We start from the raw sequence: 54,194 nt of genomic DNA, 5'->3' as shown, positions 1-54,194 counted from the left end.
CCAGTTCGGGCGGAGACATGAACTTGAGGAAGGCGGGGTTCGCCCGTTGGGCCGGGTCATGGTAGAGGAGGCAGTGCGAGTGGATGTCAATCATGGTTGGCTTTCCTACCTCTCACGGAAGCTGGTGGTTCCTGGGCCCCTGCAAAGCACACCGCACGAGTTGACCTTTCCTTTCATGCCAACCCTCCTCCTGCGTGTTTGTCGGTCGGTGTTCCCGCGTACTGGAGCCAAAGGAGGGCACGAAGGCAGAGGACGCGAACAGACCGGGTGCTCGGGAAGCGGGCTCTTTGTGAGGCTTCCCCGGGATGCCTGACGAGACCATCCACAACGACAACAGGGACATGACCACTCATGACACAGCAGCGCTCCCTTGCAGGGGACCTGGAGCACACGCCGATTGTGCAGCGCATCAGTGACGGTTGGCAACTGGCGATCGATCCACAGAACGAGGGCCGCCGGGGGCGCTGGTACCGGGCGATTCGTCCGGAGGCTCAGCCGGCGCCGGTACCCGGGATCCTCCAGCAGGTGTTCCCTGACTACCATGGTGTGGCCTGGTACTGGGTCAGGTTCACAGCTCCGGCCACGAGACGCTCAGGCGAACGGACTGTGCTGCGTTTCCGAGCGGTCGACTACTTCGCCGAGGTGTGGCTGAACGGTCGGTCGGTGGGTAGCCACGAAGGCGGCGAGACGCCCTTCACCCTCGACGTGACCGACACGATCAGGCCGGGGAAGGCTAACCTGCTGGCGGTGCGCGTCATCAACCCGGGCCTCGAGCGGGTCGATGACTTCGTGCTCGCCGAGGTACCACATCGCAACAAGCGCGTGCCCTTCATCCCCGGCAGCACCTACAACTTCGGCGGCCTGATCCAGCCGGTGGAGCTGTTGGTGGTGCCTCCGGTGCGCATCACCGAGGTCTTCGCCCAGCCCTGCGTTGCGACGGGTGAGGTGACGCTCTCCGTCACGATTCACAGTGACGAGGCCGAAGCGCAGACGGGAAAGGTCGAGGTGGTGATTGGTGACGCACGCGAGAGCGAGGTTCTGGTCGGTGCACAGGCGGAAGTGGAACTCGCGCCGGGCGACGGCTCACACGTGCTCTCCCTCCAGGTGCCTGAGCACCGCCTCTGGAGTCCCGAGGAGCCCTGCCTGTACCGGACGGAGTTGATGCTGAGGACGACCGGCCCGGAAGGGGTCTGGCGACACCGCTACTCCGTGCGGTTCGGGTTCCGCGACTTCAGGGTCCAGGACGGGTGGTTCGTGCTCAATGGCAAGCGGGTGTTCCTGCGCTCGACGCACACCGGCAACCACTTCCCCATCGGCGAGATCGTGCCACCAACGCCGGACTTCCTGTGTCGCGATCTACTCTACGCCAAGACCTGCGGCTACAACATGGTGCGCTTCATCGCCGGCATGCCCTGGCCCGAGCAACTGGACTACTGCGATGAGATCGGGCTGATGGTGTACGAGGAGTGTCTCGCCGGCTGGTGTCTGGGCGAGTCCCCGCACATGACCGAGCGCTACGACCGCTCGATCCGGGAGATGATCCTGCGCGACCGCAACCACCCCAGCGTTACCATCTGGGGGATGCTGAACGAGACGCACGACGGCCCGGTCTTCCGGCAAGCAGTGGCAGACCTGGGGCTCGTCCGGGAGCTGGACGATACCCGCCTCGTGCTTCTGGGCAGCGGCAGGTGGGATGCCCAGCCGTCGATTGGGTCGGTGAGCAACCCGGGAAGTGACACCTGGGAGCACGTCTGGGGAGCCGAGGCGCCTGACGCCCCACCAACTACGGCCAAGAGAGACGGCATCCACGGCGGGTACTTCCCCGGCGCAGGGGATGCCCATGTCTACCCGCCTGTTCCCCATCCGGCGACGACCTACGACTTTCTCCGCCGCCTCGGCAGTGACACAAAGCCCGTGTTCGTCTCGGAGTACGGCATCGGCAGCTTGATGAACGTCATCGGCGAGCTACGGAGGTTCGAGCAGGCAGGAGCCCGCGCCGATCTGCCCGACCCGGCTTTCCTGCGCAGCATGGTGGAGCGCTTCCAGGCAGACTGGGAGCGCTGGGGCTTCTCCGACGCCTACGCCTTCCCGGAGGACATGCTCCTCGACAGCCAGCGTCGGCATATGCGCCAGCGACGACTGGGCTTCGACCTCATCCGCAGTAACCCGCGTATCTGTGGCTTCAACCTCACCGGGATGCTGGACCACGCGATCAGCGGCGAAGGCCTCTGGACGCTGTGGCGGGAGTTCAAGCCGGAGTGCGTGGACACTCTCCAAGACGGCTGGGCGCCCCTGCGCTGGTGCCTGTTCGTCACACCGATGCATGGGTACGCCGGACGCCCGCTGCGATTCGAGGCGGTGCTGGCCAACGAGGAGGTGCTGTCGCCGGGCGAGTACCCGGTCTGCTTCCGCATCCAGGGCCCCGCGGGCCTGGCCTGGGAGAAACGGACGACGCTTACGATCCCGGAGGTGCAAGGCAAGGACTGGGCACCGCTGGCCGTGCCGGTGCTGGAGGAGGAGGTCGTCCTGGACGGCCCTGCGGGCGCCTACGAGTTTGCCGCTTGCCTGGAGCAGGGAGGCCATCCCTTCGGGAACCGCAAGGCCTTCCGGCTGTCCGATCCTGCCCAGTGGCATCGTCTGCACGGCTCGGTCGCCACGTGGGGACTGGGTCAGGAGGTGACTGACTGGCTCGCGACCAGGGCCCTCAGGTGTCGCGACTTCAGGGGTCGCCAGGGCAAGAAGCCGCAGGTGGTTCTCGTCGGCAATCCCGGCGAGAGCGCCGCGGAGCCCTGGCGAGATCTCCTGCGGTCAGTTGCTGCCGGCGGCGTCGCGGTCTTCCTCCAGCCGGCGGCCCTGCGCAAGGACGACGACACCACCTTCCGCTTGCCCCTCAAGAACCGCGGGATATGCAGGAGCTTCTGGGACTGGCTCTACCACAGGGAGTGCGTGGCTCGACGCCATGAGGTCTTCGCGGGTCTGCAGGAGGCTGGTCTGATGGACGCGGAGGACTACGACCAGGTGACCGGCCACGAGATGTTCCAGGGGCTGGACGACCCGGAGGAGGTGCTCTGCGCGGCCTTCGCCCTGGGCTATCCCTGTCCAGGCGGCTACGAGTCCGGCATCACCCTGGGTGCGTACCGCTTCGGCGCTGGATGGCTCGTTCTGAACAGCCTGCGGATCGTCGAGCACCTCGACAGCCATCCTGCAGCGGACCGCTTGCTGCTGAACCTGGTGAGCTACGCACAGGGCCTCGTGCAGCGCGAGAGTCAGCCGATCTCCGCCGCCATGGGCAAGCGCATCGACCGACTGTACCGGTAGCGATGTCCAGGGCTGCTCCGCGCGAAAGGCCGGGGCAGGAGCGCCGCTAGCCCGCGCGGTAGCGCCCGAACTCCCGTGCCGCTTTGTACATCGCCGCCACGTGCTCGACCGGGGTGCAGGGCGCCATGTTGTTGGCGGCGATCAGGACGAACCTGCCACCCTCCAGGATGCCCGATTCGCAGATCCGCCGCACTTCGTCGCGAAGGGCGCTGACCGGTCCCCCTTTGACCAGCATCACTGAGGGGCCGCCGTAGATCTGCACCTTAGGCCCCAGCTCTCGACGCAGCCAACCATGGTCGACCGGGAAGCCCGTGTCGAAGCTGTAGACCTTGAGCTCATCGCGGAGCAGCCGGAAGAAGCGAGTGGCATCGCCGCAGAGGTGGATGCCCGTGCGACCGCCGTCGCTGAACTCCTCCACCATGAGCCGGTGATAGGGCAAGACGAACTCCTGGTACTGGGGTACCGACAGCAGCACGATCGCGTCATCGGCGAAGGAGAACCCGGGGCGACGGAACACACCCTTGTCCGGTGAGTCGGGATAGCGCTCCCAGCGCCACTCACGGAGGGCCTTCATGCGGCGAACCAGGCAGTGGGTGATGAAGCCCAGGAGATCGTGGTAGTAGTCGGGGTCGGTGACCATGTCCAAGCACACTTCGGCGGCGCCGCGGAGCTTGTAGGCGGCATCCAGTGGTCCGTCGGAGCCCTCGCCGGGAAGCGTTCGTGGTGGGTGTACCGGCAGTCCCTGGAACTCCAGATTGCGGCACCGGTCATGCATGTATTCGTAGAACTCCACCGCCCGCCCCATCAGACCACCGCGTAAGGGGTCGGGGCACTCCATGTTGTAGAGCTTGTGCTTATCCTCCTTGAGGATCTCGACCGTATCGGGCACGGCGTTGCCGTCGTAGTGCATCGGGCAGCCGAACCAGCCAGCGTCATAGGAGTTCTGGAAGTCGACGGTCAGTGTCCAGCCCTCTTTCGGCGGTCCCATCTCACGGTCGCAGAGCACGTGGTTCCGGTACCACGCCTGGTAGGCCAGTTGGCACTGGATCTGCGCCTCCGGGTCGGTGAAGAAGTCCTCGAAGGTATACCCCGTTGTGTTGATCGCCGGGTTCTGCAGCAGGTTGCGGATGCTTCCGTGCACCGATACCGGGACCCTCGTCGGGCGACCTTCGTGATACGCCTGCCAGACGGCGGCGACCTCTTCGTTGTGCCGCTGGAAGTCCGGAGGGTCCTGCAGATGCCAAGACATGAGTTCGCTCTCCTGGGGCTTCGGTATAGGGCAGGCATGTGACGCGTCCTTTCCGCCGCCATGAGCGAGCACCTCCCACCGGGTGTGAGGGTTCAGGGCGCAGGTCTGAGCGCTGCACGAGGCGAATTGCTGACCATTGCGACTCCCCAGGACAGCGTGAAAGGACGCCTCCCTATGCGCACCTCCCAGCCACTGCTCGCCTGTCTGCTTGCCCTGACGGCTCTGCTGTGTGTCCTCAGCACGGTACCGACGGCTTCGGCAGCAGACGGTGTGCCCGTATACAAGGATGCGACGGCCCCTCTGGAAGCCCGCGTCGAGGACATGCTGAAGCAGCTCACCCTGGAGGAGAAGCTGAACCTCCTCGGCGGAACCGGCTTCGCCACGAAGGCCATCGAGCGGCTGGGAATCCCGGCCATGGGGATGTGTGACGGACCGATCGGCGTCCGCGGCGGCGAGTCCGGGACGCAAGGCCCGGCGACGTCCTTCCCGTGCGGGATCGCTATGGCCGCCACCTGGGACCCGGCGATCGTGGAGCGCCTTGGCGCTGCGATCGGCAGGGAGCTGCAGAACAAGGGAACGGGAGCTTACGTGATCCTGGGGCCTTGCGTGAACATCCACCGCACTCCCTTCGGCGGGCGGAATGGAGAGAGCTACAGCGAGGACCCGTACCTGGCTTCACGCATGGCGGTCGCTTATGTGAAGGGCGTTCAGGGCACCGGCGCTGCCGCGTGCGTCAAGCACTATGCCTGCAACGATCAGGAGTGGGAACGGGGCAGCATCAATGCACAGGTGGAGGAGCGGACGCTGCGCGAGATCTACCTGCCGGCCTTCCAGGCTGCGGTCCAGGAAGGCGGAGCCTGGTGCGTGATGAACGCCTACAACAAGGTCAATGGCCCTCACTGCTCCGCAAACAACTACCTCAATAATGACGTGCTCAAGGGCGACTTCGGCTTCGACGGCTGCGTGATGACCGACTGGGGCGGAGCGCACAGTACTCAGGGCGTAGCAAAGGGCGGCACCGACCTGGAGATGCCTACCGGTGCCTACATGAACCCCGTGCGGCTGATGCCACTGGTCGAACAGGGGAAGGTGAGCCGCGAGATCATCGACGACAAGGTGCGGCGCATTCTCCGAACTGTCATCCGCGTCGGCCTGCTGGATGGCCCCAAGCACCCCGATAACAGCATCGTCAACTGCCAGGCTCATCGGGACCTTGCGCGCGAGGCCGGTGCACGCGCCATCGTGCTGCTCAAGAACGAGGGCAACCTGCTGCCGCTCAACGCCAAGGCGCTCAAGTCCATCGCCGTCATCGGTCCCAACGCCGCGGAGAACCGCCTGAGCATGGGCGGCAGCGGCTACGTGAGTTCGCGAAGCAACGTGAATGCGCTGGATGCCATCAAGGCCCGGGTCGGCGACGGCGTTGTGGTGAACTACGCCCGCGGCAGCAGTCTTGCCGGCGAGGCCCTTCCGGCCATCCCGGCGGAGTTGCTGACTCCCGCCGGCGGCCAACCCGGAGAGCACGGTCTGAAGGCCGAGTACTTCGCCAACCAGTCTCTGGAGGGCGCTCCGGCGCTGGTGCGGACCGACAACACAGTGGACTTCCACTGGGGTGGCAATGGTCCGGGCGGGCCGATCCCCAACGACCACTTCTCTGCTCGCTGGACGGGCAAGTTCACGCCTGCCGTCGCGGGGGAGTACCGCCTGTGCATCACCAGCGACGACGGCTCGCGCCTGTTCCTGGATGGCAAACAGGTCGTCGAGTCGTGGAAGGACCACGGCATGGAGTCTGCGACGGCCACGCTGCAACTCGAGGCCGGTCGAGCCTATGACCTCCGGGCGGAGTTCTACGAGAACACCGGCGAGGCGGGAATGGTTCTGGGGATGCTCGCTCCCGGGGCCAAGCCGGACATGGACCCGCAGATCGCCGCGGCCGCGAGGGCAGCTCGGGAGTCTGAGGTTGCTGTGGTGCTGGCCGGGCTCTCCGCAAGTTACGAGAGTGAGGGGCGCGACCGCGACGATCTCGAGCTGCCCGGGAATCAGGCAGCGCTGATCCAGGCAGTGGCGGCAGCCAATCCCCGGACCGTGGTGGTGCTCACGAATGGCACGCCGCTGAGGATGGGCGACTGGATCGGGCAGATTCCGGCGGTCCTGGAAGCCTGGTATCTTGGTGAGCAGGGCGGACAGGCGGTAACGGACGTGCTGTTTGGCGATGTCAACCCGTCGGGCAAGCTTCCCGACACCCTCGCCGCGCGGCGTGAGGACTATCCGGACTTCGGCAACTATCCCGGCGGAGGCGGCGTCGTGAACTACGCCGAGGGCACCTTCGTGGGCTACCGCAGCTTCGACAAGAGAGGCGTGGAGCCGCTGTACCCCTTCGGCTACGGGCTCTCCTACACCACCTTCGCGTACAGCGATCTCAGGATTGAGCCCACGACGATGACCGCGAAGCAGCCGGTGACGGTGAGCCTGACCGTTCGCAACACCGGCGCGCGACCGGGCGAAGAGGTCGTCCAGCTCTACGTCCACGACCCGGCGCCGAAGATCGAGAAGGCGGTCCGCGAGCTGAAGCGCTTTGCCCGGGTGGCCTTGCAGCCGGGCGAGGCCAAGGCCGTGACTTTCACTCTCGACGCGGCGGCGCTGGCCTACTGCGACGTCCCCGGCAAGCAGTGGCGGTCCGACGCGGGGACCTATGAGGCGCAGATCGGAGCCTCGTCGCGTGATATCCGCCTGCGGGGCGAGGTCATGCTAACGGAGACGGTGCTGAAGCCGGTGGCGAACCTCGGCAAGTGGATGGAGGAGCCCACGCCGGCGTCCTGGGGCAAGAACCTGGCTCTGAAGCAGCCTGTCACCGTGTCCTCGGTCGAGCGCGAGGACACTCCGGGCGAGGGCGCTGTGGACGACAGCCTCTCGACGCGCTGGGCCTCGAAGTTCAGCGATCCGCAGACGCTGACCGTCGACCTGGGCAAGGTGACGAAGGTCAATCGCGTCGTGCTTCGCTGGGAGGCGGCCTTCGGGAGCGCCTACGCCCTTGTGGTCTCCAGTGACGGCAAGGGGTGGAAAGAGGTCTATGCCACGGACACCGGACTGGGCGACGAGGAGACGGTTGCCTTCGACGCGACCGATGCGCGTTACGTGCGGCTGACGGGTCTCAAGCGAGGGACAACCTATGGCTACTCACTGTGGGACTTCGCCGTGTACGGTCCGCAGTAGTCAGGCCGGTCAGGCGCATCCGGCTGCTCGGTAGAGACGGTCAGGGCTCACTGAAGGGCATTTCGTCTGGAGGGTGAAGCGATGAAGGCCGCCTATGCTCTTGCATTGCTGGTCGTGGTAGTCTGCGTCTCTGCTGTTGCCGCCGAGAGCGGCGCCTCGCGTGAGCGCATACTCATGGACGCCGGATGGCGGTTCCACCTGGGCGATTTGCAGGTGACTGCTGCCGGGACGCCCATCATGAAGTGGCGCTGGAAGGTCGATGAGCGCGGCGATCTCGACCCGGCCAAGATGGCCGCGGAAGGTCTGGATACCGCCGGGGCGGACTGGAAGGACATGACTACCGGCGACGACCTGTTCGGCGGCGCAAGGGTCTTCGCCTGGGTGCGGACGAGGCTGCCCCTGATCACAGGCAGCAGCCCAAGCCTGCACTTCGAGAGCATCGACGACGAGGCGACGATCTACCTGAACGGTCAGAAGCTCATGACCCACGAGGGCTGGGATGACGCCTTCGACGTTCCGCTGGGCTCCGCGTGGCGACCCGCAGGACCCAACGTATTGGTGATGCAGATTGGGAACTCCGGTGGCGGTCCGGGAGGCGTGCGTGGTCCGGCGCTCCTGCAGACGACCTCCACCGCTCCCGTTCCCGCCGACTCCGCTCCGAGCCCCTCCTTCAACGACCGCGCCTGGCGCAAGGTCGATCTCCCCCATGACTTCGTCGTCGAGGGCACCTTCGATGAGAAGGGTGACCGCAGTCACGGGTACCTGCCCAAGACGATTGGGTGGTATCGCAAGGAGTTCAGCCTGCCTGCTGAGGATGCGGGCAAGACCCTGTGGCTGGAGTTGGACGGCATCTACCGCAACAGCACGCTGTGGCTCAATGGACGCCCTCTCGCCCGGCATGTGAGCGGCTACACCAGCTTCCACTGCGACATCACGGGCCTGGCGAAGTGCGGCGGACGGAACGTGCTCGCGGTGAGAGTCGACGCCTCCGGTTCGGAGGGTTGGTGGTATGAGGGCGGCGGCATATACCGCCATGTGTACCTGACCAAGCTCTCCCCCACTCACGTCGACCACTGGGGGACCTTCGTCAGCGCCGTGGTACGCGACGGTGACAAGGGCGCGAGTGACGAGGCGGCGCTGACCATCAAGACCGCCGTCGCCAACGACAGCAAGGGCGATACCGTCTGCCACGTGGTATCAAGGGTGGTCGACCCCACGGGCAGGGAGATCTGCAAGCTCGACTCGCCGCTGCGTGTGAAGGCCGGCGAGTGCCGCGAACTGACGCAGAAGGCACAGGTGGCCAAGCCGCTCCTGTGGTCGCTGGAGACACCGCAACTGTACCGCCTGGAAACGACGGTCCTGCGCCGCGCGGAAGTCATGGACAGTACCGTCACGCCCTTCGGCATCCGGACGATCCACTTCGACGCCGACAAGGGCTTCTTCCTCAACGGCAAGCCCGTGAAGATCAAGGGGACGTGCAATCACCAGGACCTCATGGGCGTCGGCATCGCCCTGCCGGACCGAATGCACGCCTGGCGGATAGAGAAACTCAAGGAGATGGGGTCGAACGCCTACCGGTGCTCACACAACCCGCCGGCGGCGGAGCTGCTCGACGCCTGCGACAAGCTGGGGATGCTCGTCATGGACGAGAACCGGCACCTCGGCAGCAGCCCCGAGATACTCTCGCAGGTCGAGAGTATGGTGAAGCGGGACCGCAACCACCCAAGCATCATCATATGGTCCATGTGCAATGAGGAGCGGCGTCAGGGCACCCCCGAGGGTGCGGCTATGTTCGCGGCGATGAAGGACACGGTGCATCGCTTCGACACCACACGGCCGGTCTCGTGCGCCATGAATGGTGGTTGGGGCTCGGGCATCACAGGTGTCCAGGACCTGCAGGGCTTCAACTACAACCCGCGCATGTACGACCCCTTCCACAAGGACCACCCAGGGGTGCCGGTCTTCGCCAGCGAGACGGCGAGTCACGTCTCCAGCCGTGGTGAGTACGGCGACGACCGCCCGAGAGGCTACGTAAGTCAGTACTCGGGCAACCCGGAGGGGTCGTGGAAGCCCGTCGCCGAGCGCGAGTGGGTGGCCGGCTCCTTCGTGTGGACCGGGTTCGACTACCGCGGGGAGCCGTCACCCTATGACTGGCCCTGCATCAACTCGCACTTCGGCGTCATGGACACCTGCGGCTTCCCGAAGGATAGCTGGTGGTACTACAAGGCCTGGTGGGGCGAGGGGCCCGTTGTCCACGCCTTCCCGCACTGGAACTGGCAGGGCAAAGAGGGCCAGGAGATCAACGTGTGGGCGTACAGCAACTGCGAGAAGGTGGAGCTGCTGGTCAACGGGCAGAGCGTCGGCGTTCAGGACATCCCCCGGTACGGGCACGTGTCCTGGAAGGTGAAGTATGCTCCGGGAAGCCTGGAGGTCAGGGGTATCAGTGGCGACAAGGTCGTTGCCACCGAGAAGACGGAGACCACCGGCGATCCGGCCTCGGTACGCCTCGCGCCGGACAGAACTGAGATCACCGCTGACAACGAGGACGTGGCGATTATCCCGGTGGCGATTCTCGACTCCGCAGGGCGAGTGGTGCCCACAGCTAGCAATAGCGTCGTCTTCTCGGTGCAAGGGCCGGGGCGGATTCTCGGTGTGGGCAATGGCGACCCGAGCAGCCACGAGCCGGACAAGGCCACGAGTCGCCACGCCTTCCACGGCTACTGCATGGTGATCGTGCAGTCTACCGCGCAGGCGGGGACGATCCGGCTCACTGCGCAGTCGGCGGGTCTGAAGCCGGCTAGCGTCACGATTCGTACTCGATAGCCTGGCGTTGCGCCGTCCAGGAACGTACGACAAGCCGGGTCTACAGACTTCGCTCGCAGAAGGGATGGCCTCACATGCGTGCTGCCTGTGCCTGCTGCTTGCTGCTTGTGTCTTCACTGTCCTGGGCCTTCGTGCCGTCGGGGAACATCACCCGCGGCATCTACTGCTCCGCCGGTCCGTTGCTGTCTACCGGCTACTGGAGCCGCCATGGCGACGGGTTCAGCCTCACCGAGGAGACCGCACACAGCGGTCGTTACAGCCTCCGGTGTGTGACCACCGATGCTGCAGCGAGGGGATCCGGCGCTTCCCAGACCGTTAAGCTCAACCAAACCGCCCCGGAGCCGCTGAAGATCTCGGGCTGGAGCAAGGCGGTCGACGTCAGCGGGAACGCTACGGGGCACGAGTACTCACTATATGTGGACTTCAGCTACGTGGACGGCGGCAGCCTGAGCATGCAACTGGCGACCTTCAAGCCGGGGACGCATGACTGGGAGTACTCGGAGACCATCGTCAAACCGCAGAAGGCGCTGGCGTCGGCGCGCTTCTATGCACTCTTGCGCTGGCGCACCGGCACCGTCTACTTCGACGACGTGTTCCTGGGCTCGCCGGAGGGTCCGAACCTCCTGCACAACGCAGGCTTCGAGCCCGAGGATCGCACGAACGTCGCCGCCCAGCAGGCGGTCTATGAGACCTACGGCGACCTGAACGCCAATGCCATGCACCTCTACCTGTCCGGCGAGCCCGGGTTCTGGACAGGTGAGGAGGGCAAGGGCAATGCTGAGGTGCGTGGCTTTCTGGAGACTGCAAAGCAGAAGGGCCTGGGTGTGTGGCTAACGACGGGTGAACCCTCCAGGCCGGGAATCAAGGACGCCGACGACCCCAACTTCCCTCAGTACAACTGCGTCAACGGTCCGTGGGGAGAGGCCTGGAACAAGACCCTCGCATTGGCGGCGGGCTATGACTTCGCGGGCATCTCGCTGGTGCCGGACGAGTACAACTGGTCCAACGGTTCGCTCAAGGAGCGGTACGCCAAGCACGCCGACCCGAGGGTCGCGGAGTTCTATAGCAAGCTTCCGGAGATGTGCGACTGCCCCCTGTGCCAGGCGCTCTACGAGAAGACCTACGGGCAGAAGCTGCCTGACCTCTCCGCGGGTGCTTTCCCGCCGAGCCAGGACGCCGCGTACCTGCGATACCTGCAGCAGCGCTACGACAGCACGACGAACTGGATCGCGCGCGGCGTAGCTGCGATCAGGCAGGTCAACCCGGCCGTCCGCACCGACAGTCTCATCTGCGTCTCACCGATCTGCAGCGACCAGTGGTGGGGAACCGGCGTCGCCTGGGACCGTCTCAACGAGACAGGTCTCGACATGCCGACGACCGATCCCTACATCTTGCTGCACAACTACGTAGGTGACAGCACGCACTGGTACGTGACCGAGACGGCAGCGCACCTCACCGCGGCGACGCCAAAGCGGCAGTGTGGGATCGTCCTGGAAGGCAGCCGTCTGCGGGCAGCGGACCGCGAACTGGACCCGGTAGAGGTGTATGGCAGCGCGCTGTCAGCGGTCTGTCATGGGGCGCGGGAGCTGGCCTGGTGGCACTATGACCACCTGACGGATGCGTCGAAGACCACGGATCGGTCGGCGGTGTCACGAGCCTGCGTGCGGGGTGTGTACGGGTTGCTCAAGCAGGCCGACCCCTGGCTGGGCCATCTGCAGCCCGTCAAGCGTGTTGCGTATCTGCACTCACGGGCGGCCGATGACCTGTGGCGGTTCTACACCAGGCCGACGCCTTCGGCTCTGCTGACCCATGCGGTCGAGGATCCGCGCTACGCGGCCGTCGCTCAGCACGAGGTGCTGTACTACCTCTTCCGGCGGGGCGTGCCGACAGACCTGTACTACCTGGAGAGTGTGCAGGAAGCGCAACTGGCGGACTATCCTGTCATCGTCGTGCCCTTCGCCTTTGCGATTGCCGACAGGCAGGCAGAGGTTCTGAACCAACTCGCGCAGCAGGGCAAGACGGTGGTGGTCATCTCCGAGTGTGGCTCGCTGGACCAGATGGGGATGCCGCGCACGAAGCCGGCGCTGCTGGATCTCTGCGGCCTGCAGGCTCCACCTTCGGGCGAGACCAAAGGCGCGCTTGTGACGACCCAGCCGTGGCTGCCGAGTACCGGTGCGGAGACCTTCAAGGTCTACGAGAAAGTGGTGCCCGGTGCCGACGCACGGGTGTGTGCGACGGTGGCCGGTAAGCCTGCGATCCTGCAGCACAAGATCGGCAAGGGAGAGGTCCTCTATCTCGCGGGCGCTTTTGGCTATGACCTCGTGGCCAATCGTGACAACGAGAAGCGGACACGGACCGAGCGCATCGTGCCGAATCCGCCGGCACAGGGACAGGTTGCAGTGCTGGACGCCGTCCTTCATCAAGGCTGCGGACAGGCGCCAGGGGTTCTGGCGGCCCTGCAGCCCGGCAAGGATATCGAGGCCACCTGTCTGACCAATGACCGCGGGGAGCTCGTGCTCCTGGTCATCAACTGGGAGAACGAGGCGGTTGAGACCGAGCTTCGGGTGACGGGTTCGGGGGAGCTACAGGGATACCGTCTGCAGCCCGACGGGACTCTTGCAGACGCCGTGCTCAAGGTGACCGACGGCGCTGCAAGGGTGGTTCTGGGACCGCAGGAAGCCGGGCTGTGGCACCTGGTCAGGTAGGGCTGCGGAGACGGATCGGCGCGCTCGGCGCCTACTTGCCGCTGAGGAAATCCAGGACCTTCGGCCAGTCGACCGAGTCGACGGTCGAGTCGTGACCGCCGCCCTCGACCTCCTCATACTGCACCCTTCGGCCGAATGCACGCAGGCGCTCGGCCAACTGTCGCGTCCAGTCCACAGGGATCAGCGTGTCCGCAGAGCCGTGCGCAAGGGACACCGGCATAGTGAGACGGTCTGCGTGTCTGAGGGCAGAGCGCAGCTCCAGTTCCTGACGCAGGTCATGGCCGTCACAGGTGTAGTGGATGCGGATCGCGTCGGTGATGCTGCGCAAGGTGGCGTTCGTGGCCGCGTGCGCCAGCGCCCAGTCATAGTAAGCGGCGATATCCCCGGCCGGGCACCTTGCTGCGACGCCGTCGATCAGGTCCGGCCGGCGCACGGCGAAGACCAACACCGAACTGCCGCCCATCGAGCCCCCCTGCAGGTAGACGGGTACCTTCGGCCACCGCTTCCTCAGTACCCCGATCAGATCCGCCAGGCCCGCTTCACCGAGCGGGCCCATCCAGGTGTTTCCGCCATACCACGCGGTCACGTAGACCCAGTTGCGGCGCAGGCACTCGCGGCGGAGCTTGCCGAAGGCGTCCTTGTAGATACCCTCGGTCATCATCTGCGTCTCGTCTGAGTAGTGGCCATGGAGGTTGACCAGAATGCCCTCGGCAGGTCCCGGGGAGTCCTGCACCAGGTAGGGCCACTTCGACCCGTCGGCGGTGCAGTTGAAGGTCTCGCGCCGAGGAGTGGGCAGTGGCTCGGCAGCGGAAAGCGTCACGGCCAGGAGCAGGACGATGGGCACGAGCAGTGTCACGTGCATCAGGGTTCCTCCATAGGCCGCCATGCATCAGCCGGCACGAAACCGAGCCGAGCATGAAGGCCCGCCAGCAGGTCAGGGCGCAGCGCCGGTCAGGGCACGCTACCTTTCCGCAGCACCCCGGTTGTTCCTTCCAGTTCCAGATACAAGCACGCTCCCGGAGTTGCAGGCAGGCTTCATGCCACTCACGACGAACCAGACCTCCACTACTGATCGCCTGGAGGCTGATGTCGATGGACCATATCCTTTGCCACTTCGAGATTCCGGCTGACAACGTCGAGACTCTGGCTGCTTTCTATGCGGGGTTGTTCGGATGGAAGGTCGCGGCGGCGCCGGGGTTCAGCGACTACTGGTTCGTGCAGACCAGCGCCGAGCCTGGTGCGCTCGCTGGAGGGATGATGGCTCGCCAGCACCCGGGACAGGGCATCATGAACTACGTCCTCGTCGAGGATGTAGCGGCCTATGCGGAGCGGGCGCAGAGCCTCGGAGCGACCGTGCTTGTGTCCAAGACGGAGATACCCGAGATGGGCTGGATCGCAGTGCTCCAGGATCCGCAGGGCAACTGCCTCGGCCTGTTCGAGGTGATGCAGAAGGAGTAGCACCCGGCGTCAGCCAGTGATTCGGAGCGTCCGCGCCAACCAGGGCACACAGACCTCTGGCTTGAACTCGTGGTTGGGTGCGTCCACGTTCGCGTACTTGAAGTACGCCTCGCTCGTGAGTCCCTCAGGCAGCGGAAGGTCGTCGTAGGGCCGAAGGTCGGGTGTAGCGTACCTCGGGTAGTAGACGACCTCCAGCGCTTCCGGCGCGCCGGCGAGCTCGTACGCCCGGCGTACCACCCTCAGGTCGGCGGTGCGGCCGCCTTCGCTGACCAGCAAGGGGCGGGGCGCCAGAGACGCCATCAGGTCGGGATAGTCCAACCAGGCGAGCAAGTCGGGAACGTACTGGTGAACGGCGATGCAGTCCAGATTCTCGACGATCATGCGCACACGCCACAAGGACGTGAAGTCGTTCCAGACGCAAGCGGCGACGTCCGGGTCGAGCACCGTTAGGAGCAGGGCGGGCTTTGCGCCAAGGGACAGGCCGCTTGTGGCGATGCGACGCGGGTCGACGAAGGGTTGGTCCTTGAGCCACTGCAGGATCGGCAGCCGATGGAAGACCGACAGGCTCTCGTAGCCGCGACCGAGCCAGAGGCCATTCAGGGAGATCTCCCGGCGCTCGGCATGGATCGGGTCGGATTGCTCACCGATGCCCGGGTTGTCGGTTGCCACAGCCACGAAGCCGGCCCGAGCGTAGAACAGCGCCTGCCGGTTGTTGGCCCAGTGGTGGTTCTTGCGGGGTGCTCCATCGAGCTCGGGCTCCCCTGCCAGCGACTCCTTGCTCCAGTCTGAGCCGGGGCAGCAGAGCACGCCAGGGGCTGGATGCCTCGCGTCACCTCCGTCTGGGATGAGCGCAAGGTAGGACACGACACTGAGGGGCTCGGGGTAGGCCTCCCACTTCTGGAGGCGATAGCCATCGCGCGGTTCCTCCCACAGCAGCTCAGGACTCGGCTGCGGCGGCACCTCGGGGAACCGGAGAATCTCGCAGAGCTTGTCGCGGACGGCACCGCGCCACGCGGGTAGATCTCCGGAGGGCAAATCCGGATTGAAGGCAAGTCGCGGTGGGTTCGCCTTTGCGTAGGCATGCAGGAACCCGAGGGTGCTGCCGAAGCGTCCGTCGGGGCGTTCGCTGCGGAAAGTGGAGCGGTTGCTCATGGGTCTGGTCTTCCCCTCTACCATCCCGCGTACCTGCCTGTATGAGAAGGGCGGCCTAACTCGCGGTCTTTGTGGCCGAGGCATGAAGGACCATGTAGGTCCCGAGCGGAACTCCCCGGCTGTCGCCACATCATGCGCCCTTGGGGGGACTACAGGATGGGTGTCATCAGTGGTATCGTTACTTACCCGAACGGGCAGCCGAGTACTATGTCCTATGTAAGTGCAGCAGTGGGCGGACTCACGGGCGGAGTGACGCAGAGGGTACGAACCGACTCGCAAGGGCGCTTCCTGCTGACCTGGACAGGCGACTGTGGGGCCGACGTTGTGTACTGTGATGGCACAGAGGTAGCGCGCAACGTTCGTAACGGTACGAACAACCTGCACTTGCACACGAGGTAGAGCTCGCTTCCTCCCGCGAAGTAACCTGCGGGGCGCCGCAGGACGTTGGCGACGCGCCGGCCACTGACGACCCGGCGCTGCGGTCTCACGACGGCAGAACGGGCGGTTGTCTACATAACTGGGTGCCCCCTCGGCCCGGCAAGGACTGATCTTGATGCCTTTGGTCGCCCTTCTTCTCACTCTCGCTGCCGCCTCCGCAGGTGCCGCAGACCGACCCTACCTGTGCGCACCGGCGATCCTGGAGTACGCTCACCACGACCCGGCGGGCACCACGATCCTGCCCAACGGGCGCTTCCTGCGTCCTCTGGGCAAGCACATCCCCGTCGCTCGGTGGCCGCACGGGTTGACGCTCAGCCCAGACGGCGAGGAGCTGTTCGTGGCGAGCGGCGGCCTAGGACAGTTGGTGAAGCCCTGGCTCGGCGAGGCGCCCTCCCTTGCTGAGCTTGTGCCCACGGTGGGGACAACTACCAAGCGCTCCAACGGTGGAGCCGCAGCTTACTCCCCCGACGGACGGTCGCTCTACTGGAGCAGCGGCGACACGGGTGCGGTCTACGTCTTCGACGTGGCGTCCAAGGCGAAGAGAGCGGAGATATCGCTGAACGGCACGCTCGGCAACGAGACCTTCCGCGACAGCTACGCCATGGATCTGCAGGTCAGCCCGGACGGTCGCTACCTGTACTGCGCTGACGTGACCAACTTCCGGGTGGTCGTGGTGGACACCGCCGCAGCTCAGGTCGTGGGCTCAGTGCGTGTCGGCAGGTACCCCTATGCTCTGGCGGTGTCTGGGCAGCGCGTCTACGTGGCCAACATCGGCATGTTCGAGTACAGTCCCGTGCCGGAGCCTGAGGTTGAAGGCTTCGACAAACGTGGTCTCACCTTCCCGCCCTTCGGGTTCCCGAGCAGAGAGTCAGCAGAGGGTGTCGAGGTGGAGGGCCGTCACATTCCCGGCCTTGGCGACCCGAATGTGCCGGAGTCCTTCTCAGTGTGGGCGCTGCACGCGTCGGACCCGGCGCATCCGAAGGTAGTCTCCCGCATCAAGACAGGGCTTCTTGTGGGGGCGCCCGCCGACAACGGCAAGACCGTCGGAGGCAGCGCTCCCAACTTTGTTGTGGCCCGGGGCGACAGCCTGTGGGTCTCCAATGGCAACAACGACACCATCGAGCGCCTTGACCTGGCGACCGGGCGCATTGTGCGGAAGATGCGGCTGCAGCCTTCGCCACTCACCGCGCGTCTTCGCGGTGTGGGCCCGAGCGGCATGGCTCTCTCGCCGGACGGGCGTCGGCTCTACGTGGCGGAGTCCGGCATCAACGCCATCGCGGTGCTGGAGCCGACGACCTTGCAGGTTCTTGGTCACCTGCCGACAGCTTGGTACCCGTATCGCGTGGCCGTGTCACGCGACGGCAAGTCGCTGGCCGTGATCTGCTTCAAGGGCTTCGGCAACGGCCCGAGCGGTGGCGCGAGCAGACCGACCGACGCCTTCATGAACATGCGCGGTGTGCTGACCGTCCTTGCGGTGCCACCCGACAAGGACCTGCGGAAACACACCGCGACAGTCCTCACCTGCAATGGGATGGTGGATCGGCAGTCGCAGCGGCCAGAGCTGTCCTCGCCCCTGATTCCCTCCACTCCAGGCACCGCCTCGGAGAAGATCAAGTACGTGGTCTTCATCACCAAGGAGAACCACACCTACGACACCATCTTCGACCACGTCCCGGGGGCCAAGGACGATCCCTCCTTGCTGAGGTGGGGCTACCATCAGCGGCTCACAGCGCCCGATCAGCCGACGCTGGAAGACGTGCCGGTGATGACCAACCACAATGCCCTGGCGCGCCAGTTCGCCGTGAGCGACAACTTCTACATGGAGCCCGAGGCCTCCGGCGTCGGTCACAGGTGGCTCGTGGGCGTGCAGCCGAACAACTTCTGCCAGATGACCTACACGCTCGGTTGGGGCTTCAGCGCCGGGAGTAGCGCCCCGGGACGGCGGGCATCCTTCGGCTCGAACGGCTCGATCACGCCGGAGGACTACCCGGAGGCCGGTGCCATGTGGGAGCACTTGGCACGCTTTGGCGTCCCCTTCCGCAACTACGGTGAGGGCTTTGAGTTCGCTGGTGTGAAGGAGGGCGAAGACGAGTGGAAGACCGGTGCACGAGAAGCCATCAACATGCCCATGTCCAAGGTGCTCTTCGACAACACCTGCCGCGAGTTCCCCATCTTCAACATGAACATTCCCGACCAGTACCGCGCCGACTGGTTCACCAAGGATATCAAGGCCCTGTTCCTTAGCCAGAAGAAGCCGCTGCCGTCCTTCCTGAACATCGCGATCTGCAACGACCACGGTACCGCACCGAAGCCGGCCAAGGGCTATCCTTACGTTGCTTCGTGGATGGCCGACAACGACCTCGCCCTGGGGCGCATCGTGGACTTCCTGAGCCACACGCCCTACTGGAAGAACATGGTCATCTTCGTGACCGAGGATGATGCAGGCGGCGAGCCCGACCATGTGGACGCCCAGCGTAGCGTGCTTCTGGTCATCAGCCCGTGGGCGAAGCGCGGGTATGTCGCGCACCGGCATACCACGATCCTGAGCATGCACCGAACGCTGTACCAGATCCTGGGGCTGCCCTCCCTCAACATGTTCGACGCGCTGGCGAACGACTTCTCCGACTGCTTCACCACGGAGCCGGACTACCGGCCCTACAGCCATGTCGAAGTGGACCCGCGCGTCTTCGATCCACTCAAGGCCAAGGACCCCAAAGACCCCGACTACCAGCGTGCCAGGCTCGAACCGTCGGTACGACTGGACGACCCGGAGGTAGTGGACCAGCTCAGCATGGCCCCGGGCTCACAGCACCCTTAGGGGCCACTGTCCGATCGAGGGGTGCGGGCTGAGTTCCCCAACCAGGCCGTGAGCGTTGCCCTGTGCAGGAAGCAGGAGTCGACCCATCGACCGCCAAGATAGTGAAGGGCAGGTGACGTCGTCCAGGCGTCTGCGAGAAGGGTACTGCCGTCGGCATGTGTGCGGGGTTCGCACTTGGACTGAGGGGGTGGCACGGCATGGATCTTGGCAATCTCTCGCAGGGGCGTGAGTTCGTTCGTAAGGCGCGTCAGAGGGGCCTTCGCGACTTCGAGATCGCCCGCGCGCTCCTGGCGCACGGCTGGACCAAGACGACCGTCCAGACCCTATCCCACAGTCTGGCCCTCCCACTGGCCGTGTCGTGGGAGGCGCTAGACTACACGGAAGGCCCGCCTCCGCCGACCGAGCCTTCCATCACACCGGCCTCCTTAGCGGGCAACGCCGCCGGTTCGCCCCCATCGCCGCCACAGTCACCACCTTCAGCGGCACCGCCGGCACCCTTGCGCCCTCGTCGCGACCTCGAGACCGTGATCGGCACGATGTGGCTCACCCGCATCGGCATGATCGCAGTCCTGCTTGCGGTCGCCTATCTCCTGAAGCATGCGTACAGCCAGGGATGGATCACCGAGCAGATGCTGGTCGCCGTGGGCATGGTCGCAGGCCTGGCGATCCTGGCCGGTGGTGAGTACGCGCACCACAAGGGCTACGTCATCCAGAGTCAGGCTCTGACCGGCGGTGGAGCGGCGATGCTCTATCTGACGCTGTGGGCGGGGCAACACCTCTATGGCTTGCTCGGTTCGGCGACAACCTTCCCCTTGATGGCGGTCGTGACGCTCCTTGCCGCTGCGCAGGCGATTCGGCACGAGTCCGAGACGGTGGCGACCTTCGCGTGGGTCACGGGCTACCTTGTGCCGCTGCTCCTGGGTGGCGGAGGCGGTGGCAGTGCAGAATCCGGCGGCCCTGGACCGCTCTTCGCCTACCTGTCCTTGCTCAGCGTTGCTGTGTTCGTCGTGGCCCAGAGATACCCGTGGCCGACCTTCACCGGGATGGCCCTTCTGGGTGCCTACAGCAGCGGCGTCTACATCTTCCGCGTAAGTGGCGGTGCCCTGGCATGGACCTTGACGTACCTGATGCTCGTGACCGCCGGCATACTGTGGGTATCGGTCAGCCGCCAGGGCCGCGAGGGAGAGAACTTCGGCGCCGTGGGAGCAATCGCCGGATACCTCGTGACCGGCGTCGTGCTCATGACCGGCGCCAGCGGCTCGCCCTTCGTCCCCTACATGTACCTGCTTGCGCTCTCGGGGTGCGCTCTGTGGCTGGGGCACACGCAGGACTGGCGAGCGATGAGGTGGCTTGGGGCACTCGGCTCCTTCGCCGGCTTCCTGCTGCTCTTGCCGGTGATTGCCAGGTCCGGCCTCGTGGGCACTGGGAACTGGATGCTGCTGTACGCCGCCATGTGCGTGTCTGGGACGCTTGCGGTGTCGGCGGGTCGTGGCACTGACGCGGAACCTCTGGCACTGTCGGCAGTGGGCACGGCCTATGCGGCCATCTATACGCTTGTGTACATCTCGCCGTCGGGTGCGGTCTCCGGCGGTGCCGTCTTCGCCTTTCTCACACTCCTCGCGGGCGCCGTGCTGGTCATCACAGTGCTCTCTCCCTGGAGGTACTTCTCGGCAGTGGGGATCTCCGCTGCCTTCCTGGCCACCGGTCTGGTAGCGGCCGCGAGAGTTCCCGGACTGGTCGTCCCTCTCCCCCTGGTCTACCTGGTCCTGGTTGGCGCCGGTGCGCTCCTGGCAAGTGTCTACTCCGACACCCTTGTCCTCGGCGTCATCTCCGTGCTGGGGGTGTACGTGGGCCTCGTGCTGTCGGGGATGGTTGAGGAGCCTGCCCTGCAGCTTGTCGTGCCCGGTTATCTCGTTGTGGCCGCACTGGGTTGTCTGGCCGCCATAGAACGCCGAGCATGGCATGGCCTTGAGTGGGCGGTGCTGGGATGTACCTGGGTGGTCTATCTCCTCTGGCGTCTTGGGGGAGACCGCTGGGGAGCAGACCTGACGAACCTGCGCTTCACCTCGCTCTTCCTTCTTGCCTTCGTCGGCGCCGCCTGGCTACGACACGGAGTGCATGGCGTGATCGCCCGCGAGACCGATGCAGCCTTCGCCTGTGCCAACGCCGCTGTCTTCTTCCTGATGGGGTGTCATGACCTGGTGCCTGTCCAGGGCGCCGGACCGCTTGCACTGGTGCTCACAGCCCTGTACGCCTTCGTCGGTGTGACGGGCGTCCTGCGGCGACCCGAGCAGAAGTGTTTCGGGCCCGTTCACGTGGGCCTGGCTGTTCTCTTCCTGACTGGGGCGATGCCGCTGCTCGTGGACGGCTATCGCATGACCATCCTCTGGGCTGCCGAGGTTGTAGTGGTGGTCGCGCTGGGTTGCCAGTTCCGCTCCAAGGCCCTGCGGGATGCGGGGCTGATCGTGCTCATGCTGCCCGTGATGAGGACCATACTCGTCGATAGCCAGATCACACGCGAGGGCTACCAGTGGCTCGTGAACAGCCGCGGTCTGTCGATGCTGACCGTCGCCGCAGCCCTGTATCTGTGCGCCTACCTCTATGCGGGCATCCGAGACCGCCTCGACGCGACTGAGACAAAGAACGTCGAGGGCCTTGCAACGCTAGCCACCATACTTCTCTTCTGGGTGTCCAGCGCCGAGATATGGTCCCTCGTTGGGTGGCAACTCGGTCTGGACACGTGGGCCCAGCATTTCGCGCTCTCGGGAGTCTGGATCACCTTCGGCGCGGTCTTCATGGGGATCGGCATGGTGCGGGATGCGCCGGCCTTCCGCTACCTGGCCCTGGTGGTGCTCGGGGTCACCGTGCTCAAGGTCCTGTGCGTAGACCCGCTTGTGACGGCGAACAGCTATGTGCCCCTGGTTCACCACCGGGTGGCGCCGCTGCTCTTGATCACGGCGCTGTTGTATGGGCTGGGCGCGTGGTACCTGGTGGTCAAGCGGAAGGACGTGGCCGAGTGCAATCTTGGCATGGGCGTGGTCGCTTCAGCGACCGGCCTGCTGCTGTGGATTGTCAGTTCTGAGACGTGGCTGTTCGTCGGCTGGTGGCTCGGTTACGGACTGCCGGTGCAGCACTTCGCTTTGTCCGGTGTGTGGGTCGCGTTCTCCGTGGCGCTGATGGCGGTAGGGATCGCAGGTCACAACAGGGTGTGCCGGTGGGCGGCCCTTGGGCTGCTGGGCGTCACGGTTCTGAAGATCCTCGCGGGAGAGCCGCCGCTATCGACGGACACATACCTTCCGATAGTGAATGCGCACGCCGCCCCGCTGCTGGTGATTGCGCTGATCGCCTTTGCGGCCTCGGTCTGGTACCGGAGATCAGAGGAGACAGAGGAGATCGAGAAGCAGGCTGCAACGGGGTTGCTCATCGTGGGTGTGGGCCTGCTGCTGTGGGTCTTCAGCGTGGAGGCCTGGCTCTTCACAGGCTGGTCGCTCGGCTACGACCTTGTCACGCAGCACGCTGCGCTCTCCGGAGTGTGGCTTGCCTTCGGCCTCGCGCTCCTGCTGATAGGGATGTGGCAGAAGGAGCCGGTGCTTCGGTGCACGGCCTTCGGGCTGTTCGCGGCAACGGCGCTCAAGGTCTTTGGGCTCGATCCGCCCCTGGTTGCGGCGACCTACCTTCCTCTCGTGAACCCTCATGCTGCCCCGCTTCTGATTGTGGCACTGGTACTGCTCGCGGCCTACGTGTGGGAAGGTCGCAATCAGGAGAAGAGCCCTGCTGTGGACGTCCAGCGAGCATGCATGGCGATCGCCGCCGCGGGTCTGCTTTTGTGGGTGGCAAGCTCAGAGGGCTGGATGTACCTGGGATGGCGAACCGAGGAGGGCTTGGCCGGGCAACAGATGTGCCTGTCGATGGTGTGGCTGATCTTCGCCTGCATGATGCTGCTGATGGGGATGAAACAGGACAACTATCCCCTGCGGGGCGTCGGCCTGACGGTCCTCGTTCTCGTGGCCGTGAAGGTTCTGGTGGTCGATCCAGGCTTGAATGCGAGGAACTACGTGCCCCTGGCCAACTTCCACGCACTGCCCCTGCTGCTTGTCGCGGGGATGCTGTTTGTGCTGTCGCACTGGTACCGGCGCACGAGCACCTACGTCGGTGACGAGGAATCGCTGGCCGGTGTACTGCCCTACGCGGGGGCGCTGCTGCTGCTGTGGGTTCTGACCACCGAAGCCTGGTACTTCGCCGATTGGGGCCTGCACGGAGGTCGGGACGCCCAGCAGTATGCCCTCTCAATGGTGTGGGCGGCCTATGGCGCAATACTCGCCACGGTCGGCCTGATCCGTGACAACCCACCCTTGCGATGGATAGCAATGGCCCTCCTGGGGGTCACGGTGCTGAAGGTCTCCTTCCTCGACCTGCGCGAGGTGGACATCTTCTACCGCATCCTCACGCTGCTCTGCGTGGGCATCGTACTGATCGCCGTTGGCTTCGCGTATCAGCGACTTGTGCGCGAGCAGGATAGGTGAGCTGTTCCCACGCAGGTCAGGGCTTTGTCAGACCGGCCTCCAGCCTCTCCAGGCGCTCGAGGACCGTGTTGATCGCGTCGTCCTGGAGCTTGAGGTGGGTCTGGATCTGCTGGGCCTCGTGGAAGGTGGCTTCGGCGTCCTTGTACGTCATCTCGGCTCGCTTGTCCGCGGTTCGCCCCAGGATCCTCTGGCCGACCATGATCACCGACAGCATTACGAGCTGGATGAAGGTCTGGCTCACCCACTGCACAAAGGTGAGGAGGCCACCCTTGAGTGCCTGGGGGACAACCGCCAGGGCAAGCAAGGCGAAGACATAGGCACACCACATGGTGCCGACGGCTGTGGTGAGGACCAGGGCGATCCGGCCGTTGAGGCCGACGTAGGTGTCGCGCGTTTTCGCCGGCCCGACCTGTTTGCGTTCCTCGATGTGCGGATGACTGCGGTGCTCGAAGCTCAGTCTCATGGCCTGTACCTCCCTGGGTTGCGGGCCACTGTCCCGATAGCGTCTTTCCCCCCATCTCTTCCGCGTACCAGACCAATCTCCCTCCGCGTGAGGAATCTGGGACGCGACCTCCCCCAGGAAGGACTCCGGGTTGCGCCTGTCCAAGACCTCCCACCGTTGTCGGAAGGAGGTCGTCGCGTGATCGGTGGCGCGAGACAGCCTGACGCCGGTTCAGACAGCACAGCATGGAGGGAAGCAAGGGATGCAGACGAGCCTGTTGGTTGGTTCCGGCGTCGCAGACCTCACCCCGCGTCAGGGGGAGGCGAAGATTCCTCCCGCGCAGGGGCCGGGTAGTCCTCTGCTTGCCAAGGCCCTCGCCTTCGAGTGTCAGGGCAAGGCTGCGGCGCTGGTTGGTTATGACCTCGTCCTGCTGACCAGGGAGACCGTGGAGCAGGTGCGCAGCCTGGTCGAGGAGCGCACAGGTATTCCCGCAGCACAGGTCATGCTCTGCGCCTCCCACACACACAGCGGCCCGTCGACAAGCGAATGGCTGACCAAGGACCTCGACGTCGCTTACCTGGACTGGGTGGCCGAGCAGATTGCTGAGGCTGTGGCGATGGCCTGGGAGGCGCGCCAGCCGTCCCACGTGGCCGTCGGGAAGGGCATCTGCGGCCTCGCCGTCAACCGCTGGGTCGAGACACCAACCGGAGCCTACTGGGGCGTAGCCTGGGACGCACCCACAGACAACTCGGTCACTGTGCTGAAGGTGACTTCTCCCGAGGGCACACCGCGTGCGGCGATGGTCAACTTCGCGGCTCATGCCTCGGTCATGAGTTTCGGGAAGGCCATACGCTACAGCGCCGACTTCCCCGGTTTCCTACGCGACTACCTGGAGGAGCGCTACCCGGGACTGAGCGCGGTGTTCACCAACGGCGCCTCCGGCGACCTCAAGATCGCCTTCGTCGATGAGGAGGGGCGACAGTTCGCCTACGGAGACCTGGAGGACGCCAGGCGCTACGGCTATGAGCTTGGCCGAGAGGCCGAGGCTGCGATGGAGCGTGCGCGACCGCGTCCGGTCGAGGAGCTGCAGGTAGCATCGGTGTGGTGCGAGCTACCGGTCGGTGAGCCCCCGAGCCGCGAAGAGTTGCTGCGAGAGATCGAGAAGCCGCACTACCCACAGTTCGGCACGCGCTGGGGTCATGCGATGCTCGAGAAGCTGGACGCCGGCACACTGCCGCGTTCCTTCAGCGCAGAGGTACAGGCGCTGCGCCTGGGCGATGTCGCCACCCTGGTGGCGGTTCCGGTGGAGGCCTTCGCGGAGATCGGACTGCGGCTCAGGAACGAACTCGCGCGCTTCTACCCCGGGCTAGGTCTCCTCGGCTATGCGAATGGGTATGCCGGGTACCTACCGGCGCGGCGAAGTGTGGTGGTGGACGGGTCGAGGCCCCGGTACGACTGGTGCAAGTTCCTCGAGATCCCGGCCGTCTATACCGCGGACGCCGAAGACGTCCTGGTCGAGGCCGTGCACACGGTTCTGGGTAGCCTTCGCGACGAAGCTAAGTCGACCGCTGAAGGCTAAGCGACTGCCCGACTCAGCGACAGGCCAACGCGGCGTCGGTGTGGGCTCAGAGCGATCACAGGAGGCGTCTGGATGCGAACCTCTCTCCCGGCAGGTGTGTGCCTTGTGGGGCTACTGCTTTGTGCCTCCTGCCTGTGCGCGTATGGAGCGGATGGTCCGAAGCGCAAAGTGAACCTGCCACCGTCACTGCAGGTTGCCGCCCTCTTCGACGCTCAGGGTAACCCGCGACTGTGGCAGGAGGTCGAGGAGTCCTTCAGGCGCGGCGACGCGAAGACGCGTGCCTGGGTCGAGAACACGCTGCGACAAGCGCGGGCCTGGGCTCAGCGTCCGGATGCCTACTACGAAGGGCTGTTCCGCCCGGAATCGCCCTTCGGCAGCTCCACTATCTGCTGTCCCTATCACCCGCAGATGTCCGGCTGGGTCCCCTTCAACTGGGATCCCGATCAGCCCTGGCGGCTGACGTGTCCGCTGTGTGAGCAGGAAGGACGCAAGCCTGCCTACTACCCGAACGACCTCTACCCGGACGACGGCCATGGGTGCCGTCCCACCGACGAGGTCTGGCGCCAGACACATGACGAGGCCTGGTCGAAGAAGTACAGCATCCCCTGGGAACGCTGGGACAAGCACACCCACGGTCACATCGACAGCTTCGCCTACTTCTTTCTGGGTTACTGCCAGTGGCGGATTCTCTTTGAGATGAACTGGCGGCACGGTATCCTGGATTCGCTTTGCCAGGGCTACCTGTTCGCCTCGCGCCTGTATCCGGAGGGCAGTCCCGAGGGCCAAGACGCCCCGCTGTTCGCCCACAAGGCCAAGCTCCTCATGGTCATGATGTCGCGGTCCATCCTGGGCGATCCTTACCTGCGTGAGGTGCTGGGGCTGAGTGACGCGTCGATGGCTGAGGCCGCACAGGCTCTCGCTCGCGATTCGGGCGGCACGCCGCTGCCCCTGCGCTCTTTCCCGGGCTATGAGAAGAAGGACAACATCAGCGACCATTCCGCAGGTGATCGCGAACACCCCCTGGGCCACCTGGCGGTGAGCTGGTGGAACAACGCACTCACCATCTACCCCGGCTCGGCGTCGCAATGGGCGCTGGCGTGGCTCGAGTCCTACGCCAAGATTCAGGACAGCTTCACGCCCCGCGAGCGTGAACTGAAACTCGATCAGATGGTGGAGCGTCTGCTGGTCTCGGCCCCGGAGGATGGGCAGCGTCTCGGCGCGCTGGCACAAGAGGTCAAGCCGGGGGTCGTGGAGGAGGGGCTGGATCCCTACAACGTCAACCTGCAGGGCAACCTGGCCGGTGGCGCCGCCTTTGGGGCTCTCAATGTCGGCTTGATGTTGAGGGATCCGGAGATACTGCGCACCGCGGTCACCTCTGTGCATCGCTACCTGCGCAGCTATTTCACCACGGACGGCCTCGGCTACGAGACCTCGCCACACTACACGCAGGTGGCTCTGAATAACCTGGCGGCGCCGCTGGCGCTTATTGACGGGCTGCAGGAGGGTTTCGGGCCGGAGGATGCCTTCTGGAGCCCCACCGATAGGTGCCTGCGACCCTATCTCGACCCGGCGCTGATGGCAGCGGCCTTCAGCCCGCTCCTGAGCATCTTGCCCGACGGCAGGTGCGCGCCCTGGTGCGACTCCTGGGTCACGGAGAAGCCGTCTCTTGACTTCATGTCACGAGTCGCGACACGCGCCGGCAAGGTCCCTGAGCAGTTCCTGCCCTGGCTGGATGTCAGCAAGGACGAGGCAGGCGCCTTCCGGCTGAAGCTGAAGGAGAAGGCGGAGCTGCCCAGCTATGTCTTGGAGGCCAACGGTCTGGCGGTCGTGCGCTCCGGCAGCGGGCCGGACGCGACCTTCCTCTCGGTGGACTGGTCGAAGGCGACGGGGCACTCGCACTCAGGGCCCTTCAACCTGCTGGTCTACTCGGTCGGCCACGAGATGCTCTATGACCAGGGGTACCTCAACAACGTCACCCCGACGCAGGACTGGATGGACTGCGCCGAGTCCCACAACACAGCGCTGGTCCGCACCGCCAACGGCAACCTCACCCCGTGCATCAACTGGCGCGGGGCGAAGAGGTTCTTCGCCGACACGCCGACCGCCAAGGCGGTGGAAGTGGCCGAGGAGGACAAGGCGAAGCTGCAGGAGGGTCTGCCGGCGGATCAGAAGGCGCTCTACCGACGCACGGTGGTACTGCTCTCACCCCTCGGGGCACAACCGGCGTGGCCCTACGTCGTGGACATCTTTCGGCTCCAGGGCGGCACTACTCACGAGTACTACCTGCACAGCCTTGGTGACACCCTCGCTTTCTCCGGCCTGGACCTGTCTGCCGCTGAGCCGGCGACCACGCTCTATGACCTCAGCCACTTCAGCTACCGAACGGGGACCGGCGCCAAGGCGATTCGCGATCTGCGAAGCGGTGCCACGGACCGAGACTTCACCGCCACCTGGAGTCACCTGACCGACTGGCGCACTATCCCTCCGGAGGTTGACCTTGAGGGAGCGACCTTCGCCCACCTGCTCGGCGCGCCCGGCACACAGGTCTTCGCAGGCACGGCGCCCGGTCAGCGGTACATCGGCGCACGCGATGTGGAGGCTCGCGTGAACCTGCTGTGCGCTCGACGGGATGCTGAAGCCTACCGGGAGCGGCCTGATGCCTTCGTCGCCGCGATCGGCTTCTCCCGCGACGGTACGGATCCCATCACGGCTCTGCATGCGCTATCGTCCTCGTCGACCGGCGCGGTCGGGCTCTGCATCGAGCATGGCGGCGGCGTCGACTACGTGCTCAGTGCGCTGGACCCGAACAGCACAACGGCGTTCGAGGACACACAGACCCACCGGCGGTTCGCCCTGACGGGTGCTCTGGCCGTCCTGCGCTACCCGAAGGGCGGGCAACGTCAGGAGGTCCTGCTGAAGGCCGACAAGGTGACTGTGGCTGAAGACTAGCAACGGTGTCGCAGACACACGGCACGTCTGGGGTATTCGGCAGCAGGGCGGTCGCTTCGGAGGCAGTTTTCAGGGGTTCCGGGCGATCGCGATCTGGATGAAGGGATGACAGAGCGTCCTGCGAGCCCAAGCGACCTCGTCTGCCGGGAACATCCCCGCATGCGGTCCCATCCATGCGTTCCGCAGGACCCGCGACAGACGCCCAACCTTCCGCAGACCGGGCCGCAGTCCGTAGAACTGGGTGATGAGGGTCACCTCGGCGAAGCGCTCGTGGACCAGTGAAGCGAAAGCCTCGGGGGTGAAGTCGTGCAGGTGGTAGGGATTGTCGCCGTCCATTGCGCTGGCGATGGGGCACGAGAGGAATAGCGTCCCGCGCCTCGGCATCAGGACCTCACGGACCCCATCCAGGAAGCTCCCAGCCTCGGGGAGGTGCTCAAGCGTCTCAAAGGACACCACACAGTCGGGCGGCTCGACGAGGAGGCTGCCAAGCGCCAGGGCATCGCCCTGCACAAAGCGCAGCGTCCCCGACCTCCCGTAGTGCTTCTGCGCGTAGCCCACTGTAGCTGGGTCGAGGTCGATCCCAAGCACGCTCTCAGCGCCGCGTTGAGCAAGGATCGACGCCCCATAGCCTGCCCCACTCGCGCAGTCAACGACCTTCTTCCCCACCACGTGCTCCGCCACGTACTCATAGCGACCGACCGCCAGAACCTCCTGGAGTTGGTCGACACCGAAGCGGAGGAGACGGACCAGGGCATCGTACCGCTCGCCCGTGGCGAAGAGGGTATCACGGGCCTCGAGATCGTCGAGGTTAGTGTAGGTCCTGCAGCGCGTGAGCATTGTGCCGAGCTGATCGGTCATCGGGCGGATCCCCCTGACGCACCTTGGGTTGCCGAGCCCGGGGGACGCAGACTCCCTTCGCTTCCGCAAGGCCGAGAGCTCCTGCCGCGTTTTCTCCAGTGTGACGAGGCGTCTTGCGCAACCGTGCCCCGGAGCCCTCCAGGGCATGCGCCCTGGTCAGAGCTTCAGCATCCGCCGGAAGGTCTGCAGGCTGACCCTCTGCCCCTCCGCGTCGGGGACCTCAATGAACACGGGGGCGTGGTTCAGTTGCCCCGCGTGCCAGGCCCAGAGGAAGGAACTGAAGGAGACCAGGGGGCCATGGAGGTCCGTCACCGGCTGATGGTTCTTCATTCCCCCGTCGCTCGACACCACCTGGTGCAGGTGGTACCCGCCCGTGTGTTGCCCGACAAGGGCGTACCAGGCTCCGAGTGTGAACTCGCTCGCGAAGGGGTCGTTGTTGCGCGCGTGGCCCAGGTCAAGCAGCATCCGGACCGTCTCCCTCCCCAACTGTGACCGCAGCTCATCGACCCAAGCGAGACACTCCTCAGGGAGGTACCCGTAGCGACGGGAATCGTCGGGCGCGTCCCTGGCGGTCATGTGCATGTTCTCGACGTGCACAAGCACCCCACGGGCAACCGCCGGTTCGAGCAGACGGCAGTAGAGGTCGCCCAGGCTGCGCCACGTCGGTGAATCAGGTTGCATGAGCCTCACCGGTGCGCGTGGCACGTGAACCGTCAGGGCCTGAAGGCCTCTCTCGAGACCAAGGCGCAGCAGGTCTCGCCAGGTCGCCAACTCGTCGGACGGAGCCCCGTCCTCTGTCCACGGCACATCAGGCATGTGCCAGGAGAGGTAACGGCCATCGGACGCACGCCATGCCTCCAGAGCATCACAAAGGCCCTCAAGCTCAGCCGCCGCAGCCTTCGCGCGCAGCTCCATACAGGGCACCTTCTCCGCAGCCGCCCGCAGCAGGCCGCCGCAGACATCTCGCGAACAGGCCAGGCCCAGCATCGCGCCGAAGTCCTCACTCTCGGCAGATGACCAACCGTCCGCGGTCCCGTCGGGGAAGCACAGGTCACTCCGGCGCCAGGCACCCTCCTGCAGCTCGAACATCACAAGGGCCGGCGGTCCGCCGATCGCCTTGTCGGGATCTACCCCTCGCACAACATGCAGCGTCGTCCCGGCCCAGTGGCATTGCCGGTCACGGTGCGTGTGGGCTGCAAGGACCAGTGACGGACGCACCTGCTGCGCCCAGGCCTCAAACCACTGTCTGCTCTCAGGCACCAGCGACTCCGGCGGGCAGTGGGTCACCACCACAAGCGCCCTGTCGCCAAGGCCGTGGTCGGCTTGCGTGAGGGCAAGACGGGCCTCGGGCGTCACCCCGCCCTCGGCGGTATCCACCAGCACTACCCGGCACTCCCGGTGATCCAGCACGGAGGCTGTCTCCAGGGCAGCCAGGACCGTGCTTCGTTGCGGCGGGTTGCGCAGGTCGGAGTTACCCGGTGTGATGAGATATGATAGGCCGCTTCGGTCCAGCTTGCTCCGGAAGGTGGTGGCGGCCTCGGGTGAACCGGCTGCCGTGACGTCGCCGGCCACAACAAGGAGGTCAGGCCGGCGAGTCCTTAGCGCTTCCAGTGCCCAGTCCAGACAGGCTTCCTGAGCCGTACCTGAGACTGAGGGCAAGTGGTTGTCGGCCATGACGGCCATCGTGAAAGGCATGCTGTCACTGTCGTCCTTCGCGTGTTCAGGGGAGGGCTGACCGCAGATCGAGAGATGCTACTGGAAGCAGTAGATGCGTGACTTGTCAGTGCTCGCGAACAGGCGTCCGTTCGCGACTGCGAGGCCCTTCACGACGCCCTCGACGGGAGCCTGCCACAGCTGGGCACCGTCCTCGGTCGAGAAGGCGGCGACCTTGCCAACTCCTCCGGCGAACAGGTTCGTACCGGCCAGGATCAGGCAGTCGGAGCAGTCCGTAGGCACTCGCCACCGGTAGCAGGCCTCTCGCCCTTCGGCGACCCTGGCGATCTTCTGTGTGAGGGCGTCGTACTCGGCGGTGCCGCGCTTCTGTTTGCTGCGCTCAGCATCGAGTGCGGCGATCTCGGCTCCGATCTGCAGGTAGCGCGTCCGGTCGATGCAGATCAGCTCAGCGCTGGTGGCGACGTAGCTGCAGTCGCGTGTCACCACGATATGACGACCGCCGGGGAAGGCAGCAAGGTTGTCGCGCGTAGACCCGCGGAACTCCTCAAGCGTTGCCGAGGTCTTGCCCGGCCCGTAGATCAGGGAGTCGTCCTCAGAGACCACGGCATAGGTGCCGCCGCCGCCACCCAACTGACCCTTGCGTTCCCCCGAAAGGCGAGTGAAGACCCAGGGTCCCGAGCGGCCACCGGGGAAGTAGACTCGCTCGGGCGAGGCCAGCACGTAGCCCTGCAGTGACATGTCGATGAACCGCTCACGATAGAGCCCCGGGCCGGTATCAGAGCCCAGGCGGGCGTCCAGAGCGCAGACATAGACGCCCTCCGCAGGGAAGACACCGGCAGCGCAGTAGACGACGCCATCCCGGACCACGACGCCGCTTCGGTTGGGCCAGAGAGAGACCAGCTTACCATCGCTGGGCACCTTGTGAGCGCTGGGCGCGATGGGCGTCTGCCACAGCAACGCACCGTCCGACAGGGCCAGGCAGTACACCACTCCGTCGTCGGCGCCGAAGTAGACTCTGCCGTCGACGACGTGCGGGGCGAACCGCACCGGTCCATCGGCCACGAAGTGCCATCTCGGGCGACCGGTCTTCGCATCGAGGCACCAGAGAGTATCCTCCGAGGGCGAGCCGAATAGCACACAGTCGCCCACCGCTGCAACCTGGAACACAGCATCGAGGTCCAGTCGGTCCGCGTTGTTCACAGTGGGTGAGTTGTAGAAGTCCCTCGGGGCCGGCCCAGGCCAGGCAGGCTGAATCGGGACGCTGGACTCATACGTCCAGCGCAGCCCAAGCGAGGCCACGCTGAGGCGTTCGGCCGTCGTGCCGCTACGCCGGGCATCGTGGTTGTAGGTCGGCCAGTCCTCGGCCCAACCCAGGGCAGCCGAGAAAAGCACAAGGGTGCCCCAGACCAGAGGCCGGGCGCGACCAGGTAGGTTCCCTGTCATCCGCGATTCTCTTCTCACAGGATCTTGCTCCCGAGGGCGGGCTCAGTAGTCGTTCTTCGTGCGGTAGGTCAGCGACGTGTAGACTGGCCAGCGGCAAGTGCAGCCGCCGGCGGACTCGGGAGACATGAGCAGACCGTTGCCGGAGATCATCCCGATCCAGCACCCAGACCGCAGCAGGTTGAACTCGCTCTGGGTGTTCGTGGTCAGGTTCCACACCTCGTCGCTGAGGTCCCGGTAGTGCAGCAAGGTGGCGGCCGCCGTGATCGTCCCGCACTTCGACCTGCCGGGGAAGGTGAGGTCGAGCTTGCTGCCCGTCTCCCAGTCGTAGACGTGGGGCTCCAGGAATAGCCGTCCCATCGTGAGCACCGGGTGCTGTATGTGGTGCCCGTGGTTGTTGGTGCGCCAGGGGTCCTCGGCCTGCCAGCCCGCGGCTCCGTCGCTGGTCGAGAAGGTCCGCAGGCGGTACTTGCCCCCAAAGGAGCTCACCACGGCAAGCCGTTCCGCGTCGCACAGCAAGTAGACCACGATGGGCTGCTCGGGATGCTCGAAGGGGCGTGTCCAGAGGACCTTTCCGGTGTGCACGTCGAGTGCCACCAGGCGGACGTCGCTCCACAAGGGGGCTCCGAGCTGTCGGCTGACAGCTTCCAGCGCCTCGGGGGCACGGCTCTCCAGAAAGTAGAGTCTGCCCCCGCTCATGGCGAGGGTCGAGTTGATCACAAGTCCACCGGAGTAGGTCCAAAGACGGGTGCCGTCATCGATGGCGCAGGCGAACAGGCTGTCGCTACAGACATTGAGCACGTCCCGCCCGGTCTGTCCATCGAACCAGAACCTGGGGCCCTTGTACTCGGTCTCGAAGTTGCCTCTCCTGACGGCGCTGCCCACCAGAACACCGCCGGTGCACGCCACGTAGCCCCAGAACATCTCCTCGTCGCTTTGGCCCTCGGTCACCGGGTAGCTGAAGTCGCGCTGACCGGTGGCGGTGTCGAGGCGCCAGCACCGGTCGCGCATTGCGACAAACAGGTGCCTATCGTCCGCACAGGCGTTGCCCGTGTTGCGAGGAAGGTTGTTGCGCAGCAGCCCAGGCATCTCCGTCGACCAGAGGATCGTTCCGTTGTAGGCATCCTGGGCGATGATGCGGTCGTTGGCGAGCGTGAAGAGCCTACCCGCGGTAGACAAGGGCCCCTGCTTGCGGGCCAAGCGATCCACCATTGCGTTGGGTCCCGGCAGGCCGAACCACTGGACTTCCAGGTTGTCGCCCGTGGTGCCGTAGACAAGGAAGTCTCCACTGCCGGCGGTCTGAGCGGCGTTCCCGTAGGCGTGGGTCCACTCGCCGGCCCCGGGCAGAGCCTCACGATGCTCAAGGATTGCCCACCGGCCGCCCGGGCCGTCCTGCAAGCGCCTGACAGGATCGCGTGGTGGAGGTGTGGTGCCCACGGCTGGAGTCGGTGCTCGGTCGGCCCCATCAGCCCCACGCAACCATGCCTGCAACGCTGTCTCACTTGCGGCAGGAGCGCCCACGTAGGCTTTCCCACCGAGTGGACGCAGCCTGGCGAACACCTCCGCAGCCGAGCCGGGAACGGCTCCCGAGGCCAACGCCTCGTTGGATATGACAAGGTTGAAGGTATAGTCGGCGAAGGGGAGGTTCGAGAGGCTATCGAGCTTGTGGAGAGTCAACCGCGGACCGTAGCATCCCGCCGCAAGGAGCGCCTCCCGTCCACGAGCCACGGCTGCGGCATCGGTCGAGACGCCTATCACCCTCAGTCCGGAGCGGCGGGCGATCTCCCAGCCAAGTCTCCCGTCGCCACAACCCAGGTCAAGGCAGTAGCCCCGGTCGATGCCACTGTCGCGCAGGATGAACTCGGCGGCCCGGGCGAACAGGTCATCGGTCGCGCCTGGTGGGTACGGTTCGGCCCCCGCGGGAAGTGGCGAGGGCGAGTAGTCGAACTGAGTGTCCAGCGGGTAGGCCGGCGTCTCCGTTAGAGAGTCACCCAGGGGGACACAGATCGAGTAGCTATAGGCCGTGTTCCGCTCCAGACCTTCCAGCCGCACACTGTGCGAGCACGTCAGCGCCTCGGTGCGGATGTCCTTCGGAGCGTCTCCCTGCTTGCCGAACTTCAGTACACTGGGGCAGGGCTTCTTCGTGTCCCAGTGTAGGGTCGCCACGCCCTGCGGGCCGAAGCTTGCCCAGGGACCATCCACCAGGATCGGCTCGAAAACCGGCCTTGCGACCGCAAGTGGTGGCGCACTATCGAAGGCCTGGCGCGTGCTCGCGTATCGCTCCCGCACTTCCTCCGCTGTCAGCGCGGTATCGTAGAGGCGCACCAGGTTCAGGGCGCCATCCATGCAGTTGAACTCGTCGTCGTCCTTGTAGGCGCCGATCATCAGGTCTGCCGGCGCGTAGAGGAGGTCACCCTTCTGCGCCTCCGAGGAGGTCGAGAGCTCTCCGTTCACATAGATCCGCAGCGACGAGCCGTCGTAAGTGCCGACCACATGACACCATTTCCGCAGCGGCACCGGCTGGGAGGCCAGAAGGTAGGTCATGGCGCCATTACCGTCGTCGGCGCCCTTACTGGACAGCCCAAAGGAGAAGCTACCCCTGCGGTTACCCAGCACCCAACCCTTCTCGAAGGTCCCGTTGTCCTGGAAGTAGCCGATGAAGCCGCCCCATTCGCAGGTCTCGCGAAGAGCCACCCAGACCTCGACCGTGAGCTTCTCGGCAGGCAGGTTGACTGCCTCGCCCTTTGGCCTGACGAGTACAGACTCCGTGCCGTCGAAGTCCATGTAAGCGGGCGAGGGAGACAAGCGTGCAGGTTTTGCTGCCGTGCCGTCGAGACCGCCGACGGAGGCCTTCACGCTCTGGCCTGTGACCTGGGTAGCATCGAGACGCCACTCCATCACCGGAGCGGGAGCACTCAGGACATGCCCCTCGCACAGCAGCAGGAGGGTGACCAGGAAGACTGAGACAGAAGGTTGTGTAGCACGCATTCGCATGCTCCTTGGTGGTCCGCCCAGGGACGTCAGCGACGTCCACTTACTTCGCCGGCACCGGCTTGAGTACCACGCACAGCACCTCCAGCGGCGCGATCTGCCGCTCAAGGTGGAAGGGCAGCGAACTGGACGCGGCAACCTGACGGAACTGCTCGCCCTCGGCGCTGCTGTACAACTGTACCTCCGCAGCAGGCCATGTCGGGAGGTTCCGGGTATCGAGGCCCACAGTCAGGGCACGGGCCTCCGGCGTCGGATTGACGAACACATGGGCGATGCGACCGTCGGCGGCCTGCCAAGAACTCGTGAGGACGGAAGGCTCGACGAAGGGCTCCCGGTGCCAGCCGTCCTTGCCCTGCACACTGATCTGGTAGGTCATCTCCGGCACCTGCAGCCGCAACGGGTGCAGCATCCTCCCGAGCATCAGGAAGGGCTCTCCCCCGCGCTGCAGCAGATGGGTGTGTTGGCGGATGACGGTCATCGGGTCCGGGTCGCAGTCCGCCACGACCGACTGGCTACCCCAGACCGAGACGCCCGGCGTGCGGCCGGTGATCAGGTTGACCGCATGGCAGCGGGTGTTCCACGGGTCCTTCCGCGTGGCGATCGGGCAACTGTCGCCTCCGTAACCGATGGCGTACTCGTGGTACAGATAGTCAAACAGAGGGATGCCCACAGCGCCGGGTGTGCCGCGATACCAGAAACGCTCCTTGTACTCGCGAACATGGAAGCCGTCGAGAACAGGGATCAGCTCCTCGTGCGGCTCCTCATGGAAGAGCACGGAGTCCGGCGACTTGCTCTTCCCGTAGGCGCGCATGTCCGCCAGGAGCGAGAGGAAATCGCGGGTCTGGTAGACGCCTGGGCCAACGGGATGGCCATGGTCCGGCGAGCCGCAAGCGGCCCCACCCCCCGAGGTGGTCTGGTCCATTTGCACGACGTCAATGCCCTCCTCGTGAGCGCGGTCAACGACCTGGTGGAGGAAGGTCCGCGTTCCAGGGGCAGAGACGCAGAACTGGTAGGAGTGACGTCTCCACGTGCCGCCGGGGCGGGACTCATTGAGCACGAAGCTCTGGAGCTCCCCGGTCTTGAGATCACGGACGAAGGAGGGCTTCCACTCCTCAGGCACGGGTGGCGTGTTGCCATTGTTGCCCTCGTTGAGATGCGTCCAGAACAGGCCGGAGAGGAAGACAAAGGGCCGCACACCCTCGGCGCGAAGCTGCGAGATGACCGGGCGCGCAGCCTCCTGGTCGAAGATCGGGAAGTAGTCGCCGGCTGACCACCGGCGGAAGTGCTCCCAGCCTGCGAGCATCAGAACGATGGGGCTGTCGGTCTTCGTGCGAAGAGTGTTCACGTGCTCCACAAGCTTCGGATAGTAGGAGCCCGACTCAACGCCGTCCTTATAGGTGCGGACCTCACACACGTGCACCAGTGGCCCGGCCTTCCACCAATCGGGGATGTCTGCGCGCTGATCGAGGGTGCGGCTGCACCACGCCTGCTGCACCGCCCAGCCTTTGTACAGGTCGGCGGTGTCGTGCCAGGTGCCCTGCGTAACGCCCACCACACAGGGATAGGGCGTCTCCCAATTGGAGACTTTGCCCGTGGAAGCCACGTATTCCTGTGTGAGACCGAAGCCCGTGGTCTGGCGCTGTATGGTCAGTCGGCGCAGGTTGGCCCCGGAGTCCTGACTCGCCAGGTACAGCCCCGCGCTCGTATCCTGGAAGGCGACGAACTGCGCGGACATCTCGCCGGGATAGCGGATCGACAGCGACTGGTTGGCGCTCCAGGCGGCGACAGGATTGCGGATCAGCGCACCCGGGTAGGTCGGAACCACCAAGACATCGTCCGCAGAGTCGCCGATCGCCTGCGGCGCCGCGAGCTGTGGGAAGCGCACGGACCGCACCTCAAGGGGCGTGTCACTGTGCAGACTCAGGCTCCAGGTGGTGAGCGGCCCCTTTGCGGGCACCGTCACTCGCACAGTCACAGTGATTCCGGCCACGGGGAAGTCGCCATAGGTGAGCGTGGCACGCCGGCCCTCGGGCACGGACTCAACAGAGACGCCGCTGCGCTTGGCCTCGAGACTCGTGAGCGTGATGGCGTCAGGACCTTCCGGCCCAAGGGAAAGCGAGAAGAGCGGCACCGGCGCAGAGTCGACGGCAAGGTTGACGCCGCTTGCACGGTGCGTCAGGCCCGCGACATGGACTGCAGGCGCAGATCGTAACGTCAGCGTCAGCGCGTCGCTTTGAAGGACTGTGTCCTGTGCCTTCGTCTCCATGAGGCTCATCGTCATCAGGAGCGGCAGGGCCCAGAGCATGGTTGGTCTCCTTTGTGGGGCGAGCGGCACGACGGATCGCACGTGCTTCGGCGCGGCCTTCCTCGCACAACCTGGATGAGGTTCCCCCTGGTATCTGAGCAGTCCTGCCGGAAGCCCTTCCTGCGCGGGTTCCCATTTCGCCAGACTAGCCCCAACCGTTCACCATCTGCATCAGGGCCCGCATGTAGCCGTGCGCGTAGGCCCGGGAGGCCAGCCCCAGAGGCGCGTCTCCCGCGACTTTCGGCCAGTGATCCGGCATCATTGCGTACTTGTACCCGAACTCATGATACAGGCGCATGGCCGCGACCATGTCCACGTCGCCCTCGTCGATGAAGACCTCGTCAAACCGCGGGCAGGCGCCGCGGACGTTGCGGAAGTGCACGTGGAAGATGCGGTCGCGCTCGAGGAAGTAGCGGACGATCCCCAGCACATCGGCGTCCTGCTGTTCGGCCAGCGTTCCCTGGCACAGGTTCAGCCCGTTGACCGGGCTGTCGACCAACTCGATCAGCTTCTTCATGCCCGCGAAGTCGCTGATGATACGCGCCTCACCCTTGAGCACGGGCGTCTGCGGCGGGTCCTGGATGTGCATCGCGAGCTTGACGCCTGCGGCCTCGGCAGTCGGAACGATCCGCTTCAGGAAGTACTCCAGTCGCTCCCACATCGTGTCGGCATCAACACCGTAGCCCGGCTCCGGCGCGAGGTCCTTGATCTTGTCGTAGTCGTACCGCCGGACGCCCGCGCCGCCTCTCCCCCATGGCCCGAAGTCACTGCCCCAGACGTCGATGATGCTCCAGGTCCACTCGATGACCGGGATTCCGTTGCGCCCGCAGACCTCAATCGTGCGGCACACGTCCTCGATCTCCTGGTCGCGTTCGGGGCGGCCGAAGCGAGCATTCCAGTACTGCGTGTCACGGCCCTGCGGGAGCAGGAACACGTCCAGCGTCAGGTCGTGCTGTGCGAGGCGGTCCTGCAGCTTGTGCAACTCGTCCTCGGGCACGACGCCACAGCCCTTCGGCGGCATGAGCTTGGCGCCGGTCACCTTGACGCACTCAACGCCGATCTGCTGCAGGAACTGCATGAACTCGTCGGAGAAGTCGTGTAGGTCATCACAGAGCTTCATCGCGACCTCCAGGCATCGGACTGGTACCGGCGGTGATCACGCGCTCGCATGTACCCCTTGACCGGCTGGGCGCTTCTGTCCGCCAGGATGCTGCGGAGCGTTGCCTTCGTCGCCTCGTCGGCGCTTCCCTCCCGGTAAGGTGGATCCTCTCAGCGCAGAGGCGCATGACCGCCTTCGCAAGGAGGACGACCGCGATGCGAGAGGAAGTGGTTCGCACACTAGACTTCTCAAGGCGACAGAACGACGGCGCGGGACCGACGAAGGCTCCTGCGCCCCAAGCTCGGAGGCTGATCTCTTGATGCCGTCGCAACTGCTCAGAAGCGGTCAGAGGGCGAGGTCGATCGCCAGAGGCTATGCGCTGCTGATCCCTGCACTCCTGGGGCTCGTCACGCTTGCGCACGCGCAATCGTCGGCACCGGCACAGCGCGAATGGGTGAGCTTCGACGGCCCCGGTGCACCGCAGGTGAGACTCGAGACGAAGATCCCCGCGGAGTCTGCCCGTACAGCGGGACCGGAGGGCCAGGGCGCCTGGCATGTGGTTGTGCCGGATATGAGCCGTGACGAGAGGGCCTGCGCCTTCAGCTTCCCGGTGCCGAAACTGGAAGGGCAGTTCACCACGGCCCGACTGTGGCTGAAGGGTGGCTCGAAGACCAAGCGGGTCGAGGTAGTCTTCCGGACGCCGAAGGGCAACTACGGAGCAGACGTGACCCTTACTCCCGAGTGGCGAGAGGTCGTGCTCGGTCCACGCGAGACCGGTCCGCTTCTGGGAACCCGCGACGGGAACCTGGTCCTGGCCGAGACCACGCAGGTGCGCCTCTGCTTCGGCGAGTGGCAGGGCAACACCGGCGGTCCGCAGGAAGTCAGCCTTGGGCCGATCACTGCTGTGGCCTTGCCGGTACTGGGTACCCCGCTGCCCCCGGAGAGCGTCGAGGCACCCCGAGTCCCGCTCCCGTTGCAGCCCTTCACGGTGGAGTTACTGGACCTTGCGCGCGGGCAGTGGCGGTTCCCGGATGCTCTGGGCCAGCGCCTGGAGCTGCCTGGTCCTGTGTCTGCGCAGGCCTTCGCGGGCGCATCTCAGGGCGCCCTGCGGCTTGCCTATCTGTGTTGCGACCCCGAGTTCCCCGACGACCTGCAGCACGCGACTCTGCGCGTGGCGGCGCCTCTGAGGAGTGAGGGCGACCAGTCCTGGTTCCGCATCGAGGAGCCGTACCTCGCCTGCACGGTTGTCGCACGTCAAGCCCAGGGCGGCGTGTACCAGTGCGAGCTTCGGGACATCACGCTCGGCCCGGCCACCACCGGCGACCGCTACCTGGCGGCGATGTACCTGATGGTCGGCGACAAGCCCTGCCTGCTGCAGCTGGTTCCTGAGGGTGGTGAGGGGCTGCAGGTGAGACTGACCACCAACCATGTCGGGCATGTCTTCAGTGGGGCGGAGCCGGTGAGGGTTACCCTGACCGGGCTCTGCCCCGGCGCTGCACAGACCTGCCAACTCGACCTCAAGCTGAGGGACTACGCCACGGGGAAAACCCTCTGGCACGGCACGCAGACTCTCTCCTGTGACGCAAGGTCCTGCACCGACACTACGCTGACCTTGCCCCTGGAGCGTTTCGGCGTCTTCGAACTGGTAGCAGAAGGAGGGCCTCAGCCCGCGACGCTGCGAGTCTGTCGTGTCCCGACTCCGCGTCAGGTTGACCCCGATGCCTCGACGATCGGCATGAATATCTTCCAACAGCAGATCTGGTGGTATGCCTACCAGGTGCCCCTGATGGCCCAGGCGGGCGTGCACTGGATCCGGCCGTGGCTGGCCTGGGAAAACGTGTGGTCCGTGCAACAGCCCACTGCCGATGTCTGGGACACTCGGGCTCTCGACGCGGCCCTGCGCCGGATGGAGAGCTACCGGATGGAGTACCAGGCCATCTTGTTCAACGCGCCGCAATGGGTCACAGGGAACGCGGGCTGGAGGGCTCCGCCGGAGGAACGCCTGGGACTGTGGTCAGGCTACGTCCGCCGACTGGTCAGCCAGTACAAGGACCGCATCCAGTACTGGGAGGTCTGGAACGAGCCGGACCTCATGTGGCAGGAGCAGACGCGCCACTCCGGCGCGCACTATGTGGCGGTGCTGAAGGCTGCCTGGGAAGCGGCGAAAGCCGCCGACCCCAACTGCAAGGTGCTGGGGCTGTCGCACGCGGGGTACATGGAGTGGCTGGAACGAGTCGGGCAACTGGGGGCGAAAGACTACTTCGACATCGCGACGATTCACAGCTACGCAGCGCCGAGCGGCTACAGTGCCGCCGTCAAGCAACGGCGGGACATGCTGGCCCGCTATGGCATGGGCGACAAGCCGCTGTGGATCAATGAGCTTGGCGCGACCGCCTATGACTTCAGCCCGGAGTACTCGCGCAAGTACTCGTGCTCGGAGTTGAAGCAGGCGAGCGTGCTGACCGCCAACTACGCCCTGTCTTTGTCCGAAGACCCGCGCATGAAGGCCTTCTGGTTCTGCACGTACGACCCGCGCGATTCCGCCCACGAGTCGGGCTGGGCCTGGGACGCCGGGATCGGCGTGCTGTACCTGGGCTTCCTGCCGAAGCTCTCCTACGCGGCACTGGCAGGTGTGAGTCACGAGCTTGACGGTCGCGAGTGTCTCGGACGTGCGGAGATTGGCGGCCGACGAGCGTCAGATCAGGACCTCGGCCTGCACCAGGTGTCCTTCGCCGGCCCCGTGGCGGTTGTCTGGGCCGATCATCCCGAGCGTGCTGCGCAGGTTCCGGCAACGGAGCTTGGCTGTCTGGCCAGTGAGCGTCTGCAGGTTCGGGACGCCTTCACGAATCCCGTGGCAGCAGGTCTCGCCGGTGATCTGCGCCTCGACCTCTCGCATGGGCCGTTGTACGTACAGGGCAGCGCACAGATGGCGGCGGCTGTTCGGGTGCAGCAGTCGGTGAGCCTGTCGACGGCGCAGGTCGCGCTGTCTCCGGGAGACAAAGCGGGTGTCTCCGTGCAGGCTCCCAGGGAGGCCGACGTCACCGCCGAGCCTTCACCCGATCTTGCCGTGACTACCCAGGTGACCAGGGCAGAGGATGGCACGCGGACGGTCGTACTTTCGGCTGACGCGGAGACGGACCGCGCGTCAGGAGTGGTTCTCGTCAGGGCCCGCTTCGCCCGGGGCAGCATGGGACTGCTCACACCTCTCGTGGTTGAGCGCGAGCTGGCCGTGAGCATCGGTGCGCCGAATCTGCTCAGGGATGGCGGGCTGCAGGCGCCCGGGCTGTCGCAGTGGACGCCCGAACGCACAAGCCCCTATTCGTGGGATGCTGCAGTAAGCCACTCGGGACTGGGCAGCCTACGCCTGGAGGGCCCCTTCGACCGTCGGCTCGTCCACTGGCATATCACCCCGACGGCCGGGCGCGCGATGAAGGTCCGTGCCTGGGCACGCAGTCGCGACCTTGCAGGCGGTCTGGTGACCCTGAACGTGGCTTTCTTCGGCGACAAGTGGCTGGGGAGTTGGTGCCTGGCCGCGACTGGTCCGGTGGGCGAACTGGAGACGGGCTGGCGGGTACTGCCAGACCTCGGACGTTTGCCGAGCGGCACGACGGACTGGACACTCGTGGAGGCGGTGCTACCTGCGGAGTCGATTCCGGCCGGCGCGGCTACAGCGGCCTTCTACATCGACGCCAAGGGCGGGGGTAGTGGCACGATCTGGTTCGACGACCTCGACCTCTGGCAGCCTGCGGAAGACAAGTAGACGCGAACCGTGACGGGGATTCGCTTCACCCGGACGGACAGACAGCAACTGCCTGTCCGTCCGGGCGTGGTCGCTTCGCAGGGGCATGGGCTCAGGCGACAGCAAGAGGGACGAGACGCAGGGCCCGAGGCGTCAGAGTCACGGTGGACTGGCCGTCCGCTGGGACCAGGCCGTCCTTGCGGCTGATTGTCACCGTCTGCTCGGAGCGCGTGTAGTTGGCGAGGAAGAGCCCTGCAGCTCCGTCGGGACTACGCCAGGCGCTGTGGAGGACTGCCGGGCGCTGAACAGTGAAGGGCTCGATGGTTGAGGGGCGCGTGAAGATGGTCCGCTGGATGCAGCTCACGTCGATGGTCTCACAATCCAGGGAGTCGGGCGACAGCATCTCGCCCCACAGCAGCCACTCGCGATGGGCGTGGTAGAAGCGGCTGAGCTCGAGGAAGAACTCGATGTCCTCGGCCAACTCGGGGTTGCTCAGGTGTGCAGCGGTGAGATTGGTGGCCAAGGGCTGGCAGCCACAGGCGACGGTACGGGCCATGTCGAGCGCGAACTGGTCCGGGCACAGCGCGTGCCAGTTACGTTCCTCGGTCGGATCGGGACGGGCCTCCTCAGGCCACAGCTCATCGTAGGGTGTGATGCCGTCGATGTGCGAGTAGTTGCCGAACACGACGGCGTGCCCATGATAGATGGCGTGGAACAGCGGGATGAGGTCTGCGCCCTTGCAGCCGCGAGCACCCCTTGATGCCTCGAAACTGGTCTGCAGCGTGATGCAGGCGTCAAGCAGGTCCTGGTAGACCTCGGAGACGCTCTCGCTGCTCAGCACCAGATTCGGATGGCGCTCCCGGACCTTGCGGAACAACTCCCGGAACCCCTGCACACCATAGCAGCCGCCACCAGGCACATGGCCGTGCTCCGTGCTGAAGCACGGGGTCGTGCCGCCGACGATGGCGATCTGGTCCATGTACAGGCCGTTGAGGCCCAGGGCGGCCCCGCCGTCGGCGGTGATCAGAGCCTGGCGATGCCATCCCTCAGCGGCGCCACAGGTGTGCATCAGGCGGCGGTTCATCCACGTGTTGTAGATCACGCCCCAGTATTCGCCGTCGCGCAACACGGTCGTGCACTTGCGACCTTCGGTCTCCCAGCGTGGCTCGTCATGGTCCCAGGACATGCCGTTGGTGTAGACCTGAACGCTGACGTTGTTTTGCTGCAGGTCGGCCACGGCGCCGCGGAAGGCGTCAGTGCCCTCGCGTGGTGGGAAGTAGTCGGGGTAACTCGTGTCGTAGGGATGCTTGTGCCACCAGTACCAGTCAAGGGCCACGGGCAACTCCAGGCGTCGTGCGACCTCTTTGGCCACCGGGCACACGTTGCTGATGCGCCCGCGGAGCCACAGCCAGCAGGCCAACTCGGCCACATAGGTGCCACGCCGCTGGTCTGGCCCGCGTGAGGCCCACTGCTGCTGGATTGCCCAGGGCCGGTAGATCTGTGCGGACTCATACCAGCCGCCGACGAAGGGAGCCAGCGACACGCGATAGCCGGGGAACTCCTGGGCACCGGAGGTCGGCTGCGGAAGCAGGTGCTCGATGCAGAGCTGAGCGGTTCCCTGTCCCACGCGGAGAAGAACCGCCTTCATCCAGCCGTCGGCGTCGCGCGCGTCCAGGTGCAGTCCGATGCCCTCGCACAGCCAGGCGGTGATCTGCATGTGGGTCCACTCGCGCCGGTAGGCACTCATGTCCTCGGCGTCAAGGGCCTGACTCAGCGGCTCGTCCACGAGCATGCCAAGGTCAAGCGGAACCACCCATTGTGCGCCCCTGGTGTACGGTACGCGCACCTCCGGGAAGTTGAGGGCAGCGGGCTTGAGACCCTCCGGCAGCTCGACGCGTTCTAGGCGTCCCTGGAGCAGGCCGTCGACCAACTCCCACTCCAACGCCACGGAAGCTTCGACCTGCCGGCCGTCATCGTACTGCAGACGGTCGAACTCCAGGTGCAGGTGCGTCGCATCGGGCTGTACAACCCGAGCGGCACCGCATGGCCGCAAGGTCTCAGGCTTCTTGTAGTCCCACTCCGTACGCAAGGACCAGCCGAAGCACGGAGCGTTGAAGTTCCAGGCACAGCCTTCGCGTCCGAGGCCCAAGAGCTGCCCCTGGCCGGAGAACAAAGCGACCAGCCCGGAGGCGTCCTCCAGCCGAATCTCGCCCGTCCCCTTCTCCCGACAGACACACATCGCACTGCTATCCATAGCTCTCGATCCTTCTCATCTGGCTTTGGGTGTTCGACCTCCGCCCTCACGCCCCCAGCTTCTCCAGCCCACGCTCCAGCTTCTGCTGTCTCACCTGGGGCTCCTCACCGGGCCAGTGGCACAGTTCCGCGAGCCCCTCCAGGTGGCTGCGCAACACCCCGAGGTACTCCGCAAAGCTCATGACCTGCCCCTCCTCCATCCCCAGGAACTCCAGCAGGCGCACATCCAGCGCATCGTTGTAATCGTGCTTCGAGACGGGCGGATCAAAGCCGCCGATGACATCATCACAGCGCCCCTTGACCAGATGCTTGCAGGGAGCGCAGATGTCATCGGCGCCGATGCCGAACTCGATAGCCACCGTGGGATCAGCGATCACCTTCGCCGCCACAGTGTGGACCGCATGGCCGTACGCGCTGGGTTCAAAGGGCTGTCCCGCGCCGTACTGGGTGATGATGTCAATCAGATGGTGGGGCCTTGCGCGCATGGTCGCCTCCTGTTCCGGAAGCAAGGGTGCCTTCACAACCCTTGCCTAAGGACCGCCACACGCGCTTTCGCCGAGGGTCGTCAGATACCCTTCCCCGGTGCAGGAGGTCACTGCTTGGTGCCGGAGATCAGCAGCACTAGAGGCAAGCCGGTGAGTGGAGCGGTCTCCCACTCCTCGCGCCCGTCGTCGAACTCCTCCAGGATATCCACCACACACCCGGCCGAGAGGATTGCGGTGACCATGTCGCTGACGGTCCAATGGAACTCGTACTGGACGAGTGGCGTGTCGTCGCCGGCGCTGTCAGTCTGGCCGCTGTCGTAGGGATGCGGACCCCGGTCGAAGTAGCTGTACTCGACTTCCAGGCGATCCTCGGCGGAACCGAAGACCCTCCGGAAGGGATGGTACTCGCTCACGACCAGCCGTCCGCCGGGGCGCAGGATCCGAGTGGCCTCGGCGTAGTAGGTGCGCAGGTCTGAGACCCAGACCGCGACGTGCCCTCCGGTGTACACCAGGTCGAAGGTGCCATCAGGTATCGCGCTCAGGTCTGTCACGTCGGCGCGCAGGAAGGCGATGTGCAGACCAAGCGACTCGGCACGCTGTCGGGCGATATCGAGTTGCTCCTCGGAGATGTCAACCGAGGTGACCTGCGCTCCCATCCCAGCGAGTGCGAAGACGACCTCGTTGTCCCCGCTTCCGAGCACGCAGACCGAGCGGTCACGCAGGTCTCGGAGCAGCGCCAACTCCCGCTCGTGAAGCGCCAGGCCGGGGTCAGCGACACACCGGCGCCAGACGCCACGACGCTCAGCTGATTGCGCCCAGTCCGGTGCCATCCGGTCCCACACCCTTCTATTCGCCTCGTGCATGTCCTTGCCCACTGCCACGTCGCCTCCGTTCGGTCCTTCGCGGTGGCTTCCGCCGGGGCGGTACCGGCCCGAACTGGGTGCCTATTCGCCCTGACCGCCGGTCTCTTCCTTCCTTGCCCTTCGCGTGCAGCCAGTGCAAGGACGAAGGAGCCATAAGGCGAGAGGAGGAACTCAGCGCCGGTCCTGCTGCCTCACGAACTCTCTCTCACCAGAAGGAGCGCATCGTGCCTGACATCACCCTCCCAAATGGCGAGGTCCTGCGCCTGGAGGCCATCACACCCCATATGTTCCGAGTGCGCAAGAGTCGTGACGGCTGCTTTGGGGAGGCCGGCCTCGTACGGTATGGGATCCTCCGGACAGAGTGGCCGGCAGTGGAGGCGAGCATCACGGAGGAGGGCACGACCTTCACCCTCTCGACCGGGCAGGCAAGCCTGACGGTCTGCAAGGACACGGGGAGCACAAGGCTGTGCCGCGCGGACGGAAGCGTGCTGGTACGGCAACCGGACGCCACAAGCCCGCAGCAAGGCTTCCGGGCCGAGTTCTCGCTCGCCGCGGAGGATCGCCTGTATGGTCTTGGCGACGAGACGCGCGACCGGCTCAACAAGCGCGGGCATCAGACGCGGATGATTGTGCGCAATGTTGCGAGCTACGCGCCCCTTCCCTTCCTCATGAGCACAGGTGGCTGGGCCGTCTTCCTCAATAGCACCTGGTTCCATCAAGTAGACGCCGGGGCGACCTGCGCTGACCGTCTGGTCTTCTCGGCGGACCAGGGCGAACTCGACTACTACCTGATCGTCGGCGAGACGCTGCCCGTTCTGCTGGACCGGTACACGGAACTCACCGGCCGACCGGCGCTCCTGCCACAGTTCGGTTACGGCCTCACCTGGGTGTGTGATGAGCGCGGTGTGCGGGCACGCGATGTGCTGTACGAGGCCCACATGTTCCGGCGCGAGGGGATCCCGCTCGATATCGTGGGGCTCGAGCCCGATTGGATGGAGACCCACTACGACTTCTCGGTCAACAAGGAGTGGAGCAAGGAACGATTCCACCAGCCCTTCTGGATGCCTCATCAGAGGCCCGGCGGATTCACGGCGGCTCTGCGCAACATGGGGTTCAAGCTCAGCCTATGGCTGTGTTGCGACTATGACGTGACCGAGTACGAGGAGCAACTGCTCGCGCCGCAGGACGCCAAGCCCGGCGCGACGGCCATCAGCGAGGACCGATACGACGAGGACATCGTCAAGGACCCGCACTTTCACCCCGCCTACCAGGACCGGATCACGAAGCTGGGAGAGCCCTGGTTCGCCCACCTGCGGAAGTTCGTGGACAACGGCGCAGCGGCCTTCAAGATGGATGGCAGCAACCAGATCTGCTTCCACCCCGACCGCAAGTGGCGCAACGGGATGGAAGACGCCGAAGTGCACAACCTGTATCCCGTCCTGCTGGCGAAGCAGATGAGCCAGGGCTTCGTGGAGCACACCGCACGACGGGCAATGATCTACACGGCCGGTGGCTACACCGGCGTTCAGCAGTACGCCGCCACCTGGGCAGGCGACACCGGCGGGGATGCGAAGCCGCTGGTCTCGCTGCTCAACCACGGGCTCTCGGGGCATTCGAACACTAGTTGCGACATGCAGGTCTGGAACAAGGCAGGCATCCACTTCGGTTTTCTGCAGCCGTGGTCGCAGATCCTGTGCTGGCACCAGTACAACCAGCCATGGTTTCTGCCCCCGGAGATCTACGAGGTGTTCAAGTTCTACGCCCGTCTCCGCTACCGCCTCCTGCCATACCTGTACAGTGCAGCCCACGTTGCCCACCGCACCGGGATGCCGATCCTGCGGGCCATGCCCCTCGTCGCGCCGGAGGACCCGCGCAGTGACGAGCTGATCCTGCAGTACATGCTGGGTGAGTGGCTGCTGACCTGCGCCTTCACCGACACGATCTACCTTCCCGCCGGGAAGTGGACTGACTACTGGACGGGCGAGATCCATGAGGGGCCCCAGGAGCTGCGCTATGAGCCCCCTGCCGACCGCGGCGGGCCACTGTTCGTGAAGGCAGGAGCCCTGCTTCCGACCTGGCCTCCGATGGACTACGTGGGCCAGCGCTCAGTGGAGACGATGGGGCTGGAGATCTTCCCACACGAGGACAGCGGGTTCACGCTCTACGAGGACGATGGAATCACGGAGGCATACCGCGAGGGACAGGTGGCAACCACGCACATCACCTGCCATGAGCGAGACGGCGAAGTCAGCGTGGACCTTGGCCCGCGAGTGGGTAGGTATGAGGGGATGCCGGAGCGACGGTTGTGGGAGCTGACACTGCACCTGCCGGAGGGGGCGACACGCGTTTTCGTGAACGGGCAGGAGCAGTCACTCGAGACCGCCGAGGCTGCAACCGGGGTTCTGCGCACGTCCGTGCCCGAGGGTCAGACGCGCTAACGCGACGCCGGCAACCATGACACTCGACAGCACGGCGCCCGGGATCGCTGATCCAGGCTGCAAGCGACACCCGGGCTCCGTGCCACGCATGTACACTACTTGCCCATTGCCCGCAGCGCCTTCAGGCTCCGGCCTGACACCTCAAAGCCCAGACCGTCAGCGCCACCCTCCTCGACGACATACCACTCCACCGGCTGCTCCGCATCACACAGCCTGAAGATGGTGTCCCAGTCAGCCTTCCCCTCGCCGATGACCGAGCCCTCAGGTCCGCCGAAGTCCTTGAGGTGCAGGGACCGCGAGCGCCCCGGGAACTTGCGCAAGGTGCCGATGGGGTCGCCACCGCCATTGGCGCAGTTGCCGATGTCCATCTGCATGATGACTTCCTTGCGAGTGTTGCTGAACAGGAGGTCCCAGGCGATCTCGCCGTCAACCGTCGCGAAGTCGAAGCCGTGAGCGTGATAGCCCGAGAACATCCCCTCGGCGGCCAGCTTCTCCGAGGCGTCGTTGAGAATGCCCGCGAGCTCCATGATCGTCTCGCGCGAGCTCATGCGAGGCTTGTCGGCGGCGATGACCAGGAAACGGTTGCCCAGGATTCGGTTGAGCTCGATCGTCCGGCTCAGATTGTCACCGAGCAGGGCTGACGTCGCCAGATGGAACCCGCAGCAGGTCAGGCCGGTGTCGTCGTACATGCGGCGGATCTCGGCCGGCGAATGTCCCATCCATTCGAGGGCCTCGCCGTTGTAGCCCCACGGTTCGGCACCTTCATAGCCAAGTTCGGCGACCGCCTTGAGGGTCGCTGCGAGGTCCTTCTGGACCTCACCGCGCACGGAGTAAAGCTGAAGTGCGATAGGAATCTTGCCCATGGGATCGCTCCTGGAGGTGATGTCTTGGGTACTGGTTGTGACCTTCGCCGGAGGGTGCCCAGAACCCTTCCAGCGGTACCGATATGGGTAGCCAGAGCCACCGAGAGGGACGACAGCGCTGAAGGGCGAAGTGAGAAGCCTTCGACTGGAGGCACTTGCGACGAAGGGGGCGCCGGGGGTCGAGGTGCGGGTCTGCTGGTGCAAGACGACATCCACGACTATAGCCGCATCATGGCATCTGGAACCATATTGTTGTAGCCCGCGTTACCATATACAGAGACTGGAGGCCAATAGTGGCTACCGCCTACGGCGTGTACCCAGAAGAACATGAGGTCGTCGAGAATAACGAGGAGCGGACCATTACCGTCCGCAACCGTTTATACTCCATCACGCACAGTCTCAACCAGGGCGGGGCGATTGTCGGCGTTCGCTACCACAAGGGCAGCGACCGCAACCTACTGCTCGACGCCTGCACGGGTGAGGTAGCTCTCGCCGGTGGTGGAGTGTTCAGCGAGCGGCACGACAACCAGACGAAGCTGACTATCGAGCGTCGGGGGCTTGAGGTACAGCTCACCTTCGAGGGCATGCTGCGCGATGCCGAGGGTCGTGACTGCGGTGTCGGCTACGTACACACCTATCTGCACCGCTGGGGACACGTCCGCGTTGACAAGCGCTTCTCCTTCAAGCCCGGCACCCGTGTCAGCCGCCTCTGCCTGCACTCCTGGCTACTCCAGCCGGAACTGTGCCACTACGGGTTTCGCCCCGGAGCGCCTGCCGAGGTGGCTACCTGGACCGGGGCCTTCGGTGTCTGCCAGTGGGGACGCTTCACACCGGGCAAGGCTTTCGACTGCCCCTGCGAGAGCCGCTTCGTGCCCCGGTATGTCTGCTGCGCCGATCCGGGTCGTGAGGGTATCGAGTGGTTCGTCGGCTCCGACCTGTCGCAGTGGGATTACCAGGTCGCCGGCAAACCAGGTCACGGGAGCTTTCGCCTTGCTCCCCATACACGCCAGCCGGGCGTAGGCTTCAGCGTCTCGGTCCTGGACATCCCGCGCGGCGGGCTGACGCTCTCCGGCGACTATACCTTCCGCTACTTCCTCGGCGTGCCCCTCATCTCCGGCCAGGCCAACAAGCTCTTCCTGCACACGGCCTTCAAGCGCAAGAACTGGCCCACCACTGAGGAGATCAGGGGCTGGGCCGAGAGAGGGATCGCCAGCGCTCACTTCCACCACGACGGCGACACCTTCCGCGACGGGCAGTTCTGGCGCGATGGCTCGTACCCACCTTTCGGCCCGGAGGACATGGCGGAGTACGACCGGGTCATCAGGGACTGTCAGCAGCACGGGATTCGCGTAGCGACCTACTTCTCCAACAAAGAACTGCACCCGTCCGTCGAGGAGTATCAGCAGCACGGGGCCGACTGGGCGAGACTGCCGGACGACTCCTATCAGCAACTTCACAACGCCTACTCCGGCGATGAGTACGGAGCGCAGATGTGCCTGCGTTCCGGCTGGCTGGAGTTCCACAAGGCCTACATCGACAAGGTGCTCAGTCATCACCCGCTCGATGGCACCTATTACGACTGGAACGTGGCACTGTACTGCCACAACCTGCGGCACGTGCCGGGGCATGAGCACGAGAATCCGGAGCCTGGTTCGGGCGACTGGGCGCAGTCGCCGGCAGGTCACTGGGATATCGAGGAGCTGCTGGACCTCGTGGCCTGGACCCGACAGCGCGTGGGGCCCGACGGCCTCATGATCCTGCACAACACGATGGTGCCGATGGCGGCGACCGAGAACTACGCCGACTCGATCGTGGCGATGGAGTGGGGCTACTCGCGGCTGTCCTCAGGCGCACCGGCTCTGGAGGACCTGCCCCTGGAGTGGAGCTTCATGGGCCACCGGTCCCGTGCAGTGATCGGCTACGGCTGCCTCGAGAAGGACGCGCCGGAACGTGTTCATCGGCAGATGACCGTGCGTTCGGTCCTGACTTGCTCTCCGCCCTGGCCGGCCGACGAGCTGGCGACCGGGATGTTCGCGCCGCTAGGCGGTCGTGACCTGAGCCAGTTCCGCTTCGCCGACCCGCGCTGGGCACCGGTTCAGACCGGCGACAGCGAGACCGCAGCCGCCGTCTACCATCGGACCGATGAGGCGCTGCTGGTGATCGGCAATCTCGCAGAGAACGAGCGACCCGTGCGCTGCTGTATAGACACGTCCGCAACCGACCTGGCGCCTGCGGCAGAGTACAGGGTGCGCATCGGTGCCACGGAGCTGAGCATGACCGCCGAGCAACTGGCCGGCCAGGGCCTTGAGACCGTTGTTGGCGGCGACGACATCGCGGTCGTCACCATCAGCCCGCGCTGACCTCGACCCGTGACCGTGGAGAGGGCCCCGTTCCCTTGGCCCTCTTCACTCCACCTGAGGACGATTGCCCTTTGATATGACGCTTCCGGCCTACGGCCTTCAGTTCGTACCCGGGGGATCAAAATGAGGACGCGACTGCTGCTGTGTGTGCTCGTGCCTTTGGTCTGCTGCGGATGCTATGTGGGACCTGCCAGCCGTCGATCCGGCTCAGAGCTCGACACCGGCCGGCGCATACCCTATGCGCAGAAGATGAAGACGTCCGCGAGCAAGGCGGGCGGCGCTCGAAGGATGCTGGACAAGAACGGCTTCGTTGTGCTCGGGCGTGCCGAGAGCTGGGAAATAACGGCGCCCTACCTCGACCAGCTACGCCCAGTCTTCATCACCTCGGACGCGGTGCTCTACGTCTTCCACTGTCTCTTCCGCGACGGTCTCAGCGAATACGAAAAGCGGCGGCTTCTGCCGGAGCTGCGACGCATGACCAAGGCGGCGCTTGCGGCTGCGATCAGCGAGCATCGCCAACTGGCCGGCGTTGCTCTCCTGGGCGAGCCCGCGAGACGCAATGTGGTGCTCTTCTCGGTGGCGCAGGCACTGCTGGACGGGAACGCCCCCGCGGTGGAGAGCACAGAAAGCGCCGACCTCGTTGCCAAGATCAACGCAGCGTCCGGGTTCGGCCCCTATCCCGCGGAGGACTTCACGCAGTATCTGCCGCGCGGAGCCTACGCGAAGGACCCCGAGCTCTCGCGCTACTTCCGAGCGATGAAGTGGCTGAGCCGAGTCATGCTGCCGGTCGTGCTCGGTTGGGGCGATCGGCAGCCTGACGCCAACCTTAGGCTGCGCCAGGCATACCTCCTGGGACGGTTGTGCGAGCGCTCAGAGATCCGCCCGGACTGGCAGCACCTCTACGACGAGATCAGCTTCTTCGCAGCCGCTCCCGACAGCATCACGCCTCCCGACTTCTACAGCGTCGCCCGCCGCTTCGGCGATAGGCTCGATGACGACTGGGTTCGCAAGGTGCGGGAGGAGTACGGGAAGCCCCAGTACCCGGCTTCTGCTATCTGCCCCGTGCTCCAGGGCAGCCCCGGCCAGGCTCCGGGCAAGTACGTGCAGTTCATGGGCGAACGCTACATTCCCGACGGGGAGATCCACCAGCAGACAACCTACCCGTATGTGTCCGACCGGGTTATCCCCAGCGGCCTTGATATCGGTTACGCGCTCTTCGACAGCACTCGCGCGGACCTCCACCTGGGCGATCAGTATCAGCAGTACCCGGGCTTGCGACCAGCGCTTCAGCGCCTGCACCAGCGCTTCGCCAAGTACGAAGGGGACGCAAAGCACCCGACCCTCTACGCGGAATGGGTGGCCGCCCTTCGCGCCACAGTGCACCCAGACGTTTCGGCGCATGTCCCCGCCTTCTTCGGGAGCGACGCCTGGCAGGACAAGGCCCTGACGACGGTGCTGGCAGCCTGGACCTACATGCGGCACGACTTCGTGCTCTACGCGAAACAGCCGGTAACGCCCTCCTGTGCCGGTCGGGAAGTCATGGTCGAACCGGTACCCGAGGCCTATGGTCGTCTGGCTGAGATGGCGGAACGTCTTGGTGAGCGCCAGTTCGCCGGAATGACCGACCTGGGCCAACTGTGTCGAGCGCTGGAAGCCTTCTCGCGAGCACAGATCGCTGGTCGCGACCCCTGGGAGGCCCTCTCGAAGCTCTCTGGCCCACAGGTGAACTGGGGCTTCTACCTGCCCTCCTTCGGGCAGTGGCTGCTGGAGTACTTCTCAGCCCACGCGTCACCGGAGCACCCAGCCGTCGTCATGGACGTCGCCACGGATGCGAACACCCACAAAGTCCTCCACGCAGCGACCGGACCGCTGAACCTCATCGTCGCGAGGGGCCCCGGGATGAACGGAAAGACGCAGGAGTACAGCGGGCTCGTGCTCAGCTACTACGAGTTCACCAGGGACGACATGCAGCGGCTCACGGACTCGCAGTGGGAGCAAGAGGCCCTGGTGGGAGGGAGACACCGCCAGCACCGTCCGTCCTGGGTCAGCAGCTACATGTACAGGCCCTGAGCGGCCAAGGCGGGCCGCGAAGAGGTGTGAGAGTAGTTCCTGTTCTTCGGGCAAAGGTGGCGGGGAGGTCGTCCTGACTACAAGGACCTCCC

General features: G+C 65.3%; 27 protein-coding genes. 13 read left to right on the top strand and 14 right to left on the bottom strand.

What is annotated here, in order from left to right:
* Positions 1-351 precede the first annotated feature (351 nt).
* The gene (locus ABFE16_06545) at positions 352-3,318 is read left to right on the top strand and encodes a glycoside hydrolase family 2 TIM barrel-domain containing protein (protein MEN6344948.1); all 2,967 of its coding nucleotides are present in this window, start codon (positions 352-354) and stop codon (positions 3,316-3,318) included.
* A gap of 46 nt (positions 3,319-3,364) precedes the next feature.
* On the opposite strand, the gene ABFE16_06540 is transcribed toward ABFE16_06545, so the two are convergent.
* Positions 3,365-4,567, bottom strand: coding sequence for a uroporphyrinogen decarboxylase family protein (locus ABFE16_06540; GenBank protein MEN6344947.1), 1,203 nt, complete (start codon positions 4,565-4,567; stop codon positions 3,365-3,367).
* A gap of 174 nt (positions 4,568-4,741) precedes the next feature.
* Between ABFE16_06540 and ABFE16_06535 the strand changes: the two genes are divergently transcribed.
* From ABFE16_06535 to ABFE16_06525, 3 genes are all read left to right on the top strand, one after another.
* Entirely contained in the window at positions 4,742-7,777 is a 3,036-nt protein-coding gene (locus tag ABFE16_06535) for a glycoside hydrolase family 3 C-terminal domain-containing protein (GenBank protein ID MEN6344946.1), read from the top strand.
* 81 nt (positions 7,778-7,858) lie between these two features.
* Positions 7,859-10,600 (top strand): beta-galactosidase GalA, encoded by a 2,742-nt coding sequence (gene galA / locus ABFE16_06530; GenBank protein ID MEN6344945.1) that lies wholly within the window; start codon positions 7,859-7,861, stop codon positions 10,598-10,600.
* A 74-nt stretch (positions 10,601-10,674) separates the two neighbouring features.
* The gene (locus ABFE16_06525) at positions 10,675-13,305 is read left to right on the top strand and encodes a beta-galactosidase trimerization domain-containing protein (protein MEN6344944.1); all 2,631 of its coding nucleotides are present in this window, start codon (positions 10,675-10,677) and stop codon (positions 13,303-13,305) included.
* 31 nt (positions 13,306-13,336) lie between these two features.
* Here the strand turns inward: ABFE16_06525 and ABFE16_06520 are convergent, their stop codons facing one another.
* Positions 13,337-14,167, bottom strand: a complete 831-nt coding sequence (locus ABFE16_06520) for an alpha/beta hydrolase (GenBank protein ID MEN6344943.1) — start codon at positions 14,165-14,167, stop codon at positions 13,337-13,339.
* A gap of 230 nt (positions 14,168-14,397) precedes the next feature.
* Between ABFE16_06520 and ABFE16_06515 the strand changes: the two genes are divergently transcribed.
* Positions 14,398-14,763 (top strand): VOC family protein, encoded by a 366-nt coding sequence (locus tag ABFE16_06515; GenBank protein ID MEN6344942.1) that lies wholly within the window; start codon positions 14,398-14,400, stop codon positions 14,761-14,763.
* A 9-nt stretch (positions 14,764-14,772) separates the two neighbouring features.
* On the opposite strand, the gene ABFE16_06510 is transcribed toward ABFE16_06515, so the two are convergent.
* Positions 14,773-15,915 carry an alpha/beta hydrolase family protein gene (locus ABFE16_06510; protein ID MEN6344941.1) on the bottom strand — a complete coding sequence of 381 codons (1,143 nt, stop codon included), beginning with the start codon at positions 15,913-15,915 and terminating at the stop codon, positions 14,773-14,775.
* 553 nt (positions 15,916-16,468) lie between these two features.
* Between ABFE16_06510 and ABFE16_06505 the strand changes: the two genes are divergently transcribed.
* On the top strand, positions 16,469-19,171 hold the full coding sequence (locus tag ABFE16_06505) for a bifunctional YncE family protein/alkaline phosphatase family protein (protein ID MEN6344940.1): 2,703 nt from the start codon (positions 16,469-16,471) through the stop codon (positions 19,169-19,171).
* Positions 19,172-19,368: 197 nt separating this feature from the next.
* Entirely contained in the window at positions 19,369-23,694 is a 4,326-nt protein-coding gene (locus ABFE16_06500) for a DUF2339 domain-containing protein (GenBank protein ID MEN6344939.1), read from the top strand.
* Positions 23,695-23,710: 16 nt separating this feature from the next.
* Here the strand turns inward: ABFE16_06500 and ABFE16_06495 are convergent, their stop codons facing one another.
* Positions 23,711-24,157, bottom strand: coding sequence for a hypothetical protein (locus ABFE16_06495; GenBank protein ID MEN6344938.1), 447 nt, complete (start codon positions 24,155-24,157; stop codon positions 23,711-23,713).
* Positions 24,158-24,398: 241 nt separating this feature from the next.
* Here ABFE16_06495 and ABFE16_06490 point away from each other — a divergent pair, with 241 nt between their 5' ends.
* Both ABFE16_06490 and ABFE16_06485 read left to right on the top strand, forming a co-directional pair.
* Positions 24,399-25,715, top strand: coding sequence for a hypothetical protein (locus tag ABFE16_06490; GenBank protein ID MEN6344937.1), 1,317 nt, complete (start codon positions 24,399-24,401; stop codon positions 25,713-25,715).
* A 72-nt stretch (positions 25,716-25,787) separates the two neighbouring features.
* A complete protein-coding gene (locus tag ABFE16_06485) occupies positions 25,788-28,664 on the top strand; it encodes a hypothetical protein (GenBank protein ID MEN6344936.1) in 2,877 nt (958 codons plus the stop codon).
* Positions 28,665-28,733: 69 nt separating this feature from the next.
* Here ABFE16_06485 and ABFE16_06480 read toward each other — a convergent pair whose 3' ends face one another.
* The 6 genes from ABFE16_06480 to ABFE16_06455 form a co-directional block, all read right to left on the bottom strand.
* Positions 28,734-29,522, bottom strand: coding sequence for a class I SAM-dependent methyltransferase (locus ABFE16_06480; protein ID MEN6344935.1), 789 nt, complete (start codon positions 29,520-29,522; stop codon positions 28,734-28,736).
* Between the two features lie 156 nt (positions 29,523-29,678).
* Positions 29,679-31,217 (bottom strand): metallophosphoesterase, encoded by a 1,539-nt coding sequence (locus ABFE16_06475; protein MEN6344934.1) that lies wholly within the window; start codon positions 31,215-31,217, stop codon positions 29,679-29,681.
* A gap of 57 nt (positions 31,218-31,274) precedes the next feature.
* Positions 31,275-32,639 (bottom strand): PQQ-binding-like beta-propeller repeat protein, encoded by a 1,365-nt coding sequence (locus ABFE16_06470; protein ID MEN6344933.1) that lies wholly within the window; start codon positions 32,637-32,639, stop codon positions 31,275-31,277.
* A 42-nt stretch (positions 32,640-32,681) separates the two neighbouring features.
* Positions 32,682-35,624 carry a LamG-like jellyroll fold domain-containing protein gene (locus ABFE16_06465; GenBank protein ID MEN6344932.1) on the bottom strand — a complete coding sequence of 981 codons (2,943 nt, stop codon included), beginning with the start codon at positions 35,622-35,624 and terminating at the stop codon, positions 32,682-32,684.
* 46 nt (positions 35,625-35,670) lie between these two features.
* Positions 35,671-37,932 carry a DUF6259 domain-containing protein gene (locus ABFE16_06460; protein MEN6344931.1) on the bottom strand — a complete coding sequence of 754 codons (2,262 nt, stop codon included), beginning with the start codon at positions 37,930-37,932 and terminating at the stop codon, positions 35,671-35,673.
* Positions 37,933-38,077: 145 nt separating this feature from the next.
* On the bottom strand, positions 38,078-39,052 hold the full coding sequence (locus tag ABFE16_06455; protein ID MEN6344930.1) for a mannonate dehydratase: 975 nt from the start codon (positions 39,050-39,052) through the stop codon (positions 38,078-38,080).
* A 298-nt stretch (positions 39,053-39,350) separates the two neighbouring features.
* Here ABFE16_06455 and ABFE16_06450 point away from each other — a divergent pair, with 298 nt between their 5' ends.
* A complete protein-coding gene (locus ABFE16_06450) occupies positions 39,351-42,791 on the top strand; it encodes a hypothetical protein (protein MEN6344929.1) in 3,441 nt (1,146 codons plus the stop codon).
* Positions 42,792-42,882: 91 nt separating this feature from the next.
* Here ABFE16_06450 and ABFE16_06445 read toward each other — a convergent pair whose 3' ends face one another.
* The 3 genes from ABFE16_06445 to ABFE16_06435 form a co-directional block, all read right to left on the bottom strand.
* A complete protein-coding gene (locus tag ABFE16_06445) occupies positions 42,883-45,024 on the bottom strand; it encodes a DUF6259 domain-containing protein (GenBank protein ID MEN6344928.1) in 2,142 nt (713 codons plus the stop codon).
* Positions 45,025-45,070: 46 nt separating this feature from the next.
* Positions 45,071-45,508, bottom strand: a complete 438-nt coding sequence (locus ABFE16_06440) for a DUF1284 domain-containing protein (GenBank protein ID MEN6344927.1) — start codon at positions 45,506-45,508, stop codon at positions 45,071-45,073.
* Between the two features lie 107 nt (positions 45,509-45,615).
* Positions 45,616-46,338: a class I SAM-dependent methyltransferase gene (locus tag ABFE16_06435; protein ID MEN6344926.1), complete on the bottom strand. Its 723-nt coding sequence runs from the start codon at positions 46,336-46,338 to the stop codon at positions 45,616-45,618.
* Positions 46,339-46,595: 257 nt separating this feature from the next.
* On the opposite strand from ABFE16_06435, the gene ABFE16_06430 reads away from it, so the two are divergent.
* Positions 46,596-48,809, top strand: a complete 2,214-nt coding sequence (locus ABFE16_06430; protein MEN6344925.1) for a TIM-barrel domain-containing protein — start codon at positions 46,596-46,598, stop codon at positions 48,807-48,809.
* A 95-nt stretch (positions 48,810-48,904) separates the two neighbouring features.
* Here ABFE16_06430 and ABFE16_06425 read toward each other — a convergent pair whose 3' ends face one another.
* Positions 48,905-49,672, bottom strand: a complete 768-nt coding sequence (locus tag ABFE16_06425; GenBank protein MEN6344924.1) for a TIM barrel protein — start codon at positions 49,670-49,672, stop codon at positions 48,905-48,907.
* A 293-nt stretch (positions 49,673-49,965) separates the two neighbouring features.
* Here ABFE16_06425 and ABFE16_06420 point away from each other — a divergent pair, with 293 nt between their 5' ends.
* Positions 49,966-52,032, top strand: a complete 2,067-nt coding sequence (locus ABFE16_06420; protein ID MEN6344923.1) for a DUF6259 domain-containing protein — start codon at positions 49,966-49,968, stop codon at positions 52,030-52,032.
* Positions 52,033-52,155: 123 nt separating this feature from the next.
* Positions 52,156-54,102: a DUF3160 domain-containing protein gene (locus ABFE16_06415; protein MEN6344922.1), complete on the top strand. Its 1,947-nt coding sequence runs from the start codon at positions 52,156-52,158 to the stop codon at positions 54,100-54,102.
* Positions 54,103-54,194 lie beyond the last annotated feature (92 nt).

It is taken from the genome of Armatimonadia bacterium, assembly GCA_039679385.1.
Taxonomy (GTDB): domain Bacteria; phylum Armatimonadota; class Zipacnadia; order Zipacnadales; family JABUFB01; genus JAJFTQ01.
Note: the sequence above shows the minus strand (reverse complement) of the source record. Positions and strands in the feature narration are given on the sequence as shown.

Coding starts and splice junctions, on each gene's coding strand:
- ABFE16_06415 (MEN6344922.1), top strand. CDS start 52,156: ATGAGGACGCGACTGCTGCTGTGTGTGCTCGTGCCTTTGGTCTGCTGC.
- ABFE16_06475 (MEN6344934.1), bottom strand. CDS start 31,217: ATGCCTTTCACGATGGCCGTCATGGCCGACAACCACTTGCCCTCAGTC.
- ABFE16_06425 (MEN6344924.1), bottom strand. CDS start 49,672: ATGGGCAAGATTCCTATCGCACTTCAGCTTTACTCCGTGCGCGGTGAG.
- ABFE16_06465 (MEN6344932.1), bottom strand. CDS start 35,624: ATGCGTGCTACACAACCTTCTGTCTCAGTCTTCCTGGTCACCCTCCTG.
- ABFE16_06450 (MEN6344929.1), top strand. CDS start 39,351: ATGCCGTCGCAACTGCTCAGAAGCGGTCAGAGGGCGAGGTCGATCGCC.
- ABFE16_06535 (MEN6344946.1), top strand. CDS start 4,742: ATGCGCACCTCCCAGCCACTGCTCGCCTGTCTGCTTGCCCTGACGGCT.
- ABFE16_06520 (MEN6344943.1), bottom strand. CDS start 14,167: ATGCACGTGACACTGCTCGTGCCCATCGTCCTGCTCCTGGCCGTGACG.
- ABFE16_06505 (MEN6344940.1), top strand. CDS start 16,469: ATGCCTTTGGTCGCCCTTCTTCTCACTCTCGCTGCCGCCTCCGCAGGT.
- ABFE16_06525 (MEN6344944.1), top strand. CDS start 10,675: ATGCGTGCTGCCTGTGCCTGCTGCTTGCTGCTTGTGTCTTCACTGTCC.
- ABFE16_06495 (MEN6344938.1), bottom strand. CDS start 24,157: ATGAGACTGAGCTTCGAGCACCGCAGTCATCCGCACATCGAGGAACGC.
- ABFE16_06470 (MEN6344933.1), bottom strand. CDS start 32,639: ATGACAGGGAACCTACCTGGTCGCGCCCGGCCTCTGGTCTGGGGCACC.
- ABFE16_06455 (MEN6344930.1), bottom strand. CDS start 39,052: ATGAAGCTCTGTGATGACCTACACGACTTCTCCGACGAGTTCATGCAG.
- ABFE16_06500 (MEN6344939.1), top strand. CDS start 19,369: ATGGATCTTGGCAATCTCTCGCAGGGGCGTGAGTTCGTTCGTAAGGCG.
- ABFE16_06485 (MEN6344936.1), top strand. CDS start 25,788: ATGCGAACCTCTCTCCCGGCAGGTGTGTGCCTTGTGGGGCTACTGCTT.
- ABFE16_06510 (MEN6344941.1), bottom strand. CDS start 15,915: ATGAGCAACCGCTCCACTTTCCGCAGCGAACGCCCCGACGGACGCTTC.
- ABFE16_06435 (MEN6344926.1), bottom strand. CDS start 46,338: ATGGCACCGGACTGGGCGCAATCAGCTGAGCGTCGTGGCGTCTGGCGC.
- ABFE16_06480 (MEN6344935.1), bottom strand. CDS start 29,522: ATGACCGATCAGCTCGGCACAATGCTCACGCGCTGCAGGACCTACACT.
- ABFE16_06460 (MEN6344931.1), bottom strand. CDS start 37,932: ATGCTCTGGGCCCTGCCGCTCCTGATGACGATGAGCCTCATGGAGACG.
- ABFE16_06440 (MEN6344927.1), bottom strand. CDS start 45,508: ATGCGCGCAAGGCCCCACCATCTGATTGACATCATCACCCAGTACGGC.
- ABFE16_06490 (MEN6344937.1), top strand. CDS start 24,399: ATGCAGACGAGCCTGTTGGTTGGTTCCGGCGTCGCAGACCTCACCCCG.
- ABFE16_06540 (MEN6344947.1), bottom strand. CDS start 4,567: ATGTCTTGGCATCTGCAGGACCCTCCGGACTTCCAGCGGCACAACGAA.
- ABFE16_06545 (MEN6344948.1), top strand. CDS start 352: ATGACACAGCAGCGCTCCCTTGCAGGGGACCTGGAGCACACGCCGATT.
- galA (MEN6344945.1), top strand. CDS start 7,859: ATGAAGGCCGCCTATGCTCTTGCATTGCTGGTCGTGGTAGTCTGCGTC.
- ABFE16_06515 (MEN6344942.1), top strand. CDS start 14,398: ATGGACCATATCCTTTGCCACTTCGAGATTCCGGCTGACAACGTCGAG.
- ABFE16_06445 (MEN6344928.1), bottom strand. CDS start 45,024: ATGGATAGCAGTGCGATGTGTGTCTGTCGGGAGAAGGGGACGGGCGAG.